48 protein-coding genes (2 of these 48 only partly in view) are annotated in these 57,671 nt (G+C 34.2%); 31 read left to right on the top strand and 17 right to left on the bottom strand.

Annotation, left to right across the window (positions count from 1 at the left end):
- From JJQ60_RS03885 to JJQ60_RS03955, 15 genes are all read left to right on the top strand, one after another.
- Positions 1–496, top strand: the 3' portion of a protein-coding gene (locus JJQ60_RS03885; RefSeq protein ID WP_201916810.1) for an aspartate kinase. The gene continues 839 nt to the left of window position 1, outside the view; 496 of the gene's 1,335 nt are visible here — the last part of the coding sequence; its start codon lies beyond the left edge, outside the window; it ends in the stop codon at positions 494–496.
- Positions 497–690: 194 nt separating this feature from the next.
- On the top strand, positions 691–2,229 hold the full coding sequence (locus JJQ60_RS03890) for a YifB family Mg chelatase-like AAA ATPase (protein ID WP_201916812.1): 1,539 nt from the start codon (positions 691–693) through the stop codon (positions 2,227–2,229).
- Between the two features lie 107 nt (positions 2,230–2,336).
- Entirely contained in the window at positions 2,337–3,557 is a 1,221-nt protein-coding gene (locus JJQ60_RS03895; protein WP_201916814.1) for an Nramp family divalent metal transporter, read from the top strand.
- A gap of 27 nt (positions 3,558–3,584) precedes the next feature.
- Positions 3,585–4,313: a 5-oxoprolinase subunit PxpA gene (pxpA, locus tag JJQ60_RS03900; RefSeq protein WP_201916816.1), complete on the top strand. Its 729-nt coding sequence runs from the start codon at positions 3,585–3,587 to the stop codon at positions 4,311–4,313.
- Between the two features lie 9 nt (positions 4,314–4,322).
- The gene (pxpB, locus tag JJQ60_RS03905) at positions 4,323–5,048 is read left to right on the top strand and encodes a 5-oxoprolinase subunit PxpB (protein ID WP_201916818.1); all 726 of its coding nucleotides are present in this window, start codon (positions 4,323–4,325) and stop codon (positions 5,046–5,048) included.
- The gene (locus tag JJQ60_RS03910) at positions 5,045–5,905 is read left to right on the top strand and encodes a 5-oxoprolinase subunit C family protein (protein WP_201916820.1); all 861 of its coding nucleotides are present in this window, start codon (positions 5,045–5,047) and stop codon (positions 5,903–5,905) included. Before pxpB ends, JJQ60_RS03910 begins: the two co-directional genes overlap by 4 nt.
- A gap of 243 nt (positions 5,906–6,148) precedes the next feature.
- Positions 6,149–6,544 carry a hypothetical protein gene (locus JJQ60_RS03915; RefSeq protein ID WP_201916822.1) on the top strand — a complete coding sequence of 132 codons (396 nt, stop codon included), beginning with the start codon at positions 6,149–6,151 and terminating at the stop codon, positions 6,542–6,544.
- A 668-nt stretch (positions 6,545–7,212) separates the two neighbouring features.
- On the top strand, positions 7,213–7,995 hold the full coding sequence (locus tag JJQ60_RS03920; protein WP_201916824.1) for a sensor histidine kinase: 783 nt from the start codon (positions 7,213–7,215) through the stop codon (positions 7,993–7,995).
- Between the two features lie 113 nt (positions 7,996–8,108).
- On the top strand, positions 8,109–8,759 hold the full coding sequence (locus tag JJQ60_RS03925; protein WP_317193988.1) for a response regulator transcription factor: 651 nt from the start codon (positions 8,109–8,111) through the stop codon (positions 8,757–8,759).
- A 658-nt stretch (positions 8,760–9,417) separates the two neighbouring features.
- Positions 9,418–11,094, top strand: a complete 1,677-nt coding sequence (gene ilvD / locus JJQ60_RS03930) for a dihydroxy-acid dehydratase (RefSeq protein ID WP_201916827.1) — start codon at positions 9,418–9,420, stop codon at positions 11,092–11,094.
- A gap of 115 nt (positions 11,095–11,209) precedes the next feature.
- On the top strand, positions 11,210–12,943 hold the full coding sequence (gene ilvB, locus JJQ60_RS03935) for a biosynthetic-type acetolactate synthase large subunit (protein WP_201916829.1): 1,734 nt from the start codon (positions 11,210–11,212) through the stop codon (positions 12,941–12,943).
- 2 nt (positions 12,944–12,945) lie between these two features.
- A complete protein-coding gene (ilvN, locus tag JJQ60_RS03940; protein WP_201916831.1) occupies positions 12,946–13,479 on the top strand; it encodes an acetolactate synthase small subunit in 534 nt (177 codons plus the stop codon).
- Between the two features lie 208 nt (positions 13,480–13,687).
- Entirely contained in the window at positions 13,688–15,163 is a 1,476-nt protein-coding gene (gene ilvC / locus JJQ60_RS03945; RefSeq protein WP_201916833.1) for a ketol-acid reductoisomerase, read from the top strand.
- A 101-nt stretch (positions 15,164–15,264) separates the two neighbouring features.
- Positions 15,265–16,530 carry a threonine ammonia-lyase IlvA gene (gene ilvA, locus JJQ60_RS03950; protein WP_201916835.1) on the top strand — a complete coding sequence of 422 codons (1,266 nt, stop codon included), beginning with the start codon at positions 15,265–15,267 and terminating at the stop codon, positions 16,528–16,530.
- Between the two features lie 383 nt (positions 16,531–16,913).
- Positions 16,914–17,474, top strand: a complete 561-nt coding sequence (locus JJQ60_RS03955; protein ID WP_201916837.1) for a DUF3575 domain-containing protein — start codon at positions 16,914–16,916, stop codon at positions 17,472–17,474.
- Positions 17,475–17,659: 185 nt separating this feature from the next.
- Here the strand turns inward: JJQ60_RS03955 and JJQ60_RS03960 are convergent, their stop codons facing one another.
- The 16 genes from JJQ60_RS03960 to JJQ60_RS04035 form a co-directional block, all read right to left on the bottom strand.
- Positions 17,660–18,337 carry a bifunctional 4-hydroxy-2-oxoglutarate aldolase/2-dehydro-3-deoxy-phosphogluconate aldolase gene (locus JJQ60_RS03960; RefSeq protein ID WP_201916839.1) on the bottom strand — a complete coding sequence of 226 codons (678 nt, stop codon included), beginning with the start codon at positions 18,335–18,337 and terminating at the stop codon, positions 17,660–17,662.
- Positions 18,337–19,341 (bottom strand): sugar kinase, encoded by a 1,005-nt coding sequence (locus JJQ60_RS03965; RefSeq protein WP_201916841.1) that lies wholly within the window; start codon positions 19,339–19,341, stop codon positions 18,337–18,339. Before JJQ60_RS03965 ends, JJQ60_RS03960 begins: the two co-directional genes overlap by 1 nt.
- A 141-nt stretch (positions 19,342–19,482) precedes the next feature.
- Complete coding sequence (locus JJQ60_RS03970; RefSeq protein ID WP_201916843.1) at positions 19,483–20,244, bottom strand: SDR family NAD(P)-dependent oxidoreductase; 762 nt, start codon at positions 20,242–20,244, stop codon at positions 19,483–19,485.
- Between the two features lie 18 nt (positions 20,245–20,262).
- Positions 20,263–21,531, bottom strand: coding sequence for an MFS transporter (locus JJQ60_RS03975; RefSeq protein ID WP_201916845.1), 1,269 nt, complete (start codon positions 21,529–21,531; stop codon positions 20,263–20,265).
- 230 nt (positions 21,532–21,761) lie between these two features.
- Complete coding sequence (locus JJQ60_RS03980) at positions 21,762–22,469, bottom strand: FadR/GntR family transcriptional regulator (protein ID WP_201916847.1); 708 nt, start codon at positions 22,467–22,469, stop codon at positions 21,762–21,764.
- 238 nt (positions 22,470–22,707) lie between these two features.
- A complete protein-coding gene (locus JJQ60_RS03985) occupies positions 22,708–23,670 on the bottom strand; it encodes a polysaccharide lyase family 7 protein (RefSeq protein WP_236669028.1) in 963 nt (320 codons plus the stop codon).
- Positions 23,671–23,691: 21 nt separating this feature from the next.
- Positions 23,692–24,588, bottom strand: coding sequence for a polysaccharide lyase family 7 protein (locus JJQ60_RS03990; RefSeq protein WP_201916849.1), 897 nt, complete (start codon positions 24,586–24,588; stop codon positions 23,692–23,694).
- An 8-nt stretch (positions 24,589–24,596) separates the two neighbouring features.
- Complete coding sequence (locus JJQ60_RS03995; RefSeq protein ID WP_201916851.1) at positions 24,597–25,634, bottom strand: PKD domain-containing protein; 1,038 nt, start codon at positions 25,632–25,634, stop codon at positions 24,597–24,599.
- A 51-nt stretch (positions 25,635–25,685) separates the two neighbouring features.
- Positions 25,686–27,128, bottom strand: a complete 1,443-nt coding sequence (locus JJQ60_RS04000) for a RagB/SusD family nutrient uptake outer membrane protein (protein ID WP_201916853.1) — start codon at positions 27,126–27,128, stop codon at positions 25,686–25,688.
- 12 nt (positions 27,129–27,140) lie between these two features.
- On the bottom strand, positions 27,141–30,344 hold the full coding sequence (locus JJQ60_RS04005) for a carboxypeptidase-like regulatory domain-containing protein (RefSeq protein ID WP_201916855.1): 3,204 nt from the start codon (positions 30,342–30,344) through the stop codon (positions 27,141–27,143).
- A gap of 479 nt (positions 30,345–30,823) precedes the next feature.
- Positions 30,824–31,171, bottom strand: coding sequence for a cupin domain-containing protein (locus tag JJQ60_RS04010; RefSeq protein WP_201916857.1), 348 nt, complete (start codon positions 31,169–31,171; stop codon positions 30,824–30,826).
- A gap of 19 nt (positions 31,172–31,190) precedes the next feature.
- Positions 31,191–33,431, bottom strand: coding sequence for a heparinase II/III domain-containing protein (locus JJQ60_RS04015; RefSeq protein ID WP_201916859.1), 2,241 nt, complete (start codon positions 33,429–33,431; stop codon positions 31,191–31,193).
- Positions 33,432–33,472: 41 nt separating this feature from the next.
- A complete protein-coding gene (locus JJQ60_RS04020) occupies positions 33,473–35,806 on the bottom strand; it encodes a polysaccharide lyase 6 family protein (RefSeq protein ID WP_201916861.1) in 2,334 nt (777 codons plus the stop codon).
- Between the two features lie 202 nt (positions 35,807–36,008).
- A complete protein-coding gene (locus JJQ60_RS04025) occupies positions 36,009–36,722 on the bottom strand; it encodes a FadR/GntR family transcriptional regulator (protein ID WP_201916863.1) in 714 nt (237 codons plus the stop codon).
- A 162-nt stretch (positions 36,723–36,884) separates the two neighbouring features.
- Positions 36,885–38,162, bottom strand: a complete 1,278-nt coding sequence (locus JJQ60_RS04030) for a polysaccharide lyase family 7 protein (RefSeq protein WP_201916865.1) — start codon at positions 38,160–38,162, stop codon at positions 36,885–36,887.
- A 441-nt stretch (positions 38,163–38,603) separates the two neighbouring features.
- Positions 38,604–39,602 (bottom strand): polysaccharide lyase family 7 protein, encoded by a 999-nt coding sequence (locus tag JJQ60_RS04035; protein ID WP_201916867.1) that lies wholly within the window; start codon positions 39,600–39,602, stop codon positions 38,604–38,606.
- Between the two features lie 685 nt (positions 39,603–40,287).
- Here JJQ60_RS04035 and JJQ60_RS04040 point away from each other — a divergent pair.
- The 10 genes from JJQ60_RS04040 to JJQ60_RS04085 all read left to right on the top strand — a co-directional run bounded on the left by JJQ60_RS04040 (position 40,288) and on the right by JJQ60_RS04085 (position 50,445).
- Positions 40,288–40,929: a GNAT family N-acetyltransferase gene (locus JJQ60_RS04040; protein WP_201917214.1), complete on the top strand. Its 642-nt coding sequence runs from the start codon at positions 40,288–40,290 to the stop codon at positions 40,927–40,929.
- On the top strand, positions 40,917–42,107 hold the full coding sequence (locus JJQ60_RS04045; protein ID WP_201916869.1) for an argininosuccinate synthase: 1,191 nt from the start codon (positions 40,917–40,919) through the stop codon (positions 42,105–42,107). The genes JJQ60_RS04040 and JJQ60_RS04045 overlap by 13 nt, the downstream gene beginning before the upstream one ends.
- Complete coding sequence (gene argC, locus JJQ60_RS04050) at positions 42,104–43,081, top strand: N-acetyl-gamma-glutamyl-phosphate reductase (RefSeq protein WP_201916871.1); 978 nt, start codon at positions 42,104–42,106, stop codon at positions 43,079–43,081. Before JJQ60_RS04045 ends, argC begins: the two co-directional genes overlap by 4 nt.
- A 93-nt stretch (positions 43,082–43,174) precedes the next feature.
- Positions 43,175–43,969 carry a pyrroline-5-carboxylate reductase gene (proC, locus tag JJQ60_RS04055; RefSeq protein WP_201916874.1) on the top strand — a complete coding sequence of 265 codons (795 nt, stop codon included), beginning with the start codon at positions 43,175–43,177 and terminating at the stop codon, positions 43,967–43,969.
- 72 nt (positions 43,970–44,041) lie between these two features.
- Entirely contained in the window at positions 44,042–45,190 is a 1,149-nt protein-coding gene (locus JJQ60_RS04060; RefSeq protein ID WP_201916876.1) for an aspartate aminotransferase family protein, read from the top strand.
- 27 nt (positions 45,191–45,217) lie between these two features.
- Positions 45,218–46,168, top strand: coding sequence for an N-acetylornithine carbamoyltransferase (locus JJQ60_RS04065; protein ID WP_201916877.1), 951 nt, complete (start codon positions 45,218–45,220; stop codon positions 46,166–46,168).
- A complete protein-coding gene (argB, locus tag JJQ60_RS04070) occupies positions 46,168–46,950 on the top strand; it encodes an acetylglutamate kinase (protein ID WP_201916879.1) in 783 nt (260 codons plus the stop codon). The genes JJQ60_RS04065 and argB overlap by 1 nt, the downstream gene beginning before the upstream one ends.
- A gap of 3 nt (positions 46,951–46,953) precedes the next feature.
- Positions 46,954–48,021 carry a M20 family metallo-hydrolase gene (locus JJQ60_RS04075; protein WP_201916881.1) on the top strand — a complete coding sequence of 356 codons (1,068 nt, stop codon included), beginning with the start codon at positions 46,954–46,956 and terminating at the stop codon, positions 48,019–48,021.
- A 59-nt stretch (positions 48,022–48,080) separates the two neighbouring features.
- Positions 48,081–49,358 carry an argininosuccinate lyase gene (gene argH, locus JJQ60_RS04080; RefSeq protein ID WP_201916883.1) on the top strand — a complete coding sequence of 426 codons (1,278 nt, stop codon included), beginning with the start codon at positions 48,081–48,083 and terminating at the stop codon, positions 49,356–49,358.
- A 184-nt stretch (positions 49,359–49,542) separates the two neighbouring features.
- Positions 49,543–50,445, top strand: coding sequence for a carbohydrate kinase family protein (locus JJQ60_RS04085; RefSeq protein ID WP_236669029.1), 903 nt, complete (start codon positions 49,543–49,545; stop codon positions 50,443–50,445).
- Here JJQ60_RS04085 and JJQ60_RS04090 read toward each other — a convergent pair.
- Positions 50,440–50,805 carry a hypothetical protein gene (locus tag JJQ60_RS04090; protein WP_201916885.1) on the bottom strand — a complete coding sequence of 122 codons (366 nt, stop codon included), beginning with the start codon at positions 50,803–50,805 and terminating at the stop codon, positions 50,440–50,442. The genes JJQ60_RS04085 and JJQ60_RS04090 overlap by 6 nt on opposite strands.
- Before the next feature lie 285 nt (positions 50,806–51,090).
- On the opposite strand from JJQ60_RS04090, the gene JJQ60_RS04095 reads away from it, so the two are divergent.
- The 6 genes from JJQ60_RS04095 to JJQ60_RS04120 form a co-directional block, all read left to right on the top strand.
- A complete protein-coding gene (locus JJQ60_RS04095) occupies positions 51,091–51,348 on the top strand; it encodes a DUF4212 domain-containing protein (RefSeq protein ID WP_201916887.1) in 258 nt (85 codons plus the stop codon).
- 30 nt (positions 51,349–51,378) lie between these two features.
- Positions 51,379–53,151 carry a sodium:solute symporter family protein gene (locus tag JJQ60_RS04100; RefSeq protein WP_201917218.1) on the top strand — a complete coding sequence of 591 codons (1,773 nt, stop codon included), beginning with the start codon at positions 51,379–51,381 and terminating at the stop codon, positions 53,149–53,151.
- Positions 53,152–53,345: 194 nt separating this feature from the next.
- Positions 53,346–55,268 (top strand): acetate--CoA ligase, encoded by a 1,923-nt coding sequence (acs, locus tag JJQ60_RS04105; protein WP_317193992.1) that lies wholly within the window; start codon positions 53,346–53,348, stop codon positions 55,266–55,268.
- A gap of 263 nt (positions 55,269–55,531) precedes the next feature.
- Positions 55,532–56,686: a phosphatidylserine decarboxylase gene (locus tag JJQ60_RS04110; RefSeq protein ID WP_201916891.1), complete on the top strand. Its 1,155-nt coding sequence runs from the start codon at positions 55,532–55,534 to the stop codon at positions 56,684–56,686.
- 33 nt (positions 56,687–56,719) lie between these two features.
- Positions 56,720–57,163, top strand: coding sequence for an SRPBCC family protein (locus tag JJQ60_RS04115; protein ID WP_201916893.1), 444 nt, complete (start codon positions 56,720–56,722; stop codon positions 57,161–57,163).
- A gap of 161 nt (positions 57,164–57,324) precedes the next feature.
- Positions 57,325–57,671, top strand: partial view of an alpha/beta fold hydrolase gene (locus JJQ60_RS04120; protein WP_201916895.1) — the 5' end (the start) only. It continues 580 nt past the right edge of the window; the window shows 347 of its 927 coding nt (coding positions 1–347); the start codon lies at positions 57,325–57,327; its stop codon lies beyond the right edge, outside the window.

A 57,671-nucleotide genomic window follows, 5' to 3' on the forward strand; every position in this document is an offset into this window, starting at 1 on the left:
AGAAGCACAAGGGACTATTATTTCTGATAAGATTCATAAGAAAGGACTCAAAGCAATTTCTGCAAAAGATGGTATAACCGCGATTAAAATTAAATCCAATAGAATGTTAATGGCGCATGGTTATTTGAGAAGAATTTTTGAGGTTTTCGATAATTTTCAAACTTCTATCGATATGATTACCACTTCCGAAATTGCAATATCCTTAACAATTGATAACACAAGTAATCTTGATAAGATAATAAAGGAGCTAGAAGGGTATGCAGAGATTACGGTTGAGCATGATCATAGTATTATTTGTATTGTAGGAGAATCTGTGATTAATGATAAGAATTCCTATAAATTGTTTGAAATTTTAAATTACATTCCTGTCAGAATGGTTTCTTATGGGGGAAGTAATAATAATATTTCAATTTTAGTAGATACTAAGGATAAAATACCAACGCTAAAATTTTTAAATGAAAAGTTGTTTCAAGTTGAAGCAATAGCAGCGGTATAATTTTTTTGTTATGTGATTAAGTTGAGTTGCATTTGATATCGTACGTAATATATCCTTTACTTGCAGCCTCGCTTTAATTAAGCCTGAAAAGAATAGTTCTTTTCAGGCTTTAATTTTTTCTGTTATATAAAAATTCAGTTTCATTTTTTAAAACTAATAGCACCTACTTTTGCATTTAAGCAAAAAATAAAGCGATGTTAATTAAGGTTTTCGGTAGTGCTGTTTTTGGGGTAGAAGCCACTACGATTACAGTTGAGGTAAATATAGATAAAGGTATAGGATATCACCTTGTTGGATTACCTGATAATGCCATTCGAGAAAGTAGCTATCGAATAGCTGCGGCACTACAAAATAACGGGTACAAACTTCCGGGTAAAAAGATAACGATCAATATGGCCCCTGCTGACTTAAGGAAAGAGGGTTCGGCATACGATCTTACATTGGCATTAGGTATTCTATCTGCCAGTTCGCAAATCAAGGGAGATAATATTTCAGAATATTTGATCATGGGAGAACTGTCTCTGGACGGAAATCTTCAGCCAATCAAAGGCGCTTTGCCAATAGCTATTAAAGCTAGGGAAGAAGGGTTTAAAGGATTTATTCTTCCAAAACAAAATGCAAAAGAAGCGGCAATTGTAGATAATCTGGAGGTGTATGGAGTAGAAAACATTAAAGATGTAATCGATTATTTTGATGGTAAAGGTCAATTAGAGAGGACCCTTGTAGATACAAGAGAAGAGTTTTATGCTGCTCTTGATAATCCCGAGTTTGATTTTGCAGACGTTAAAGGGCAAGAAAGTATAAAGCGTTGTATGGAAATAGCTGCATCGGGGGGTCATAATATTATATTAGTAGGCCCTCCGGGAAGCGGCAAAACCATGCTTAGCAAAAGGCTGCCAAGTATCTTGCCTCCAATGTCTTTACAAGAGGCTTTAGAAACCACCAAAATACATAGTGTGGTTGGTAGAATTAAAGATAACGTAGGGCTAATGGCACAAAGACCTTTTAGAAGCCCGCACCATACCATTTCCAATGTAGCTCTAGTTGGAGGAGGCAGTTACCCACAGCCAGGAGAGATTTCATTATCACATAATGGAGTTTTGTTTTTGGATGAATTACCAGAATTTAAAAGAGAAGTATTAGAAGTTATGCGTCAACCCCTGGAAGATAGAGAAGTTACGATATCTCGTGCCAAATTTACGGTTACGTACCCTTCCAGTTTTATGTTAGTAGCAAGTATGAATCCAAGCCCCGGAGGGTATTTTAATGACCCCGAAGCCCCGGTAACCTCTTCTCCCGCCGAAATGCAACGGTATCTCAGTAAAATTTCAGGCCCATTATTAGATAGAATAGATATTCATATTGAAGTAACTCCGGTGCCATTTGATAAATTAAGTGATGATAGAACTGGAGAATCCAGCGTCGATATAAGAAAGCGGGTCATTGCAGCCAGAGATATTCAAACCAAAAGATATATAGACTTGCCAAACATTCATTATAATGCTCAAATGGGAGTAAAACAAATAAGAGAATTTTGCGAGTTAGATCCATCTTCAAAAGAGTTGCTAAAAATGGCTATGGAAAGATTAAATCTTTCTGCAAGAGCTTATGATCGTATTTTAAAGGTTTCTCGTACTATCGCAGATCTTGATGGGGTAAATAATATTAATGGGGATCATATTTCTGAAGCAATTCAGTACAGAAGCCTGGATCGCGATGGCTGGTTGGGTTAAGAAGGGTAAGTAGTCGCCCTGGAATTTATAAACTATTTTAAATTCTTATTAACAATCATGGTTTAGTGCCTTGAAAAATCAATATTTTTAAGAATAGACTAAAAATCATGAAAAAATGGATTGCTAATATTGGCCCTGGAGCATTAGTTACTGCCGCGTTTATTGGCCCAGGTACGGTAACTGTATGTACTATAGCCGGAGTCAAATTTGGCTATACTTTATTGTGGGCTTTGTTATTGTCAATTGTGGCATGTATCATTCTACAAGAAATGGCCGCCAGACTAGGTGTAGTAACACAAAACGGATTGAGTGAAGTGCTAAAGTCCCAGTTTCAAAACAAAGTTTTGAAATGGTCACTTATTGGGATTGTTATTTCTGCAATTTTTATTGGTAATGCTGCCTATGAAGCCGGTAATATTAGCGGCGGAGTATTAGGAATGTCTACAATTTTAGGAACGCCTACAATAAATTTGGGTGGCTTTACGCTAAATTATCAGAGCCTGATTATTGGCGTCCTAGCTTTTGTGCTTTTGTATATTGGTAATTATAAAGTATTGGAGCGTAGTTTAGTCGTGTTAGTGTTAGGGATGAGTTTAGCCTTTATTATTGCTGCGGTAGTAACAAAACCTGATGTATCTTTAGTTTTAAAAGGCTTTGTTCCTGTATTTGAATCGGAAAAAATTTTCATGATTATTGGATTAATTGGCACCACCGTAGTTCCTTATAACTTATTTCTTCATGCTTCATTAGTAAAAGAAAAGTGGAAAACTCCAGAAGAGCTTCCTTTAGCAAGAAAAGACACAATTATTGCTATAATAGGAGGTGGAATAATGTCAATGGCAATCATTATCGCCGGAGCAGCAATACAAAATATAGAAGTACAAAATGCCGCTGATCTTGCCAAAGGTTTAGAACCGGTTTTTGGAGTAGCAGCAAAGTATGTACTCTCTTTAGGACTTTTTGCGGCGGGTGTTACTTCTGCAATTACGGCTCCTCTTGCTGCAGCATATGTTGTAAAAGGATGCATGGGGTGGAAAGGAGGGATGAAAAGTAAAGAATTTCGATCTGTTTGGATGTTTATTCTATTGCTTGGCGTTGTGTTTTCTTCTCTAGGTATAAAATCAATAGAAATTATTCAATTTGCTCAAGTGGCTAACGGACTTTTGTTACCCATTATAGCAGGTTTTTTAGTATGGGTTATGAATAGAAAGGTGCTTTTAGGTAAATACACCAACTCTTGGAAACAAAATCTTTTGGGATGTTTAATTCTTGGAGTTACAGTTTTTTTGGGATTAAGAAGTGTTTGGAAGGTAATTGTTGATTTGTAGGTAAAATCTGATTATTATTGTAGGAATATGGAAAAGATAATCTTCAACGCAGATGTAGGTGAGGGGACTGGTTTTGATCACAAAATTATGCCTTATATTTCTTGGTGTAATATTTCTTGTGGTGCACATGCTGGTAATGATGAGGTGATACAAGAAACCATAAAATTAGCTGCAAAATATAAAGTTAAAATAGGTGCTCACCCTTCATATCCAGATCATGAAAATTTTGGAAGAAGGAGTTTAGATATGCCTTATGACGATTTACTGAAATCTATTACAGATCAGATTTTAAAAGTAAAACGATTTACTGAACAAGCTGGCTTACAACTTCATCATATAAAGCCACATGGAGCACTTTATAATGATACGATAATAAATAAAACAGTAGCTAAAGCAGTGGTAGAATCAATAAAAAATATCGATAAAGGGTTGAGCGTGGTTACACTGAAAAATGGTTTACTTTCCGATCTGAGTATTGGGACTCTGGATGTTAAATATGAAGCTTTTGCAGACCGCAATTATAATAATGATCTTACCTTAGTTTCCAGATTAGAAAATGATGCCGTAATTACCAATCCTAAAAGAGTTTTTAATCACGTGTTTAGAATGGTTAAAGAAGGTAAGGTTAGAACTATTAAGAATGAAGATAAGCCTGTTGTTTTTGATACGATATGTGTACATGGTGACAATCCAAAATCAGTTGAGATTTTGAAGTATGTGCATCAAAAATTTTCTGATTTAAACTTTGATTTTTAAATTAAATTCATGAAGTTTACATTGCAATACAAACGTTATTCTGAAAAGGCAATTTTGATTGAATGGCCTTCAGAAATCAACAAAAATATTCTCAAAGATCTTCTTTCTTATAAAAAACAGATAGAATATAAAAGTATTGAATCAGTTGTTGAGGTAATTACCGGATATAATTCATTATTAATCTGTTACGATATCACTATAGATGATTTCTATGAGAAAGTTGAAGCCTTAAAATTATTATATGCTAGTAATTTTTTAAAGTTAGATACGAATACAAAACTTTGGGAAATACCTGTTTGTTATTCATTAGATTTGGCTCCTGATTTAAAAGAGTATGCTGCCACTAAATCGCTAACAATCGATGAAGTGATTACACTACATACCACTCTTGTATATACGGTTTATTGTATTGGTTTTTTACCCGGATTTTTATATCTGGGTGGCCTTGATGAAAATCTATTTTTACCTAGAAAGAAAACCCCTTCCTTAAAAGTTAAAAAAGGGTCTGTTGCTGTAGGCGGAAATCAAACCGGAATATATCCTGAAGATAGTCCAGGAGGTTGGCATGTTATAGGAAAATGCCCTTTGGGTTTTTTTAATGTATATACTGAACCTCCTTGTGTTTTTGAACCAGGAGATACGATTAGATTTACGTCTGTTGATGTTGCCGAATATAACGATATAAGATCTCAAGTATATGAGAATAAATATTTGTTGAAATCTACTTCGATATGATTGGAAAAGTAAAAGTTCTTCAAACCAATTTTTATGCAACAATACAAGATCAAGGACGTTTTGGGTATGCAAAATTTGGTGTGCCAAAAAGTGGAGCAATGGATCAGTTTTCATTTATAATGGCAAATTTATTATTAAACAATGATGAGAATGCAGCATGTATTGAATTTGCATTTCAGGATCTCGTCTTGGAGTTTTCTGATACTACTATGATTGCATTAACAGGTGCTAGCATTGATGCTTTTTTAAACAATGATGGTGTACAAATGTACCGTAGAATTAATGTTACTAAAGGAGATGTTCTTAAGATTAAAAATTATAAAAAAGGGGTATATGGTTATGTAGGAATTTTGAAGGGTTTTTTGAATCCGACTGTGTTAAAAAGCAGATCGTATTATAAATCGATAACCACCAATTTTTGTTTAAAAAAGAATGATGAACTTTCTTATGCTGTTGGTGAGTATACAGATTTTCAGTTTTCTAATATTACAAGACCATTGTTGTTTGATGATCGCGAAACGCTTAAAGCATACCCAGGGCCAGAATTTTCATTATTGTCTGAAAAACAGCAATCTGTAGTTTCAGATTCGAATTTCACGATTTCCAGAAATATCAATAGAATGGCTATCGTACTGGAAGAACAGTTGGTTAATGATTTTGCCTCTATGCTTACGGGACCAGTTTTGCCTGGTACGGTTCAGCTCACACCTTCTGGATCATTAATTGTTTTAATGCGAGATTGCCAAACTACAGGTGGTTACCCCAGAATTTTACAGTTAAGCGAAGCATCGATTAATTATATTGCTCAAAAACAAGTTGGGGGCACGTTTAGATTTAGGGTATCTAATACTTTTTAATTTCAAATGATATCAATTTTATTTTGTTAATAAAAAGGGGGGTAAAATCCCCTAGGACCTACAGGGGGAAAATCCCCTGCTTACATTTTTTATGAGTATAATACAGCTTAGTTAAGTCCTTAGTATATATCGTGTTAACAAGGGATTAAATATTTTTAAACTCTGAAAAAGGTAGGGTGTATTTGCGTAAAAGGCTGTTTTTTAAATATATTAGCGATTACTAACCCTAAAAAAAGTAATGTAATGGCAAAAAAAGTACCTAAAAAGTGTATTACAGTAGACGAAGCTAGAGAACTACAAAAAGTATGGTGTGATACACGTACACCCGAGATAGATAAATGTATTGGATTTCAAGACACCCGAGAGTTTTGGTGGAGCGTAGAAGAATTAGAGGAATATCTTAAATATGTAAAAAAACAATCCAAAAAACAAGGGATCGATGATCCTGGAATTAGAATATATTTTGGTGCGTATCCTGAATCAAAATGCAAAATGCATAGAGGATATTCTACTGTGTTTTTAGCACCAACGGGTGCACCTGCTGGTAGTTTTGGTAAAGGTGGAGATAGTGCTTCTAATAATTATGAAATACAGCCAATGAATGGTGCTGGAGCAGGCTTTCCTCCGAAAGATTATTAAAAAATGTACTTGCTAATTATTGTAAATATATTTGAACTCTTAGCTGCATTGGTAGGGAGTTATACTATGAAAAAATACCGAGTTAGAAAATTGACTCGGTATTTCGTGTATTTTTTGTGGCTTACAGTTTTTGTAGAATTAATATTTGGTTGGATTCCCTGGTTTGTTTATAAAATAGATTCAATTTCTCATTTAAAACAGACATTTTTAGGTAATAATCACTGGGCTTATAATGTTTATTTTATTATAAGTTTTTTGTTTTACATCTTTTTTTTCAAAGAAAATATACATTCAAAAAAAATAAAACTTTTCTTAAGTGTATTAATGTTTCTATATGTGATTGCTTCAACTTCAAATTTGATTTTTACAAATGTGTTTTTTGAAGGAACTTCTCCAGTTACTTACATTTTTGGAGCTATTTTAATATTCTTAAGTGTGATGCTTTATTTTTACGAAATATTGAAAAGTGATACTATTTTATCATTTCATAAAAGCCTTCCATTTTATATAGCAATAGGAGCAATGGTGTTTCATTTAATTGTTACACCGCTATTTATTTATATTCAGTATAATTCAGTGCAAAATCCGGATTTTGTTCAGGTTCGTAAAATAATACTTAATAGTGCAAATATTTTTCTGTATACTTGCTATACTATTGGTTTTATAGTATGCTCGAAAAAGAACAGATCTTATTAATAATATACTTTACCATTATTATTTCATTTTTTATAGTATTTGGTATAGTTTTCTTTATTGCCTTCCAACGCAGAAAAAATAAATTACTTCTCGATAAGTTTAAAGCCGAACAACGGTATGAAGATGAGATCTTTAAATCCCGAATAGAGATACAAGAACAGGCACTTAAAAATGTAAGTTGGGAGCTTCATGATAATATTGGTCAGTTATTGTCGACAGCTGTGATGCAAATCAATATCATGAGCACAACCATTGATAAAAATGCTACAGATTCTCTCAACGATGTACGCAAATTGGTTGGAGATAGCCTTCAGGAAATACGCAACCTGTCCAAAACCTTAAATAATGAGGTAATTCATAATATTGGTCTAGAAAAGTCGATACAAGTAGAATTGGATCGATTCGAAAAGCTTCGCTTTTTAAAAACAAAACTTTTGGTCACTGGAGAAGAGTTTCATATCGATCCTAAGGATGAGATTATTTTATACCGTATTATCCAGGAGTTTTTTTCAAATACGATAAAATATGCGGAGGCTTCAAATTTAGAAGTAGAATTGAAGTATTCTCCGGATAGTTTAGATATTAAGGTGCAAGAAGATGGTGTTGGCTTTGATATGAAATCTGTTCAGGCTAATTCTGGATTGTTAAACATGAAAAGCCGGGCTGCAATGGTTAAAGCAAATTATGAATATAAATCAGCCCCAGGTGAAGGAGTTATGCTTAGATTATCTTACCCCGCTAAGCATAAAGATTGATTTAAGTATATTTATACTCTAAAAAATACAGGAGGCTTTGGTAATTGTAACAATGCTAGATCAAATAATTGTTAATTGGATCTCCTAATTTTTTGAAAAACACACAAATAGAAATGATGAAGAAAAAGACTATAGTAATTGTTGATGATCATCTTTTGTTTGCACAATCTCTGGAGAGCTTGATAACAAAACTTGAAGAATACGAAGTTTTGGCAATTCTAAAGAACGGAAAAGAGCTTACCCAATATTATCTACATAAGAGAAAAAAACCTGATTTAATTCTTTTGGATGTAAAAATGCCGGTGATGGACGGGGTGCAAACAATGCAATGGCTCAAAAAAAATAGGCCAGAGCAAAAGGTTTTAGCACTTACTATGGAAGACGATGAAGAAACCATCATTAAAATGCTTAGAGCAGGAGCAAAGGGGTATTTATTGAAAGATATTCATCCAGAGAATTTTGAATTTGCTATGAAGATGGTTATCGAACAAGGTTTTTATTATTCTGGTAAAGTCGAAAGTGCATTAAAACATTCTGAAGGTTTTGACCCGGTTGAAGATTTTCAGGAAAGGTTAACCGATAAAGAAAGAGGGTTTTTGAAATACGCGTGTTCAGAACTTACATATAAGGATATTGCTGCAGAGATGGGATTGAGTCCTAAAACTATAGAAAACTATAGAGAGACGGTGTTTAAAAAACTACAAGTAAAAACCCGGGTAGGTTTAGTGATCTATTGTATTAAAAATAATTTATTTAAGATATAGTAAAACCCTATTTTGAAAAGCTTTGAAAGCGTATTCAAAATAGTAGGTTGAACTAATCCCGCTGTAGAGCGGGATCTATTAGGGTATTGTGTTGATTATTTTGAAAAGGATATAACTTTCATATAATTTTTCTATATTTGAATTGTATATGAAAAGCAACAACCCATATAATATAAACGTCATTAGTATTAAAGTGATTATTTCGCCTTGATGGGGATGTTTATACTATGTTAGAGATATAAAATCCCTTTTTTCTAAAAAAGGGATTTTTTTATACACATAAATTTAGAATGAATAAAGTAAAAAACAATATCGTTATCGTCATTATTATTATCGTGATTATGTATTTGCGATAAGGGATATTGATATGACTAAAGTAAAAAACTCCCTTCAAAAAGTGAAGGGAGTTTTTTTGGTTTTAACATCATGTTGAATAAAAAATTAACATATAGTGATTGTAAATATTTTGCACTTAAGTATCTGTTTATCAGTTGTTAATAAGGATATGGTGTTAAGTGGATATTGTAAGGGAATTGAATAATATACAATGGTTTAGCTACAACAAAATAATTTTATACTGTGGTTTATTTGTTAAGGTAAGAATACCGCAGTTTTTTAGTTAAAAAATTAAATAATCCTCAAAAAACTAAATATTAGAATGAGTATCAATAAATATAGTAAACAAGTCACACAAGATGACACACAACCTGCAGCACAAGCAATGTTGCATGCTATTGGTTTGACCGATGAAGACTTTACCAAACCATTAGTTGGTATTGCAAGTACAGGGTATGAAGGTAACCCATGTAACATGCATCTTAATGATTTGGCCAAATTAGTAAAGAAAGGAACTAAAGAAGAAGATGTCGTTGGATTGATTTTTAATACTATTGGAGTAAGTGATGGAATTTCTATGGGGACTCCAGGTATGCGCTTTTCATTGCCGTCAAGAGATGTAATTGCTGATTCTATGGAAACTGTCGTACAAGCTATGTCTTATGATGGTATGGTTACTGTCGTGGGATGTGATAAAAACATGCCAGGAGCATTAATGGCTATGTTACGATTAAATCGTCCGGCAATATTAGTGTACGGAGGAACAATTGCATCTGGATGTCATGAAGGTAAAAAGCTCGATGTGGTTTCAGCTTTTGAAGCTTGGGGAGAGAAAGTTGCAGGAACTATTAGTCAAACAGAATATAAAAATGTTATAGAAAAAGCTTGCCCTGGAGCAGGAGCTTGTGGCGGAATGTACACAGCAAATACTATGGCGTCTGCCATAGAAGCCTTAGGGATGTCCTTACCATATAACTCCTCTAATCCAGCAATAAGCAAAAACAAAGAAGAAGAAAGCATTGCTGCCGGTCGTGCTATGCGATTACTTTTAGAAAAAGATATTAAACCTAAGGATATAGTCACTAAAAAAGCTCTTGAGAATGCTATTCGATTAGTAACCGTTCTAGGGGGGTCTACCAATGCGGTATTACACTTTTTGGCAATTGCTCGTGCAGCAGATGTAGAATTTACGCTAGCAGATTTTCAAAGAATTAGTGATGAAACTCCTTTTCTGGCTGATTTAAAACCCAGTGGAAAATACCTTATGGAAGATGTACATGATGTTGGAGGAATCCCGGCGGTATTAAAATATCTTCTTAAGAAAGGATTGTTACATGGAGATTGCTTAACCGTAACCGGAAAGACTTTAGCCGAAAATCTACTAGAAGTTCCTGATCTTACCGAGGGGCAAGATGTAATAAAGCCTCTAGAGAACCCAATCAAACAAACCGGACATCTTAGAATTATGTTTGGAAATCTTGCAGAAGATGGATGTGTGGCAAAAATAACTGGAAAAGAAGGACTGCGTTTTGAAGGAAAAGCAAAGGTTTTTAATGGAGAGTATGCTGCAAATGACGGTATTCGCGACGGTAAAGTCGAAAAAGGAGATGTAGTCGTCATTCGATACGAAGGACCAAAAGGAGGACCTGGTATGCCAGAAATGCTAAAACCTACAGCGGCCATTATGGGAGCTGGTCTTGGTAAAGATGTAGCACTCATAACAGATGGAAGATTTTCTGGTGGAACTCATGGTTTTGTTGTAGGACATATTACTCCTGAAGCACAAGAAGGCGGCTTGATTGGTTTAGTGAAAGATGGAGATATTATTACAATTGACGCCGAAACAAATTCTATTGCAGTAGCTATTGATGATGCAGAGATTGAAAAAAGAAAAGCAATTTGGGAGCAGCCAGAACTAAAGTTTAAAAGAGGGGTATTGTATAAATATGCAAGAACGGTATCATCAGCTTCAGAAGGTTGTGTTACTGATGAATTCTAATATAATCTGGTACAGAAAGTATAGGTAGGTTTCAATTAGAAAACATTTCCGAAATGACGGGAATCAAAATGAATTTTTTTCTAGTGATTACTAGAGCTTAAATAAGAGCAAGCGTATGGAAACACAAACGCAAACAATTGAAAAGAAAACAAAAGTGGAAACAAAGCGTATGACTGGTGCAGAAGCAGTAATCAGGTGTCTTTTGGCAGAAGGAGTAGATTTGATTTATGGGTATCCAGGTGGAGCCATTATGCCAGTATATGATGAATTGTATAAGTTTCAGGATCAATTACATCATGTATTAACTCGGCACGAACAAGGTGCTACTCATGCGGCACAAGGATATGCAAGAACCAGTGGAAAAGTAGGTGTGGCTATTGCTACTTCGGGACCAGGAGCGACTAATTTTGTAACAGGGATTGCAGATGCGCAGATTGATTCTACGCCTATGGTATGTATTACCGGTCAGGTAGGGTCACATTTATTGGGATCTGATGCATTTCAGGAAACCGATATTATCGGGATCTCTACTCCAATTACGAAGTGGAACCACCAGGTGACAAAAGCAGAAGATATTCCAACTGTTTTGGCAAAAGCTTTTTATATAGCCAAATCTGGACGTCCAGGCCCTGTATTAGTTGATATCACTAAAGATGCCCAGTTTGGAGAGTTGGATTTTGCTTACGAAAAATGTAAAGGAGTGCGCAGCTATAAGCCCGTTCCTAAAACAGATCCAAAGAGTATAGAAAAAGCTGCTAAATTGATTAATGAGGCTAAAAAACCAATGATCGTTTTTGGCCAGGGTGTTATTTTAGGTGAGGCCGAAGAGGAATTAAAAAACTTTATAGAAAAATCTGGAATACCATCAGCATGGACAATTTTAGGGTTATCCGCATTGCCAACCGCACATCCTCTTAATGTAGGAATGGTTGGGATGCATGGTAATTATGGTCCAAATAAATTAACTAATGAATGTGATCTTCTATTGGCGATAGGAATGCGTTTTGATGATCGTGTAACCGGTAATTTAAATACCTATGCCAAGCAAGCTAAAATCATTCATTTTGAAATTGACCCGGCAGAGGTAAATAAAAATGTAAAAGCAGATGTTGCTGTAATGGGAGATGTAAAAAACACACTCTCGCAGATCTTGCCTTTGGTTCAATCTAATTCTCATGATGCTTGGTTACAAGAATTCAAAGATTATGATGTAATAGAATATGATAAAGTAATCAAAGAAGAATTGTTTCCTTCCAAAGATGGGCTTTCTATGGGCGAGGTACTTAGAGGAATTAATGAAGAGACCAAGGGAGATGCTGTTATAGTATCAGACGTAGGGCAGCATCAGATGATTGCCTGTCGTTATGCAGAGTTTACAACCTCTAAGAGTAATGTAACATCTGGAGGTTTAGGAACTATGGGGTTTGCCTTACCAGCAGCGATTGGTGCCAAAATGGGAGCTCCAGAGAGAGAAGTAGTAGCGATTATTGGCGATGGTGGTTATCAGATGACCATCCAAGAATTAGGTACTATTTTTCAGACTAGAGTACCGGTAAAGATTGTAGTATTAAATAATGATTTTCTTGGGATGGTGCGACAATGGCAACAGCTATTTTTTGATAAGCGATATGCATCTACAGAAATGGTGAACCCAGATTTTGTGACCATTGCAAAAGGATATCATATCGAGGCTAAAAGAGTTACCAAACGTGAGGATTTGCAAGATGCTATTGCTGAGATGATTGCTAGTAAAGAGCCTTACTTTTTAGAAGTATGTGTAGAAAAAGAAAATAATGTATTTCCTATGATCCCAACAGGAGCATCGGTTTCTGATATAAGATTAGAATAGTTATGGAAAAAGAAAATTTTACAATATCGGTATATACCGAAAATAATATAGGATTGCTTAATAGAATATCAGCGATCTTTTTAAAGCGTCATATTAATTTGGATAGTATGACTGCATCACAATCAGAAATCAAAGATGTGTTTCGATTTACTATTGCAGTAAAAGTGACCGAGGAACAGGTTAAAAAGATTGTTGGGCAAATAGAGAAGCAAATCGAGGTGATCAAAGCATTTTATCATAAAGAAGAAGATATTATTTATCAGGAAACGGCTTTGTTTAAAGTAGCTTCTAAATTGTTATTTGAAGAACGACAAATCCAAAATGTAATTAAAAATAGTAATGCGAATATAGTTACAGTAACCCCAGAATTTTTTGTAATTGAAAAGACGGGTAGGCGTAGAGAAGTACAGGCACTATATCATAAATTAGAACCGTATGGGTTAATGCAGTTTGTGCGTTCGGGTCGGATTGCTGTAACTAAGGAGAAAATGGATATTTCAAAAATATTAGAAAGTTTTACAGAAGAAGCCGTGTAAGGGATAGCAGCGACATCCTTTTATCTCTGATCCCAGAGGTTTTCGAAGGGATTTGAGATAAAAGATATAGCGGATAGCCCGACCCTAAGATGGCACTGAGTTTATCGAAGTGTCGGCTAAGGGATACACCCAAAAAGAAAAACAACTATAAATCAAAATTAAAAATCAATATCCTGTAACAGGAAAAAACAACTAATTAAGAAGGAAAATGGCAAATTATTTTAATACGCTATCATTAAGAGATCAATTAACACAATTAGGAAAATGTAGATTTATGGATGCCGATGAATTCTCGGCTGGAGTAGATGTACTTAAAGGAAAAAAAATTGTTATTGTAGGATGTGGTGCTCAAGGACTTAATCAAGGTCTAAACATGAGAGATTCTGGATTGGATATCTCTTATGCGCTTAGAGAAGCAGCAATTAATGAAAAAAGACAATCTTATGTAAATGCTACCGATAATGGTTTTAATGTTGGAACTTATGAAGAATTGATTCCAACTGCTGATGTGGTAATTAATCTTACACCAGATAAACAACATACTCAAGTAGTAACCGCAGTGATGCCGCTCATGAAAAAAGGAGCTACCCTATCGTATTCTCATGGTTTTAATATTGTTGAAGAAGGTATGCAGGTTAGAGAAGATCTAACTGTGATTATGGTGGCGCCAAAATGCCCTGGATCTGAAGTAAGAGAAGAGTATAAAAGAGGGTTTGGAGTTCCAACTCTTATTGCAGTGCATCCAGAGAATGATCCTCAAGGGCACGGTTTAGATCAGGCAAAAGCTTATGCAGTTGCAACTGGAGGAGACAGGGCTGGAGTATTAGAATCTTCATTTGTAGCCGAGGTTAAATCAGATTTGATGGGAGAGCAGACGATTCTTTGCGGTCTATTACAAACCGGATCTATTTTGTGTTTTGACAAAATGTTGGAAAAAGGAATTGATGCAGGATATGCTTCTAAATTGATTCAGTATGGTTGGGAAACTATTACAGAGGGATTAAAATACGGAGGTATCACTAATATGATGGACCGTTTATCAAATCCGTCAAAAATAAAAGCGTTTGAATTATCTGAAGAATTGAAAGATATTATGAGACCTTTGTTTCAGAAGCATATGGATGATATTATTTCTGGACATTTCTCAAAAACCATGATGGAAGATTGGGCTAATGATGATAAAAATCTATTGTCATGGAGAGCTGCAACTGGTGAAACTGCATTTGAAAAAACTGCAGCGGGAGCAGTTGAAATATCTGAACAAGAATTTTATGATCATGGAGTATTAATGGTGGCCTTGGTTAGAGCAGGGGTAGAACTGGCATTCGAAGCTATGACAGATTCTGGGATCATTGAAGAATCGGCTTATTATGAATCTCTGCATGAAACTCCACTTATTGCAAATACTATTGCTCGTAAAAAGTTATTTGAAATGAATCGTGTAATTTCTGATACAGCAGAATATGGATGCTACCTATTTGATCATGCATGTAAGCCTTTATTAGGAGGTTTTATGAAAAACATAGATACCAACGTCATTGGAAAAGCATATGATCAAGGTAAAAATAATGGAGTGGATAATGCAAAATTAATCGAAGTAAACGCAAGATTAAGAAATCACCCTATCGAAGTTGTTGGAGCCAGACTTAGAGCTTCTATGACAGCAATGAAACCTATAGTATAGATAACACTAAATTTTGTTTAGCCAAGGGTCTGTTGAAGTTTTTGAGATGTGTATTGTGTAACCTTTGATGGGCCCAGGCAAACAAATAGAATTAAATAATTATGAGCACGGTAACGACTACATATTTCCCTGAATTAGAGGATATACAAAAGGCGGCTTCTGTAATTAAAGAAGTAGCAATGGTAACTCCTTTGGTAAATAGTATTAGATATTCTAGAAGATACGGTGCCAATATTTTATTGAAAAGAGAAGATCTTCAGCGTGTTCGTTCTTATAAAATAAGAGGTGCATTTAATAAAATAAGCTCTCTTACTCAAAAAGAACTGGATAAAGGAGTGGTTTGCGCAAGTGCAGGAAATCATGCACAAGGAGTGGCATTTGCATGCAATCATTTACAAATTGATGGCACTATTTATATGCCATCGGTAACGCCAAAACAAAAAGTTGCACAGACACAAATGTTTGGAGGAGATCATGTGAAAATAGTTCTTGAAGGTGATACATTTGATGATTCTTCGAAAGCCGCAATACACTTGTGTGAATTAGAAGATAAAACTTTTGTACATCCGTTTGAAGACCCAAAAACTATAGAAGGGCAAGGTACTATTGGTCTTGAAATATTTAAACAGACCGATGATCCTATTGATTATGTTTTTGTAGCTATTGGTGGGGGAGGATTAGCCTCTGGATTATGTGGAGCATTAAAAGCGCTTTCGCCTAAAACAAAGATTATTGGAGTTGAACCCGAGGGAGCACCTTCTATGTTAACTTCTTTTCAGAATAATAAAAACACTGAAGTTTTTGATATTGATAAGTTTATTGATGGTGCTGCTGTACAAAAGGTAGGAGATCTTAACTTTGAGATTTGTAAGGAGCATTTATCCGATATGTTTACTGTACCTGAAGGGCTTGTTTGTCAAACTATACTTGATTTATATAATAGGGATGCCATAGTTGTAGAACCGGCAGGAGCACTTACACTAGCCGCGCTAGAGTTTTATAAAGATAAAATCAAAGGAAAAAATGTAGTTTGTATAGTAAGTGGTAGTAATAATGATATCACTCGAACAGCAGAAATTAAAGAAAGAGCATTATTGTATGCCGATTTGAAACACTATTTTATCGTTCGTTTTCCACAACGTGCAGGCGCTTTAAAACAATTTGTAGGCGAAGTACTTGGGCCTAATGATGATATTACTCATTTCGAATATTCTAAAAAATCAAGTAGAGAAAATGGTCCAGCTGTAGTTGGAATTGAATTGAAAGATAAAGAAGACCTCAAGCCACTTATTTCGAGAATGAAAAAATTGAATTTCTATGGAGATTATCTAAATGACAAACCTGATTTGTTTCAATTCTTGGTGTAACATTTATTAACAGCATCGATTGCAAGTAGATTGGATTTATTTTAATCTAATTGTAAGTTCTAGTTATTTAGTTATGGCGTAGTGATATACACAATCTAAACTGATATTGAAAGTAAGTAGTATGTTACTTTTTTTTTGATTTGGCCTAGGGTATTCCTGGTAATACTTGTCTAAAATATACTTTATATAAAACCTGAGATTTTTTCTCGGGCTTTTTTATGCTAATTTTTTAAAGATACTTGGGTAACATTTTTGCATTTTGTGACATTTATGGTAGTGTTTCTTTAATGGTGGAATGTAATTGTTGTTCTGTTAACAATCTTTATTACTTCAACAGATAAAAAACACAACCCTAAAATTTGAAATAACTGATTTAATTAATAATGAAAAAAACTTTTTTATTTATCGCTTTCAATATTTGCGTTGTTTTGGGTGTTCATGCCCAAGAAATATCAAACTCAATCAAAGTTAATCCGCTAGCCTTATGGGATGGCTCTGATTTATTATCTTATGAAAGAGGAATTACGAAACACTCTTCTGTGTTATTTGGTGCAGGAATAGGTAGATTCAGAGTTGGTGGTTTAAAATATAAGTCTCAAGGGGCATCTTTGCAATATCGATACTACTTTACAGAGTCAATTAACAAATTCTACTTAGGTGCACTAGCCCACTATCAAGGAGGGGAGGTTATACCCGGTGAAGAAGAGACTATTGAATTTGCTTTGGCTTTTTTCACTATTAATCGACCCATTTATTTTCATTCATTAGGAGGCGGTATTAAATCGGGATATCAATTGGCTAATAAAGGTGGTCTCACGTTAGATCTCAATCTAGGGATTAGCTATATGCCATTTAATTATAAAGATCATGGTACAATTACGGTAAAGTTAAAAGAAAATGGTATCATACCAACGTTTGGATTTGGTCTGGGGTACTCATGGTAATCACTATTCTGTTATCATTTTAGTACCCGTTTTTTTGATACATTATATTATTAATAATAAAAAGAACCCCTTGTTAATTCAACAAGGGGTTTTTCGACATTAGCTAATAGCTGAGTCGTTCAAGAGTAATCTAATTTCAGTTTTGATTTATTACATAACTAAAACACAAAACACAAAACATAAAATCAACTTTCTTTTTTTAATTTTTGTACTATCTGAATTGATTTATAAGTTAATTTCTCAATCATCTCATAGTCAAAATCACCATTACTGTTTTTAACGATAAGTTTTGATCCCATCCCTACACAATGAGCTCCTGAAAGGAACCAGTTTCTTAAATTTTCTTCTTCAGGAGTAACGCCACCACTAGGCATGATACTTGACCATGGACAAGGAGCTTTAATACTTTTAATAAAATCAGGACCTCCTATTTGAGCCGCAGGAAAAATCTTCACAACTTCTGCTCCAAGTTCTTCGGCATAATTGATCTCTGTTAACGTGGCGCAACCAGGTAGCCAAGCAATTTTTCTTCGATTACAGACTTTTGCGATATCGGGATTTAGTATCGGTGATACGATAAAATTAGCTCCTTTTTGAATATAAAGAGAAGCGGTTCCCGAATCGACTACAGATCCAATACCAAGAATCATATCTGGAAGATTTTTAGCACACCACTCGATAACCTTAGAAAATACGTCTTGAGCATTATCGCCTCTATTCGTAAATTCAAATACTCGTGCACCTCCATTATAACATGCTTTAATCACTTTTTGAACGATTTCAGGGTCATGATAATAAAACAATGGAACTATCCCTGTTTGACTCATGGTTTGCGTGACTTCTATTCTTGTATATTTTGCCATTATCGTATGATTCGACCACTCAGGTTACCCTGAATAATATTCAGTATTTCTTTTTCGGTAACTAAATTAGCATCACCTTCAATCGTATGTTTAATCGCACAAGAGGCATTAGCAAACTCAAGTGCCATGACATCATCATAGTGTAAAAGACCATGAATTAATCCCGCAGCATAAGCATCACCTGTACCAATTCTATCAATTACATGAGTAATTTCTAACTCATCTGTTTGAGCATAGTCATTTCCATTCCACATTCTGGCTCTTATTTTATGCCAATTGGCATTAATAGATATTCTGGTCTTATCAAATACCTTTTTTATACTTGGATGTTCACTCATCAATAACTTGCTTCCTGCAATAAAACCTTCTTTAGTATGTGCAAATGTAGTGGTTAGTAGTTCATTTATTTCATTAGGACCGCCAATAAAAATATTGGACATACTTACTAACTCATTAAGAGTTTCAAATGCATTCTTTTCGTAGTTCCATAAATTACTTCGATATGCTGGGTCTGCAGATATTGTAATTCCTTTATTATTAGCGACCCTAAGCCCTTCTTTAAGCGCTTTATAAGCATTATAGGATAGGGCAGGAGTAATACCAGTCCAATGGAACCAAGTACAATCTTCAAGAATTGTAGGCCAATCTATCTCTTTTGGGTCAATGTTACTAAACGCAGTTTGAGATCTGTTGTATGATATTGTACTAGATCTCATCACCGCGCCTACTTCCAGAAAATATAAACCTAAAGGATGTTCAGAATTGATAATTGAGCTTGTATTTACACCAAACTTTTGGAGGTAACTTTTTGCAGCATCACCTACAAAATCATTAGATACAGCGGTAATATGCTGTGTTGCATTACCTAATTGAGATAGAGAAATTGCAACATTAGCCTCTGTTCCGCCAAAGTAATACTCTAGTTGGTTAGATTGTTTTAATTTTTTATTTCCCAGTGGAGCAATACGCATTAAAACTTCTCCAAAGGTTACTACTTTCTCCATTTTCAACTTTGATTTATTTGTTGATCTAGACTTTTAATTAACATCCGGATCTACATTTATATTAGTATTATATCCCAAAATAAAGGTTATTAAGTGCTGGTTAACTAATTTACTATTTTAACGTTATAAAATTCTTTATTTTTAAATCCCTAAAGCCTGTCCTCCTCCAATTTGAATTGTTTCAGCCGTTAAAAAGGCTGCATCATTACTTGCTAAGAAAGAAACCACAGAGGCTACATCTTCGGGTTGGCCTAATCGTCCTAGTAAAATATTATTTTTCCATGAGGCAAAAACTTCTGGTTTTGTAGATTTAATTTGCGCGTGGAATGGCGTGTCAATTGTACCGGGAGATACTGCATTTACTCTAATTCCATACTCTGCTAGATCTTTTGCTAATGCCCTGGTTATTGCATTAACAGCTGCTTTAGAGGTTCCATAGATTCCAGCTCCAGGTCCACCGGCAGTCCATCCTGCATTAGATGTATAGTTAATTATAGAGGCGTTATCTCCTTTTTTAAGAAAAGGAATAGCGGCTCTTGAAGCAAAGAAGGTAGAGTCAAGGTTTAATGCCATTACGGCTCTGTAAAACTCTGTTGTCATTTCTTCGAATCTTGACCTTCCTCCTAATCCACCGGCATTATTCACGAGCACATCAATTTTACCATACTTTTCTCCAATAGCATTAATGTTTGATGTTACAGCTTCTTCGTTTGTAACGTCAAATCCATAGTACTCTGCAGTTATTCCTAGTGCGGTAAGCTCTTCTATTCTTTCAGCTCCTTTATCATCCTCTATACCATTTAATATTACAGTATATCCATCGTTGCCTAATCTTTTTGCAACTTCAAAACCGATACCACCGGTAGCACCAGTTACAACGGCAACTTTTCCATTTAAATTCATTTTTTAATAATTATTAAGTTAATTTTTTTCTTTTAGTGGTTTTATTTCTTTGATCAGTACAAAAATTGATAGTACTGATAGTGGCGCCAATACTGCCAGAATGATAAAAGCTGGAGTATAGGAAACAGTTGTTATTTTTGGAATAATGAAATTCATGATCGCTACTGAAATGGCTCCAATAGTACCTGCAAGACCCGCAAGTGCTCCTACAGATTTACTTTTTAATAGATCGCTAGAAAGTGTTTGGATATTACTAATGGAAAATTGAAATCCGAAAAGCACTATAAACACGAAGGAAACAAACTTGATAGGAGTGTCTGCAAATAGAATAGCTCCTATAATAGCTATAAAAATAATAGCTCCACCAAGTGCGATAACTCTTTTTCTTGCTTTATCAAGACTTAGAGACTTCATTAATCTTTGTACATACCAGCCACCAGCAATGCTTCCTATAGCAGCCCCAACGTATGGAAACCATGCATACAGCCCAATCTCTTTTACATTAAATCCATATTCTTTATTAAGGTAAATAGGCATCCAGAACACAAATAACCACCATATTGGTTCAATAAAAAACCTAGCTGCTAATATACCCCAAGCTTCTTTGAAACTAAGAATCTTTGATAGCGGCATAGCTTTGCTTTTATCTATTTTTTCTTTGTTTTGTTCTTGACCGGATAGGATATATTCTTTTTCATTGTCTGTTATCCAGGGATGTTCTTTAGGTTGTTTTTTATTAAAAATTAACCAAGGAATAATCCACAAAAAACCAATAACACCAATGATGATAAATGTCCATCTCCAACCATATCCTTCAAATAATTCAGCGATTGTTGGTGCAGCAACAATAGAACCAATAGCGGCTCCAGCATTAAATATCCCTTGGGCGACTGCTCTTTCTTTTATAGGGAACCATTCTGCATTGTTTTTTACAGCACCCGGCCAGTTCCCAGCTTCTGAAACTCCTAATATTCCTCTATATAGACCGAGAGAAGCTAATCCCTTGGCAAAAAAGTGCAGTAAAGATGCTAACGACCAGAAAAAGATTGATAATACAAACCCGATCTTAGTGCCCACTTTATCATATACCCAACCAGAGATAAATTTACCGGCAGCATATGTGATGGTAAAAATGTTGATAATCCAGGCATAATCTTCTTCTGTGAGCCCTAAATCTTTTTTCATTTCGGGCCACATAATTCCTAATGCTGATCTATCTATATAATTTATTATTGTGGCTAGGCATACTAGTCCAATAATCCACCATCGTAATCCTTTAACTTTCATATATTTTTATTTGTTAAAGAGGCTTCTATAATGTATTTGATGTGAACTGGGGTAAAAGTCAAACATGTAATACGTATCGTTTCTTACTTAATCTATTATGTATAGTTGTATACAAATCAGTAATTTTAGCACTAATAGTTTTAAGTATAGATTATCCCTCCTTTAATATTTTATTAGTAGATAAAAACGTGCAATTTTATGTTATCTACGATTATTCATTAGTTGATTTTTTAATCTTTTTGACTGTAACAGTATTGATACAGTATTTTGAAATGCGCTTTCATTTTTTCTTTCGCTAGTTTTGGATCTTGGTTTTTTATGGCATTGTAGATATCATTATGTTCCTGTATTCCTAAAAAAGTTTGATTAGCATCGCAAACGTGGTGTTTTTCGAAATTAGTTATGATACCGGGTGTAATCATTAACATTAAAGTGTTCATAGAACTGTTTTTGCTTGCTCTTGCAATGGCCAGATGAAATAGCAAATCTTCTTGTACGGCATCTTCACCCTTGACTACTTTGTTTTCATAAGCGTCAAGAGCATCTTTCATAAGGTTTAAATCATTTTCATCCCTTCGTATTGCTGCTAATCTTGCCGTTTTGAGTTCTAAAAGAATCCGAGTTTCTACTAAAGATTTAAAATCGGGTTCGTTAAGTCTTAATATATCTTCAATCATACCATTTAGCGCTATAACTCCAATGTTAGCTACAAAAGTTCCACTTTGCGGGATAGACTTCAGTAACCCATAAAATTCTAGCTTCTGGATTGCTTCTCTAATGGCACTTCTACTTACTTCGAATTTTTCTGATAATGTTCGTTCAGAAGGTAGTTTATCTCCAGGTTCTAAGTTTTTATAGTTAATTAAATCCCGTATTTGAGAAATAATTTTTCTTTGGATTTGTTCATTTTCATTTTTTGTTAGTATTTCTAATTTCATAGTATAAAATAGATATTAACTAAAATTGGTTAACCAGATTGGTTTTCCAAAATTAAAAAATTATTTGTTACAATAAAAGGATATTAGTGATTATAATTTTACTTGATTTTTCCCTTTCTGCCGATAGAGTTTGTTACACCTTTTTGTGGAATAACAAACTCATGGCAAGGCTAACTCAAGTTCATTTTATGTATATCATTTTATCATCAGTATTTCTATTAGTATTGATTTTATGTTGTCAATGTTCAACTTCTAGGTGATAATATTTGACTGTCGCATACGCTCCTTCATCACGAGTAACTAAATAGTTACCAGCCTTAAAATAATTTTCAAAGGCACTCCATTTTTTAATATTGATATCATCATACACCACAGAGGAGTTTTCATTAAGAATGATTTCCATTCTATCTTTACTTACTTTTACTTCCAGAGTAAATTTTTGAAAACCTACATACTCAGGAAATGTATATCCTTCATCATCTCCCCAGGCATCTGTCCTTAATAGTTCTGTATCGCTTGCGTTTATATCCTTTAAAACTTTTGTTTTTACTCTTACTTTACCCTGATTCCAGTATATTTTAAGAATAGGGGGAGCATTATTATCATTTTGTCCAATCAGATCTCTTTGTTGGTTAGTTAATCTACCGTGGATTTGCATAATAATAGTTCTATGATATTTACCATTATTATCTTTTGTAATCTCATTCATAGCCAGTGTACCTTTCATGGTTCCACCCTGAGCAAATGTCCAATTGGTTGTATTGCTTCCTGGTTCCATTTGCTCCCTTAGTTCTGTTCTTGAATATGAAGAATTTGCTGTGGATGAGCCTGGATAGGTGTGAAAAACTAAAGCACCATCTGTAGAGTCATTATACATAAAAGGTTTCAATATTTCATTTGTAGCATAATTTAGAATTTCTGGAGGTTTAACTTCAGTTGGATTTCCTATAGGTAAGGTGACCTTCCAATGACTTAAATCAATTTTTGATAGTATATAATTATCTGGGTTTGTATTGTCTTCATTAGTAACATTATCACCACTTTGCTCGATATCACCTGAATCTTCTTCAAGAATGTTATTGTCATTATTGTCACTATCGTTTTGACAGCTAACACTGATTAACATCGTAAAGTTTAATACCACCAATGCTACGTTTTTAAAACATCTTCTGTAAGCATTGTTTTGTAAATATGTGATCATGTTTTTTGAAAACATCATGGCTTAGTGGCTAACGGTTAAATCATAAAATTTTACTTTGGCGAATGCATTTTTATTTTTTGTAGCCAGATAATTTCCGGCTTTAAAATAATTTTCAAATACTCCCCATCTCTTCATATCAATTCCTTTGTATACTTTTGAATACTTATCATTTAGTATCACTTTCATTTTACCTTCTGAGGCGATTATTTCCACTGTGAATTTTTCAAAACCCACCTTTTTAGGAAAATTATATCCTTCATCATCTTTCCAGGTAGATTTTTTTAAGATTTCTTTATCCGAGACATATTGATCTTTAAGAAACTTTGACTTTAATCGTATTCGCCCATTATTCCAATATACTTTCATAATAGGAGGTGCATCATTATCGCTTTTTCCAATTAATTCTCGCTGTTCATTTGATAATCTCCCATGAATTTGTAGTACTATTACCTTATCATATTTACCTTTTTCGTTTTTAGAAATTTCATCAATGGCTATAGTAGCTTTCATACGTCCTCCTTCTTTGAAAGTCCAGTTGACATTATTTTTGCCAGGTACCATTTGTTCCCTTAATTCACATCGAGAATATTTGGTGTTTGTGGTGGTTGCTCCTGGTGTTGCATAAAAAACGAGTGCCCCATCTTTTGGGTCATTATACATGTACTTTTGTAGTGTAGGATTGTTTGCATAATCCAAAATTTCGGGAGGACTCACATTAATTGGCTTTGGGCTGCCTATAGGTAAGGTTACCTTCCAATGGCTTAAATCTATTTTTGGTGATAACTGTTTTTCTTTCTTTTCCGATTCTTTTTGAGTATTAGAATCTGCAATACTACTTGTCTGGGCTAGACAAGTAGTATTGGCAGATAGAAATATTAATACTAAAAAGGGGACTATATTTTTTTTAATATTTTTCATTTTACAAATTAATTAGTAGCCGTAACAGTTACCGAATCAGCTCGTATTTCTTCATCTCCACTATTATATCCGAAATCACCACCACCACCACCAGTAGCTGGGCCTCCAATACCTCTTATAAAAAGAGCAACACTGTTATTAGCTCCCGAATTAAATGAATATGTATACGTGATATAACCATCATCGTTAGGGTTAGCTTGTGTCTGAATTAGAAGGTTGTTTGCCGCCTCTTCTACCTGTGAAATTGAAGAATAACCAAAACCATCTTGAGGAAAATCTACAGTATCTGTATAATACGTTGGAGTGTAACCTCCTGTATATCCAGAACCAGCTAAAACTCTTAATTCAAGCATACTGGGGAACGAACCTCCTGTCGGACTTTTAAAAGATGTCACTATTTCTACTGTATAGTCTGAATCTGGGATCACTTCGAACTCTTGATACAGATGATCTGGCTCATTGTTATCAAATTTTACAACGTTATCAGAACCTCCATTACCAGAACTAGATTCTCCCTGGTCTCCAATACTTTTATTAATCCAACCAGAACAAGTACAATCAGAACCTGATGATTTAGGAAGTTTGTCAAAATCAGAGTTTACTAAAACGGGGTCGGGAACATCTGGTTTTGGTGGCTCAATTACTTCAATACTTTTGGTAATTGTGCTCGTCTTTCCCAATTTATCTGAAGAAGTTAACGTAACTTCAAATGTACCTTCTCCTGGAAATTCTAAATTGATGTTTTCTGAAGTAAGTGAAGGAGTAACATCATCATCTGTGTCCAGGTCTAACAATGTAACATTTTCAGGGATTTCCCATTGATAATCAGTTGAACTCACCGACTGATTTGTTAGAAAATAAATTTTAAAATCTTCTTCTGGAGTCGTTCCTTCTTTTTGAATGGCTACAAAGTTTGCAGAAGGAGGTGTTAAATCAGGTAAGTCTCCAACTTCCGGAAGGTCATCATCCTGACAAGAGATCAAGACTGTTATACTAGTTATAAATAACCAAGCATATGTTTTTAGATATTTCAGCTTTGTCTTCATTTTTTTAATATTTTAATTATTTACTTCCTGAATTCAGGAAAGAATATGGTATTAATAGCCTGGGTTTTGCGGATAAAAGTTATCTGTTACATCTCGTTCTCTTTGTGGAATAGGTAACAAGAGGTCATTTGCAGAAAAATTGTATCCATTGTCATTTGAAAACTGTGTAAGTATTGGCACGGCTTGATTGAATCTTATTAGATCGTATAATCTATGATTTTCAAAAGCTAGTTCGACTCTTCTTTCGTTTAATAAGGCTTCTTTTGTAAGCACGTCTCCACCAGCTATAGGTGCTACTCCAGCTCTTTCTCGAACTCGGTTATAAGAGGTTATTGCATCTGCGTCAGAAGTTTCTAAAAATTCTCCCATGATTGCCTCAGCATGCATAAGCAAAACATCAGAATATCGTAATACTATCCAATCTCTACCAGAGTTTTGATCAGCATCTGGTTGAAACTTATTGTTTTCAACCCTATTGCTACCCACCGTAGAACTCAAGAAACTTACAGGAAATCTTATAGGTTCGCTTGCCGCCGTAATTAGAGCCTGAAGTTCAGGTGTAGCCAGGTTAACACCTTGCGCACGACCAGCAGCTGTCATATCAATACTGAATCGTTGAGAATCTCCTTGTACTTGTGCACTACTATCGTCTCTTGCATCAGAAGTTATTGGAGGAGTACTTAATGATTCGTAGGAAACTGCAAATATGATCTCTTCATTTAATTCATTATCAAAGGCGAAGACATTTTCAAATGAATCTAAGAGTTGATACCCATACGAGTTGTTTTCGTCTACAAGCTCATCTAGTAGTATTTTTGCCTGTGCATAATTAGGAGTAGGAGCGCTTAAGTACACTTTGGCAAGTAATGATTTTGCTGCTCCGGCAGTTCCTCTATTTGCTTTTGCACTAAAGCTTTCTAAATTAGAAATTGCGGCATTGAAGTCACTAACTATTTTTTGATATACCTCGCTTAGTGGAAGTCTTGGATATTCTTCAAAATCTTCTGGCGTAATCTCTCTATCTATAAAAGGAACATCTCCAAACGCTCTTGCCAGATTAAAATGGGATAAGGCCCTCATAAAGTAAGCTTCCCCGATAATTTGGTTTTTATTACTGTTTTGTATTCTATCCTGATTATCAAGGATAATATTTGCTGATAATATTACTTTATAGTTATTGGTCCAGTAATTTGCCGCTTCACCAAGGTCTGCAGTCATATTAAAAGACTCAATATCTCCAAAATCTCCATCTCCGTTGGCAGATACGCCATTATCTGATCTAAGCTCAGTAATGAGAAACTCACCTGCCGGAATTTTTTGGTATCCATCATACATTCCATTTAGAATCGAGACAAAACCAGATGGATCATTAAGAGTAGGGGTTTTATCGGGTTCGTTTGGATTACTTATGGTTAGTTCGTCTACTGAGCAGCTGGTTAGCATCAAAGAAACAACTGCTGTTGTATATAATATTTTTAAAAAATTAGTTTTCATGCCGTTGTATGTTTAAAATTGAAGATTAAGACCCATTGAAACCACTCTAGGAATTGGTGGAGCTCCTCTTTGATATCCAAAGGTTGTTGCCAAATTTGCTCCTCTCGTATTGTAATTTGCACCTTCTGGGTTAAATCCAAAATAGTCATCAGCTGTTATGTAAATTAAGTTTTCACCGTTTATATATATTCTTAATTTATCAATACTCAATCTGTTAGTTATATCTGTTGGTAATGTATAACCAACCCCTATATTTCGTAACGCTATAAAAGAAGCATCTTGAATATGATCATCGGTAAAGATTCGTTTTCTTAAAAATTCTCTGTTAGGCACGTCGCTGGTTACATCTTGATTTGAGCTAAATTCGTTTCTTTGATACTCAAGATCCGAAACACGCACTTCAGCTCCATGAGAACCTTGTAAAGAGAAGCTAAGATCTACACCATAAAAATTGAAATTACTCGAGAATCCCCATTCAAAGTCTGGATAAGGATTACCTAATTCGGTTCTATCTTCATCATCGATAATACCATCACCATTCAGATCTTTTACGTACACATCTTGTGATTGCGCATTGATAGGATAAAAAGGATTGTTAAGATACTGAAAAGGAACTTCTCTATCCATCACAAACCCATAAAAAGAAGTGATAGGTTGCCCTTCGTTTGCAATAAATTGAGTAGCTCTTTTGTCATCTTCTATAGAGGAAATTAATCCGTCATTTTTACCAAAATCTACCAATTCATTAGTGTTTTTTGTGAATTGAGCCGAAACATTCCATTTAAAGTTTGGTCGTGTAATAATATTTGAACGTGCTTCAATTTCTATTCCTTCGTTTTTAACTTCTCCAGAATTTTGTAAAAACCCTCTAGCTCCTGTAACAGATGGTATTGGTAAAAATAAAATAAGATCGTCGCTGGATCTGGTATAATAGTCGGCAGATAAACCAAATGCACCATTTGCTATTTCCAGATCAATTCCTGGGTTAAATTCGATTAGTCGTTCCCATCCCAGATCAGGATTGGCGATAACAGTAGGTTTTAATCCCGGTTGTCCATCAAAAACAACAGGGGATAGGGTGCTCAATGATCTGTATAAAGAACTAAAGATATTACGATCAATCGCATTAGATCCTGAAATACCATAACTAGCTCTTATTTTAAGATCTGTAATAATATTACTATCCTGAAGGAAACGCTCGCCAGAGATTCTCCATCCTACAGAAGCAGCAGGGAAAAATCCAAATTTTGTATTTTCTCCAAATCTCGAGCTACCGTCTGTTCTTGCACTAATCGACAGTAAATATTTATCATCAAAATCATAGTTAAGACGCCCAAAATAAGAGATTAGTTTTTCGTTACCCAGACGAGTAAAACTTCCTTGTTCACCTACATTTGCTGCAGGAATATTATCCGTAATATCATCTGTAAATCCTAACCCTCGAGTAGATTGTTCTGTAAAGTCGAAATCGTCAAAAGAAAAACCACCAACAGCATCAATTGTATGAGCTCCCAAGTTGTTTTTATACGTTAATAAAGATTCTACACCATAGTGAGTTACCGTTCTTACTCTTTCATCTCTTTGAGTACGTCCAGATCTATTTTGGTGATGAAGAATTCCTCTCTTATCATAATCTCTTGTGAATCTGAAATCACCATAAATTGTTTGTTTGAACTTAAGTCCTTCAGCTAGTTTAAATTCTAAGAAAGAACTTCCGAGGATTTTGGTTTCTCCTTTGGTTCTTTTTCTTTCTAATACTTTTGCTAATGCATTGGCATCACCAGTTGTACTTAGACTTATTCCACCACTTGTTCTCGAAAAATCAAGAACGGGATTTCCTAAGGCATCTCTAAGTATACCTCCACCATCTTGTGTAAAAACATGATCAAACATTCTTTCGAGTGCATAGTCACCAGCGATTGCTTCAGAAAAAATAACTGCTCCACGGCTGTCTGCTGTATTTACTAAGCCCAAAGTTGCATCGTTCAATCGGGTTGGTACCCATGGAGATTGTCTAAGTGCTGTTTCAATACCGACCGGAAACCTTCTTTGTAATGTATTTTGTCCATTCAGGTTTAACCCAAATCTAATTTTATTATTTTTCGATTTTGAACTGATCTTAACTCTGGCATTATACCTTTTAAAATCATCTGTAAGTAATACACCTTCATCATGTACATAGCCTAATGAAGCATTGAATTTAGTTTTAGGGGTACCTCCAGTAGCTGAGAAAGAGTGGCTTTGAATAGTTCCACCATCTATCATGATATCTTGCCAGTCAGTTTCTCCGCCATTAGCAGCACTGATGATTCCGGCAACCGTTAATAATGCATTACCTTTATCTAAATTTTCTTGAAATCTCTGACCTTCAGTTGAGTTTGGATCTAAACCAGATTCAACTCCATTAATATATTTTCTCCAACGTTCTACAGATGAGTTATATTGATCATTTTTTGGTACAAACTTAAACCCCGTATAAGAGTTGTAAGCAAATTTTGTATCACCACTTTTACCTTCTTTCAAGGTTACTATAATAACTCCGTTTGCCCCTCGAGATCCAAAGATAGCAACCGATGAAGCATCTTTTAATACTTCGATTGACTGAATATTATTAGAATCAATACTACCAAGCAAGTCAGGGTCAGTACCTAGTGCAATTCCGTCAACAACGATTAAAGGACTTGAGTCGCCTGAAATAGATCCAGGGCCTCGAACAGTAATTTTTGGTGCTCCACCCGCTTCTGGGTTTGTGGCTTGAATACGTATACCCGCAACTTTACCTACAATGGCATCATCAAGACGAGGAACCGCTCTATTTTGGATTAATTCTCCAGATACTTTTGCGACCGAACCTGTTAGATTTTTTTTGGATTGTGTACCATATCCAATAACGACCACTTGTTCAAGTTCTGCTGCGTCTTCTTCTAATACAATGTTTATAGCCGTTTGATCGGTTACGATAACGGTTTGCGTTTTAAACCCCACATACATAAATTCAAGAATATCTCCTTGTTTCGTTTTTATGGAATAATTACCATCAAAATCGCTTGAAGTACCATTAGATGTACCTTTGACAAGTATGTTTACACCAGGAAGTGGTGTTTGGTCACTTGCATCAACAATTGTTCCTGTTACTATATAAGAGCTGTCCTGCGCCAGCAAAGGAATTTGAAATAAGATCAGGACAATAAAAATTAGTTTAACTTTAAAATTCATTTTAATAATGTTATGTTCCTACAATTAGTTTAATACCGATTTCAGGGTATCTTAATGAAGAATAACAAAGAAATATTCCTTATTCTCCCTTCTTTACGATGTACATAACCATGCAGTTTTAACAAATTTTCGTATTTTTGCAAGGCATGTAATTGATAAAGTTCATGCATGTTTAGTATTACTTCCCTCCGAAAGAAGTAATTCAAAAAGGGATAGGTGTGCACCTGTCCTTTTTTATTCCCTAGTAATTTGTTTTTTTCATAATGACTGTGATTTAACTTTTTTTGTTTGAAGTAATTGTTTTTTTGGTAAACCAAATTGGGTAACCAAATTGGTTTACCAAATATATGTTATTTTAATGTTAATAAAAAAAAAATTATAAATTTTAATGTTAAAATTTTATAAGTCCTTAGTTTTTGGGGTAAGAATGTTGATAAATCATCAGTTCTTAATGTTCATAGAATAAGTTATGTTTGACTTTATTCCATGAAATCTTCACGAATCGGACTAAAAACATCAATCAAAAAACCTGCTTTTAAACAAACGGCACCATGCATTATGTTAGGAGGGATGTAAAATGAATCCCCGCCTTTTAGTATTTTGGTTTCATCACCAATAGTAACTTTAAATTCACCACTTACAACATAGGTAACCTGGGAGTGATAATGTTTATGAATAATTCCGATACCACCTTTATCAAATTCCACATTGACTAACATGATATTATCATTATACCCCATAATTTGGCGTTTCACTCCTTCGCCCACAGTTTCCCATTCAATTTCTTTTCCGATTATAAATTCATTACTTGATCCAAAACTTTTCATGTGATTGTTATTTATGCTGTTATTTTACTTTATTATATACGTATGGTCCTATCCATTGAACAGATTTTCCATTCAATGTGATGGTATGACTAGTATCTTTTTTAGAATCTGATGTACAAAGAATAAATCTATGTGTGTTGCCTTTTTTAGTAATAATTTTCCAACCAATGTAGTTTTCCTTAGCTAAGGATACTGCTTTAATGTCCTTAATCGTACTGAATGCTTTGTGGGCGATTTCTGTTATTGGATTATAGGATCCGTGGGCTTCAATGATATTAATGAAAATGTCTTTTTTCGTTTTTGGCTTTCTAATTATAAATGCCGGATCTCTTCTTAGATTAAAATTAGGATCACTGGCACCTATTCTTGTTAATAATAATTCATCATTAGCATTTGTGAGTGTTGATAATGTATAGAACGTTTTATTTGATAGCCATGTAATTTGTGATGTTCTTTTATCTCTAATTATTGATTTTCCCTCTAACCATAAGTGTTGATAACCATTTTTAGTTCCAAGTTTTTTGAGTTGTTGTGGACTAGAATATTTAAAGTTGGTATTTATTATCTGGCCAAAATAATAAAAAGGCATATCGTATTGATGGGTAGAATCTGAAGCAAACTTCATCATATCAATCAATATAGGGGTATCAAAATCTTCTTTATCTTCTAGCATTACTAAAGTTCTATGAAGCTTTGTGTTTGGATATGCATTTTCTTCTTTTGCACTAATGATTTGCAATTTTGGGTTTGAGATATCAAAAAGATACTTTTCAGAATGATGAGCGCTCCCTTTTTCAAATTCGCCATTAAAATGTGAAGTTTCATCCTGAATAATAGTATTGTGCGATATACTTTGTTTGGCCCAAGAGGTATTTTCTTCGAGATACCCACCTCCATTTTTTTGCTCAATATTCACGAATCTCGCAAGGCCGTAATCTTGTAATACCTCATTACCTTTATTGTAATAGGATAAGGATAGTTTGTCATAATGCCCATGACTTAATCCTTGGGCAGTATATTTCATAACAGCATCAAAGTGTTGATTTATTGACCGTAAAACACCAACTCCACCTTCTGTACCATTGGATCCATCTCTGAATTCAATCGATTTTTTTAAGAAAGGAGTTGCTTTATTTTGTTGAAGACCTTTAGCTACGGCTAACCCGCTATCATCCAGCTGTACAATGTTTTGTTTGGATGCGATACTCAGTAGTGAGGAGTCATTTCCTCCAAAATGATAAGCGATATCTACTGCTGATACAAGCTCTTTAGAGTAATATGACATTCCTTTTTGGCCATCGTTAAGAGGAAAGAACTCTCCATCTGCATCGGTAAGATTTAGTAATGCATAAACCGCTTTTATCAGAACGCCATTTTTATATTCAAAAATCTTTAGTTCTGGTTTTGCATTTTGTAGAGCTTCGCCAAATATCATGAAAGGGTACATGGCATATCTTTGATAGTACGGACCTTCTGTATAGTAACCATCGGGTGAAAAAGGAGTATCTAAATTGGCCAGAAAACCTGCTTTTTGACCTTCAGATTTAATAAACCCTCCATCATTGTCTTTTAGATGAGGATCAATGTTATCGCTTTTTAATCCATACAACGCCCTTTTAATTAATTCGTCATTATCCATTACTAAGCCAATCATACCGACAGCTACATTTCCCCATGTGCTATGATTGTGAATACGATTAAAGAACTGTGGAGTGTCTACAGAAAGAAAATTCGCATATGGGATAAATAAGTTCTTCTCTAAATAATCACGTTCTTCTTGAGTTAGAAATTCATAAATACAATCATATGCCTGACTTACATAAACTAGCCAATTAGCATCATTTAGGCATTGCCAAAATAGTTTTCCTCGTGCATATGACCTTGTTTGTGGGTGTAGAGGTAGTGTGGGATACATCTTGGCATAGGCCTTAAGTACATTATGCACATAAGACGCATAACTATCATCTCGCAAAATCTGGTATAATACCCCTGCTTTTTGAAGTATACTCCAATTTTTTTTATGTCTATCATGCGTATAACCACCGGCCATGTCTTTAGGGATGGGGACATGAATTCCAGTCGCAATTTCTGCATCAACTTCTTTTTTGGTCTTTTGAAGAGTTTCATCAAAAAGAGGGATATTTCCAAGCTCTTTTCTGATATTTTCAACCCCTTTTTTAGTTAAAATCAGGTTTGGATGTTCTTGCGCGTAAATATGAATGCAAAAGAATAAAAGAAGTATTTGAAAGAAGGATTTCATTATTTTTGATAAAGATATCTGTGAGTTTAGTTTCTATATTATTATTTGTGGATTAATCCTAAATGCAAACCGTCATCACCTTTGAATTGTAGCTTAGAGTTTTTACTTAGCTGATAAGCTACAGAGTTTTCGAATTGAGGGTCAATGGTCCATATGGTATTTATGTCATATTTCTCGTCTCCGGTTACAACGGTCTTTTCAGAATTAAAAAAATTGTTGTGATGTATTTTTACGATCGGGCCACCAACAACAAGATGCATCTGTATTCCTTTACTGTTGTTGAAAATACTGTTTTTAATTTCTGCATTTTGTACCCCAATTAGCGTGATGGCTTTTTTATTCTTATTTCTCTTACCATGACCGACATTATCAATAACATTATGGTCAAACGTCAAAAAGGGACCAAATGTGCTTTCATCTTTGCCATCTCGAACTAAATTTAGGACCGCTCCTTCAATATTAGAGAAAATATTGTTTTTTAAAATGACAAACTCGGCATTAAAAATTCCGTTTTCACCAATTTCTTTATCTAGTGATATAACATTGCCTGATATGTTTTTGAAGGTAGAATTTTCAATGCGAATCATATCGGCCATCGTGTTTTTAAACACCTTTATCACATCATAAGAATGATTGATATTTAAATTTTTAAAATCGCAATCATCTATGAGTAATTTGTAATTTTTATTCATAGAGTATTTACTAGTCCTTATAACGGCATTACCACTATAATCTGGGGCATCCTTTCCATCAAAAATTAGCCCTTTTAGTTCTAGACTACCTCCATTTTGTATGTCAAAAAGGGATTTTTTTTCAAAGGTTATCGTTGATTTTTTTAAAAAAGGTTTAACAGTAATTGGATGATTTATATCGATAGTTTTAGTTACCAAATATCCACTATTTGATGTAAGTTCTATAATGTCACCCGCAGCTGAATTTTTTATGGCATCAAATAGTGTATTAATACCAGGCTTTACTTGTATGGTTTTTCCTGAATTAAATGGTATTGCTTTTTCGGTTTTTGGGTACCACGAAGCACCTGTGGTTTCTTTTGTAGGGATATCTCCTTTAATTAATGCACCGGCATTTATATTTGTATCGTCAGGGACTAGTAGTCCATTGGTACTTTTTTTGAAGCTAATTTTTTTAGAAATAAAACCTTCTTCTATAATGGGTTTTGTGTTGGGAGCTATAATATTGTTTTCAAAGCGAATTCCGCTAATATCATCATATACAGTAAAGGTGTCGGTGTTATTTTCGTTATAAAAAATATTGTTTTGCATAGTAGAGTTAACTGGAGTTGCACTTCTTTCTGAATCACTACCTGCACATAGTTGTATATAATCGCAATCAATAAGTGTATTATTTTTGATCACTGCATCTTCTACCTGAAAATAACGATTAAGCGGTGAGTTTGGAACACCATTCATCACAACTAATGCTCCTCCAAAACGATAACCGGTAAGTCCAATAGCGTAATTGTTTTCTACAGTTTGTTTACCATTAATTACTCGAATACCTCCTGTACTTGGAACTCGGTTGCCGATAAAGACATTATTATTTACGTTTGTTTCATTACCATGTCGCATCGTTAATGTTCCGCGGCATTCATAAAATACGTTGTTTCTAAATGTATTTTGACAAGATTTACTGGAAATAATCTCTAATTCACCACTACATCGGTCAAAATAATTGTATTCTACTACAGTATTTGAATTACTTAAAGAATGGTGGCTGGTTCCAATTCTTAATGTTTCTCCACCGTTTGAACCTAGAGTTTGTCTGGGGCCAAAATAGTTATGGTCAATTTTATGATGATTTTTAATGAACTTTTTAGAATTTAAGCGAACTGCCATAGTTACACCCAGATTACTTTTGCCTTCAATATGGTTATGATCTATTCGGTTATTTTTTCCGTAGATTCCTATCCAATAATCCTGCTCTCTTCGTTCTGGGTTGCTATAATTATCGATTACGCATTCTGTTAAGCGACAATGAGAAGCAAAATTTTGTTTGTCTTTTTTAAAGGAGATTACCTCTGAAGTGGGAGTGTAGCCATTTTTAAACACCAAACCGCTAATAATTAAGTATTCTCCAGAAATTCGAAGGTTAGAAGCTCCCTCTAATGTAGTTTTTCCTTTTTCTTCTACAGTTAATGTAATCGGTAACTCTTTTGTACCCTTTGCTTCAAAAAGTAATTCGGCGTCTTTCCAGACTCCTTTAGCTAGTATTATTGAATCTCCGGGTTGCGCAATTTTCACAGCTTCATTAAAAGCTTCAACTGAGTTAACTGTATTCACTTTTTCTTTTTGTGCAGTTGTACACGAATATAAAAATACGCTAATGAGTATGTAATAAAATATATTTCTTTTCATGGAATTAATCTGGTTTACCAATTTGGTTAACCAAAAATAGAAATATAAATCAATAATCAAATAAGTAATCCTATTTTTTTGATGAAATGTTTAAAAAAGACGTTGATATGATGTCTTTTTAATAGAATAAGTGTGTTTTAGATAAAATATTATCAGTGAAATTGTGGTTTGCAAATTTTTTGATGGGTATAGAAATGAATTTTTATTCACTACAATATCGATGCAATTCTTTAAAGTGATCATTAAGATTTGCAACTGCTTTGTCTACATCTTTTTCTCTAATAGCATCAACAATAGCTTGATGCTCCTTAATTAATAAATAGTTTTCTTCTTTATTACATACTTTATTTTTTACAAAGTGAGTAATTATTTCTGGAGTGATAACTAACATTAAAGAGTTAATGACACTATTGTTGCTTGCCTCAGCTAGTTTAAGATGAAACATCAAATCTTCTTCTACAGCCTCAAGCCCCTGTATTGCCTTATTGCTATATGCTTCATGAGCTTCTTCTATCTGACGAATTTGATCTTCGGTTCTTCGAGTGGCGGCCAAGCGTACAGCATTTGTTTCTAAAATAATCCTGGTTTCGACCAAGGATTTAAAATCTGGTTTTTGCAGCTCTAGTATGTCAGACATCATCCCCTTGAGTGCAGTAACTCCTATATTGGAAACCCGAGTTCCACTTTGTGGATATTTTTTCACCAAACCATAGAATTCTAATTTCTGAATAGCTTGACGCAGTTGATTACGACTTACACCAAATTTTTTTGCAAGGTCCCTCTCGGCAGGGAGTCTATCTCCAGGTTCAAGTTGTTTAGAGACTATGAGTTCTCTTATTTTGGAGATAATAATTTCTTCTGCATTAGTTTTGGAAGTATTCGACTTATCGATATCATCTATTATATTAAAATTCATATCTGTTATTAATTGGCTTATTGAGTAATTAACTATGTATAATTTAAAACTATTAATATAATTTTAAAAAGCCTTGGTTTTTATGAAAAAAATAAGGCTATTTAGAAAAATATCTAAATAGCCTTGACGTTTTGAGGGCAAATTTATTGTGTATTCCGAATTTTAATGAAACACATCTAATTGTTGAATAGCAACACGGCCATAATCAGAGCTTTTATATGACTTGCCTTTCATAGATTGAAGATAACTTCCTGCTTTGAAATAGTTTTGTTTGGCTGAAGCTTTTTTGGAAGTAAAGATGGTTTTAATTCGGTTGCCACTGCTGTTCAATTCGTAGAGTTTTACGATGCTATTTTGATATGTAAGTTCTAAATACATTTCTTCTCCTAAATTGAAATTACCTACAGTTTTCCCACCTCCTTCGAGTTCTTCGGTTACATAACCGTTAATTCTCATTTTTACAGAACCGCTAGTTTGGTTTGCATTTCCTTGGCATTGTACTCTGATTACATCATCAAACTTATCCGTTTTGTCATGTATTTGTCCAAAGCAAACCTTTCCTGAGCTAGGTAAGCGATCCACCCGAACTTTCCATTTCATGCTATGTTCTTTACTCGTTGTACCATCCCAGTAGATATTGCTGTTACCGTTGGTTGTTAATTCTCTTAATTCCATTCGTGGATTACCAGAACCAGAAGATGTGTCACTACCCGCCCAAACTTGAAAAATTGTCCAGTTGTTTTCTACAAAGAACCAGTTGCTATTGGTATATGACTGCAGATTAGGAATCGCATCCACATAATCATTATTAGAGGGGGAGCCTTGTAATCCATTGAGTTTCCAGTTTTGAAGTCCTAAAAGAGCATATGGAGTGTTTCCTGATGGAGGAGGATTATCACCATTGTTTTCACCATAAATCTCTGTTTCGGTAACACTATTCCAGTCATTACTCGAGTTACCAAACCCAGAAATACGTATATATCTTGCATTTACCTCGTTAAAATTATACGTTTCCAGTTGCTTTGTAGATCCGCTACTGCCACTTGACTTTGCATCATATACTGTAGATAAGCTAGAGGTTGAGTTACCAACTCTTATTTTAAAATATGCTTTTCTTTGATCTCCTTTGTACCATGCTATTTTTACACTGGATACTTTTTTTGAAGACCCTAAGTCATATGTAATATATTTTCCTGTTCTACCTTTGGACGACCATCTTGTATTCAGATTTCCGTCTAATGTATTCGCGGGTGTATTACCATCATCCCCATTTGCAGATACAGAGGAAACATTAAGTTTCGTTATTCCTGCTTTTTGGTTGTCGATGTTTTGGATGTCATTAAACTCTTCGAAAGTTTCAATATCCGTAGTGCAATTTGTAAGTGAGACGTAGGTGAATGCTAAGAGCAAATAGCCCACAATTTTTTGGAAAGTTTTCATAATGTTTGTGTTAAATTGCTGTATTACAATATAATTGGTCAACCAATTTATATTAATTTAATCATTTAAGCAAGGAAAAACTGAATATTCGTTAATAAAAGAGTTAAATAATTATCAATTTTAACATTTAACGTGAAAAACTTATGTTTTTAACATACTAGAATCTATTTTAAATAGGAAGGGTGTTTAGATACGTTAACAATGCTAATTTATCTTGAATTAATTTTTCATATTTGTTGAAACTGTTGTTTGTTTACCTGTTTTTTAATTACAATATTTCAATTGAATTACTTTGGTTTTAAGCAAGTGTATAACGAAGAATATTTTTACTATATGGAGGTAAGTGAAAAAAAACGTATAAAACTAAAAATTCCAGAGCGTTACCCTCTGGAATTAAAAGCTGTCTTTATATAAACCGATAATTTAGGAGTTGTTAATAGATTAAAAATTTTCAGAAACGGTTATTTCGCTAAACTCAGCAATGCCGTTTCCAGTACTTGTGGATTGGGTAGATTGATTATAAACTCCTGCTTTAAAGTAATTACTCTTACACGTAATATTGTCGTATGTTCTTATTGGAGTATTCATATCATCAAGATAGATCTTCATAACACTATTTTGAACCGTGACTTTAAATGTTAGCCAGTCGCCCAGAGTATAGTTATTTTTGATATATCTTTCGCTATAATTCAGACTTCTAAAGTCAACAGGAAATCCGTCTGATGCTCTTCCTTCGGTTACATCTCCTAAAATATATATTCTTCCTGTATCGCCTTCTTTTGCATTAGGATTGTCACTTTCAATTTGTATTCGTAATAGATCATCCCATACACTTTGTTTAAAATCGTGTATTTGAGCAAAAGCAAATTTACTTGTAGAAGAAGTTTGAATGACTCTTACTTTAAAAGTTAATGTTTTCGTAGTATTAGTTGTGGCATCCCATCCAGCTTCGCCATCGCCATTAGAAGGCATTTCTCTCAATTCACTTCTTGTATTAGACGAATTACCTGTTGTTGGTGTACCATTTTCCGTCGGACACGAAAATCTTACATTTCCATTTTCAACAAAAAAGAACTCATCTTTGTACGTGGTAAAACTTGGATCTTCACTGTGGTCATTCCTACTTTTATCCAGGTATACTTCATCAGCCAAATCATCATTATTAAAATCTCTTGGAAGTGTAATCTTCCAATTTTTAAGTTCTAATACCTCATATGGAATATCTGAATTTGTGGTTCCGTCTCCATTATCTCCACCATTTCCATCATCACCAGTTCCGCCTCCATCTCCATCATTACCGGTACCATCTCCATCTTCGGGTTGATCGGTTACCTGCTCCTGAGTATCTGGTAGATCAGAATCAGAATCTGAAGAACATCCGCAGATAAAACAAAAAGATAAAATAAATAGGTACGTGCTAAAAGAATTAATTGTATTCATGATTACTTTGGGGTTATTTAACAATTACTATATACTATAATTGGGTGACCAATTTAAGGAAAAATATAAAAAAGACCTAATCATACTATTATTTTAGGTGGACTATTGTTTACAAATACCTTAACGGTAATTACGAATTTTATTATGGGTAGGCTTATTTTTACTTCAAAATATATGGAGTTATGTTCTTTATTTGCTGTATAGATGCGCGGTTTTTATGATGTTTAATTGAATATATTATAAATTATAGGGGTTAATTTTATGAAAATCACATTTTTATGATATTTAATGGATTAAGTTATGATCTGTATTTAGTTTTTATGTAATATTGTACCATCTAGTTAACGAAAGGGGCTACGGCCGACGATTTAGAGTTACTATTATGAAAACGGCAAAAAACATTTATTCAGAAGTTAGTGTTCAATCTTTGAACAGATTAGGTAATACTCAAATACCTGCTCGCCGCTTTCGTCGCCCCTTGGGGGTCTAATTTTCTTTTGAAGTAGGTGCGTCCTACTTCCCCTAGAGACAATTCCTTTTTAATTTTAGAAACCGATGTGTGTTTTAAATGTTTGTATTCAAAAATCAAACAAGCATATCCTGACTTTTCTAAAGTTGACCATAGGTATCATTACATCAATTTTATATTAATAATCAAAACTTTTTGATAAACGTAATTTCGTTTATGGAACAGGTAGATATCATAATCGCTGACGAAAGTCATTTTAGTTATGCGCACGAAATATGCGAAGTAATATCTGACTCTGCCAAGGTAAGAGGAACAGGTATAGCTAAGCGTACTCCAGAATATGTACAAACTAAAATGCAAAATAGAAACGCAATCATCGCGCTAAGCGGTGATAAGTTTGCGGGTTTTTGCTATATCGAAGTATGGGGGCATGAGAAATATGTCGCACACTCTGGATTAGTTGTACATCCAGACTATAGAAACCAAGGTTTAGCCAAAAAAATTAAAGAATTTACATTTAATCATTCACTAAAAAAATATCCCAATTCAAAAGTATTTGGAATAACGACCGGACTTGCCGTGATGAAAATTAATTCTGATTTAGGATATAAACCAGTAACATTTTCTGAATTAACAGATGATCCAAAATTTTGGGCTGGCTGTAAAACATGTACCAATTTTGATATCCTAACCGCTAAAAATCATAAAATGTGCTTATGCACAGGGATGTTGTATGATCCTGCAATTACGGTTAAGAAAAAAGAAAAGTGGTTTAATAAAAGAGTATTAAAAAGATTAAAAAATATCAAGCAAACCATGCTTGCTAATAATAAACAATTATTATTATGGAAAAAGTAGTATTGGCATATAGTGGAGGTTTAGATACTTCGTATTGCGTAAAATACCTTATTCATGAACTGAACCTTGAAGTACATACCATTTTGGTAAATACCGGAGGATTTTCGGATAAAGAATTAGAAGAAACAGAAAAGAGAGCGTATGAACTTGGTAGTGCAGACCATGTAAACAAGACAATATTAAATGATTTTTATAACAAGGCAATAAAGTATTTAATATTTGGAAATGTTTTGAAAAACAATACCTATCCTCTTTCTGTTAGTGCCGAAAGAATTTTTCAGGCTATAGAAGTTATTAATTATGCTAAAAAAGTAGGAGCAAAGTACATTGCCCATGGTAGCACAGGTGCAGGAAATGATCAAATACGGTTTGATGTAATTTTTCAAACACTAGCCCCGGAAATTGAGATTATTACTCCGATTAGAGATCTAAAACTTTCTCGTCAGGAAGAAGTTGAGTACTTAAAAAGTCACGGTGTACATTATAGTTGGGAAAAGGCTCAGTATTCTATCAACAAAGGAATATGGGGAACCAGTGTTGGAGGAAAAGAAACACTAACCTCACATAGTGCATTGCCAGACGATGCATATCCAAGTCAGCTACAAAAAAAGAATGAAGAATCCGTGATTCTAAATTTTGAAAAAGGAGAATTAATAGGATTAGATGGGATTAAGGATACTCCTGTGAATAATATTCAGAAGTTAGAGGAATTGGCCAGTGCATTTGCAATAGGTAGAGATATACATGTGGGAGATACTATTATTGGTATCAAAGGTAGAGTAGGATTTGAGGCAGCAGCTCCTATGGTGATTATTAAAGCACATCATTTATTAGAAAAACATGTGTTGACCAAATGGCAGCAATATTGGAAAGAACAATTAGCTAATTGGTACGGCATGCTATTGCATGAAGGAAATTACCTTGATCCGGTTATGAGGAATATTGAAATGTTTATGGAAGATTCTCAAAAATCAGTTACTGGAGATGTCAAAGTTAAATTGAAACCCTATCATTTTAGTTTAGAAGGTATAGAATCAGATTTTGATATGATGAAGTCAGATTTTGGTCAGTATGGAGAAATGAATAACTCATGGACATCAGATGATGCAAAGGGTTTTATCAAAATCTACGGAAATGCAAATAAAATATATCATAACGTAAATCAGAGCGAATCATGATTAAAGTTGGAATTATAGGAGGATCAGGATATACTGCCGGAGAATTATTAAGATTGCTCGTGCATCATCCTAATGTAACATTAGATTTTGTATATAGTACTACCAATGCAGGAGTTTCAATCTATAAACAGCATACAGATTTAATAGGAGAAACTAATCTTAAGTTTACAAATACAATTAATCCAGAAGTGGATGTCCTTTTTTTATGTCTTGGTCATGGTCGTTCAAGATCATTTCTGGAAACCAATACATTTTCTAAAGATACTAAAGTAATAGATTTAGGTAATGATTTTAGATTAAATGCTGATCATAAGTTCTTAGATAGAGATTTTGTATACGGATTACCAGAATTACAAAAAGAAAAGATTAAAACGGCTAATAATATTGCTAATCCAGGATGTTTTGCGACAGCAATTCAATTGGGATTATTACCACTGACTGCGGAAAACAAATTGAAGAACCCTGTACATATTAATGCAACGACCGGAAGCACAGGAGCAGGGGTTATGCCAGGAGGAACTACACATTTTAGCTGGAGAGATAATAATTTTTCTAGTTATAAAGTATTTACACATCAACACTTAGGAGAGATAGAACAAAGCCTAAAACAAGTGCAAAATGATTTTGAAGCACCTCTTTTTTTTATTCCCAATAGAGGAAACTTTAGTAAAGGGATTTACGCAACGATGTATACTAAATATGATGGTGATGTAGAAGAAGCTAAAGCGCTATATAAAAAGTTTTATGCCGATGCAGAATTTACTGTAGTCTCAGATGAAGAAATTCACCTAAAACAAGTAGTTAATACCAATAAATGCATTCTTCATATTAGTAAAAAAAATGGAATGTTATTGATTACATCGGTCATAGATAATTTGATTAAAGGAGCTTCAGGACAGGCGATTCATAATATGAATCTCATGTTTGGTTACAAAGGGAAAACAGGTTTAGAATTAAAAGCAAGCGCCTTCTGATTCAGTTCTTAAGAGATGATCGAGGATCAGGTTACATTCCCAAGAGAATAAGAAGTAAATACAGATTGCTTAGAAGTAATACAATGAAACAAAATGAATAAAATAACAATCATAGGAGGAGGAAATCTTGGAAAATCTATCATATCAGGTTTAGCGAGTAGTGAATTATTTGAAGCCAAGAATATAACGGTAGTAGATAAATCCAAGTATAACCTTAAAGAAGTTGAAGAAAAACTTGGAGTGTCAACATCACAAGATATTATAACTTCAATACAAGGAATTAAATGGGTGATTCTTTGTGTGCAACCAAGACAATTAGATGCCGTTTTACGAGAGATTAAAGATGTCGTTACAAGTGATCAGATTTTAATTTCTACGGTTACAGGAACTTCATTAGCCGAAATCAATGAGGTTGTTCCAAATAATAAGGTAATTAGAGTAATGCCTAATACAGGTGCAGCAAAGAAACTATCGATGACATGTATTTCAGCAAATGATGATGTCAAAGAAGAATTAGTATTTGTAGAAAAAATGTTTAATACTATTGGAGAAACATTGGTGATTGAAGAACGTTTGATGCAGGCTGCTACGGTTTTGGGAGCTAGCGGAATTGCTTTCTTTTTAAGATTTTTAAGAGCAATGATACAAGGTGGGATACAAATGGGATTTCACCCTCACGAAGCTCAAATTATAGCAGTACAAACCGCTATTGGTGCTGCCACTTTGGTTGCAGAAAACGGAACCCATCCAGAGCGTGAAATAGATAAAGTAACGACTCCACAAGGATGCACAATTGAAGGCTTAAATGAAATGGAACATCAGGGATTAAGTTCTTCGGTAATTAAAGGAGTAATGGCTTCTTATGAAAAAATAAATACAATAAAGTAGTTGATAGTTTTTAGATGGAAATTGTAAAAACTAACAACAATAAACTATTAACCAATAACGAATTATAAAGAAATGAAACTATTCGACGTATATCCATTGTATGATGTAGAGCCCGTTAATGCTTATGGTAGCATTGTGATTGACAAGAACGATACCGAGTATTTAGATTTGTATGGAGGACATGCCGTTATTTCGATAGGTCATTCGCATCCTCATTATGTCAAAAAAATAAAAGAACAAGTTGAAAAGATTGGTTTTTATTCTAATGCAGTTCAAAATAGCTTACAATCAAAATTAGCGGATAAATTAGGAAAACTATCCGGTTACGACAATTATCAATTATTCTTATGTAATTCTGGTGCTGAAGCAAACGAAAATGCATTAAAACTTGCTTCTTTCTTTACAGGAAAAACACGAATCGTAGCATTTAATAATGGATTTCATGGCAGAACATCGGCAGCGGTTGCTGCAACAGATAATGCCAAAATTAATGCGCCATTAAATAAACAACAAGACGTTACCTTTTTACCATTAAATCAGATCGAATTGGTAGAAACAGAATTAAAAAAAGGAGATGTTTGCGCGGTAATTATAGAACCTATTCAAGGTGTAGGAGGCTTAAATGAAGGAAGTACAGAGTTTTTTACATCCTTAGAAAGATTGTGTAATGAACTTGGTGTGGTTTTGATTTTAGATGAAGTACAATCTGGATATGGAAGAAGCGGAAAATTCTTCGCTCATCAGTTTCACAGTATTACGCCTGATATCATTTCTATAGCTAAAGGGATGGGTAATGGCTTTCCTGTTGGAGGTATCTTGATTGCTCCTCATATTGAACCAAACTATGGAATGTTGGGTACTACATTTGGAGGTAATCATTTAGCGTGTGCTGCGGCATTAGCAGTTCTCGAAGTCATCGAAACCGAAAAACTAATAGATAATGCAAGAGTACTAGGAGATTATTTTTCGGCTTTAGTGAGTGATCTCCCGGGAGTTCGAAAAGTAAAAGGTAAAGGACTTATGTTGGGATTAGAATTTGATTTTGAAGTGAGTGAATTGAGAAAGAAACTGATCTATGACAAGCATATTTTTACAGGAGGGGCGATGAATAAAAATGTATTGAGAATTCTTCCTCCATTAACCATAGGAAAAAGAGAAATAGATCTATTTATAAAGGCTTTGCAAGAAGTGTTGGTCATAGAGAAAAGTGTAATTGTTTGATAATATTAAGCATTAAGAAAACGTACAATGAAGAATTATTTTTCTATACAAGATATTGATTCACTCGATCATTGGGTTGATGAGGCTATCAAGATAAAGAAAGCACCCCTTTCTGATAAGGTATTAGGTGTTAATAAGACTATTGGTTTACTATTTTTTAATCCAAGTCTTCGTACACGTTTAAGTACTCAAAAAGCTGCACTAAACCTTGGTATGAATGTAATTGTAATGAATTTTACAAAAGAAGGATGGTCTCTAGAATATGAAGATGGTACTGTAATGGATCAAGGTAATTCTGAACATGTTAAAGAAGCGGCTCAAGTTGTTTCTCAATATTGCGATGTAATAGCAATACGGGCTTTTGCTAAACTCGAAAATAAAGATGAAGATTATAGCGAAAAGGTACTAAAGGGATTTATAAAATATGCCACAATCCCGGTGGTTAATATGGAGAGTGCCACGGGACATCCATTACAGGCATTAGCAGATGCAATTACGATAACAGAATACAAAAAGAAAGATAAACCTAAAGTTGTACTATCATGGGCACCGCATCCAAAAGCTTTACCGCAGGCAGTTGCAAATTCATTTGTAGAAATGATGCAACAAATGGACGCGCATTTTGTAATTACCCACCCTGTGGGATTTGAGTTAGCCAGTCAGATTACTAAACAGGTGCCCATTGATTACAACCAGGAAAGTGCATTTAAGGATGCAGACTTCATTTATGTAAAAAATTGGAGTTCATATACCGATTATGGTAAAGTGTTGAGTGCAGATGATTCCTGGAAAATTACGGAAGACAAAATGAAGTTAACCAATCAAGCTAAGTTTATGCATTGTTTACCAGTAAGACGTAATGTTGTAGTTGATGATGTTGTGTTAGATGGTCAAAATTCAATTATTGTTGAACAAGCAAATAATAGAACATATGCTGCACAATTAGTGTTAAAAAAAATCCTGAAAAACGAAAAATGATGAAAAAGCAAAAATTATTTGTCGCTAAAATTGGTGGTAACATCATAGAGGATCAAGAGGCTTTAGATTCTTTTTTAAAAGATTTTTCTAAAGTTGAAGGAGCGAAAATATTAGTACATGGGGGAGGGAAATCGGCTACTAATTTGGCTTCAAAATTAAATATTAAAACAGAAATGATCGATGGAAGAAGAATTACATCGGCAGAAAATCTGGATATTGTGGTAATGACCTATGCCGGATTATTAAATAAAACAATTGTTTCTGGATTACAAAAAAATAACTGTAATGCTATAGGGCTAACTGGAGCAGATGCTAATGTGATTTTAGCTAAAAAAAGAGAACCTAAGTTTATTGATTATGGGTATGTGGGAGATGTAATTAAAGTAAACGATAATGTAATCAATAACTTTTTACAATTGGGTATTACTCCTGTGTTTTGTGCAGTTACTCATGATGGTGATGGGCAGTTATTTAATACCAATGCCGATACCATAGCATCCGAAATTGCCTCTGCAATGGGGAATCACTTTGAGGTTTCATTATTTTACTGTTTTGAACTTAAAGGTGTTTTAGAAAATATCGAAGATAAGGATTCGGTAATAGAACATATTAATTTGGAAACATATTCAAAACTTAGAGATACTGAAGTCATCGCTGATGGAATGTTACCTAAGCTGCAAAATTGCTTTGAAGCATTACATAAAAATGTAAACAAAGTGCATATTGCTAATGCAGAATTTATAAGAGATAATAATATTAAACATACGACCTTGAGTCTTTAAACAATGACACAAAAAGAATTAACAGATCAGGCCATATTGCTTTTGCATAAGCTTATAGAAACACCTTCCTTTTCTGCCGAAGAGGATAATACTGCATTACTAATAGAGCAATGGTTTACAAGTCATAATATACCTTTTGAGAGAGAGAATAATAATATCTGGGCATATAATAAATTTTTTGATCAACAGAAACCAACGATTCTATTAAACTCGCATCATGATACTGTGAAACCAAATGGGAATTATACAAATGATCCATTTAATGCTTTTGTAAATGACGGGAAACTTTACGGTTTAGGAAGCAATGATGCCGGAGGGTGTTTAGTTTCTTTAATTGCAACATTTACGTATTTCTATAATCAAAAAGATTTAGACTATAATATTGTAATAGTGGCATCTGCAGAAGAAGAAAGTAGTGGGCCTTTGGGGTTAAAAAGTGTGCTCAAATACCTGAAAAATGTAGAATTTGGGGTGGTGGGCGAACCAACGTTAATGCAATTAGCTATTGCCGAAAAGGGATTATTAGTATTGGACGTATCCATACAAGGTACAGCAAGTCATGCTGCACATCCAAATGATGATAATTCAATTTATAATGCAATTGATATCATACAATGGTTTCAAGGATATGAGTTTGAGAAAGAATCAGAAGCCCTTGGGAAAGTAAAAATGACCGTAACACAAGTAAATGCAGGGAATCAACATAATGTAGTACCATCTCATTGTGATTTAGTGGTTGACATAAGAGTAAATGATGAATATCAAAATGAAGAGATTTTAGATATTGTAAAACAAGCAATGCCGGGCAATGTCAAAATAAAACCCAGATCTCTGGATTTAGGATCCTCGTCAATACCAAAGGATCATCCAATTGTAAAATCCGGTATAGCATTGGGTAGAACAACGTATGGATCACCAACGCTATCAGATCAATCTGTTTTGAGTTGTCCATCTCTAAAATTAGGGCCAGGCGATTCTACCAGATCACATTCTGCTGATGAGTTTATTTATATTCATGAAATAGAAGAAGGAATAGCATTGTATATAAAGATTTTGGAAGGTATATTATAAGAAATATAAAATATGATCATTCCGGTCAATACCGGAATTAATTGATAAAGATTAAGATAATGAAACTCTGGGATAAAGGATTACCAACAGATCAAAAGATAGATATGTTTACTGTAGGTAATGACAGACAGTTAGATTTGGTGATTGCCAAATACGATATACAGGCAACTTTGGCTCATGCCAAGATGTTGCATAGTATCGATTTACTTTCTGATGATGAAATTTTAAATATAGAAAAAGAATTGAATAGCTTATCTATCGAGATTGAAGCGGGTACATTTGTTATTGAAAACCAGTTTGAAGACGTGCACTCTAAAATAGAATTCGAACTTACCAAAAGAATTGGTGAAGCAGGTAAAAAAATTCACACCGCTAGATCTCGAAACGATCAGGTCCTTGTTGCCATGCATTTATATCTTAAGGATGAATTATTACAAATTAAATCTCTAATTAAAGAATTATCTAGCAATCTGCTACTTTCTGCAGAACAATATAAAGAAACGCTTTTACCAGGGTACACCCATTTACAAATCGCAATGCCATCTTCATTTGGTTTGTGGTTTTCGGCTTATGCAGAGAGCTTTGTAGACGATTTATATTTTATAAATGCAGCATTAAAAGTTGTAGATCAAAACCCTTTAGGAAGTGCTGCGGGTTATGGTAGTTCGTTTCCGATTGATAGAGAGTTTACAACAAAAGAATTAGGATTCGAAACATTAAAATATAATGTTGTAGCTGCTCAGATGAGTAGAGGCAAATCTGAAAAATCTACAGCATTTGCAATGAGTAGTGTGGCAGGAACACTTTCTAAACTAGCAATGGATGTTTGTTTATACATGAGTCAAAATTTTAATTTTATAAGTATACCAGCGGAGTTTACTACAGGATCAAGTATTATGCCTCATAAAAAAAATCCAGATGTATTCGAATTGATTAGAGGAAAATGCAATAAAATACAAGTATTACCTTATGAGTTAACGTTGTTAACCAATAATTTACCAAGCGGATATCATAGAGATTTACAGTTACTTAAAGAAGGAATCATACCTGCAATTCAGGATTTGAAAGCGTCTTTAGAAATGACAATATATGCCTTAAAAAATGTGACTGTAAACCAAAATATTCTAGACGATAATAAATATGATTATCTATTCAGTGTTGATACACTTAATGAGTTGGTAATGAAGGGGATGTCGTTTAGAGATGCTTACATAAAAATAGGACTCGATATAGAAAATGGAAAGTATAAACCCGAAAAAAATACAAAACATAGTCATATAGGTAGTATCAATAATTTATGTCTTGAAAATATCAAAGAGAAACTAAAGCAAGTTTAATTGAGTGTAAGTTGAGTTAGTTTAATTTTTTTAGCTTTAGTCTAGACCCCCAGAGGAGTAGTTAACCTGTGGGGGTTGCTTATATACTATTGTTTTATCTCATAGATCTTTAAAATATTTAAGTTTTCAGTAAATCACCTCATAGTATTTAAATCTCAATTATCGAGTAAAAGAATTATATTTAATGATAAAGAACTTAGAAATGAAAATAACCAGCTTTGGAGAAGTACTTTGGGACATTTTTGAAACACATAAAAAAATTGGAGGTGCTCCGCTTAATGTAGCTTTGCGACTCCATAGTATGGATATAGAATCATCGGTTATCACTAAAATAGGAAATGATGACTTAGGCAAAGAAATTATAGCGTTTGTAAAAGAACAAGGGTTACCCGTACACACATTTCAGATCGATGAGCAGCATAAAACAGGAGAAGTATTGGTTGCTTTAGATGAAGAAAATACAGCATCTTATAAGATCAGTAAACCTGTTGCCTGGGATTTTATCGAGTATTCTGAAGATCTAAAGACAGAAGTTCAACAATCTGATGCTGTAATCTTTGGTAGTTTGGCAAGTAGAAACAAAATTTCCAGAAATACATTACTTCAATTGTTAAACCATGCTAATTTTAAAATTTTGGATGTCAATTTAAGACCACCTCATTATGATGCAGAATTGCTTTTAGAACTTATGAGCAAAGCAGATTTTATTAAACTTAATGATGAAGAGTTAGAAGAGATCTGTACGTTTTTTAAGATACAAAAAAGTACTTTCGAAGATCAGGTAAAGGCTATTGCTTCACATACAAATACTAACCAAATATGTATTACCAAGGGCGCAAAAGGAGCCACTCTGTTTTATGAGGATATATTTTACCATAACACAGGTTATAAGGTTACAGTGATTGATACAGTAGGAGCCGGAGATTCTTTTTTAGCTTCTTTGATTTCAGAATTATTTCAGAAAAAGAAACCTCAAGAAGCGATCGATTTTGCAAGTGCAATAGGAGCTATGGTAGCTGGTAGTAAAGGAGCTAATCCCATTTTCACGAAGAAAGAAGTTGAACATTTTATAGCTCACCAATCATAAGCTAGGAACCATTGCTTTTAAATCTTCAATTACATCAATATTATGCCTAAGATGTGCATAAAGAATAAACAGTATAAAAATAGCGATTACAAATCCCCAAAGAGTACCTTTTTTGTTACTGCTAGAGAACTTTTTAGAAGTTTTGAGATAAACTTGAGATAGCTTTTTTGTGTATTTGGTGACTAGTGCAAAAGCCGGAGCAAAAATAAGTACCACAATTGCCATGTCGATTAGCACCAAAAGATATCCTTGTTGATCGATATGTTTTTTTACATACTTAATGATATGTTCATTAATCAGTGCAGCACATAATACTGCAACTGCATATATAGCGTATTGGGTAATTTTTTTGTTATTCATTTGGGGTGTTTACTATGTTCTTATATACAATCAAAAAGGAATTGTTACTACGAAATTAAACCAAAATTTCATGAGAAAAAACGCTTACAGTCTTTAATTTATTATATGATGTTTCAAATATATGTACAATGTACTAGAAACTCATAATAATTTTATGTTGGATCCTCACCAGCAATTCTTGATGTCATTATTATGTGTATTTTAGTATAAATTATGATCATGGAACAAACCTATCAGCATAAAAGTAGATGTGATAATTGATCTTTTTTCAATAAAGTAGTAAGTATGACAAATAAACAAAAAGCAGTAGCCTACTGGAAAGAAAACATTAAGTACCTAGTCATTTTATTGACAATTTGGTTTTTAGTTTCTTATGGGGCCGGTATCTTATTTAAAGACACATTAAATACGTTTAAATTGGGAGGCTTCAAATTAGGGTTCTGGTTTGCACAGCAAGGTTCCATTTATGTTTTTGTAATACTCATTTTTGTGTATGTACGATTAATGAATAAGTTAGATAAAAAATATGGTTATGATGAATAACCTAAGTACTACTCAAAAAATTATACTATGATGAGCGTTCAGGTTTGGACATGGATTTTAGTAGGGATTACTTTTGCGCTTTATTTCGGAATCGCCATATGGGCCAGAGCCAGTTCTACTAAAGAATTTTATGTAGCAGGTTCAGGAGTGTCACCCTTAGCAAATGGAATGGCAACTGCTGCAGATTGGATGAGTGCTGCATCATTTATATCAATGGCGGGGATTATTTCTTTTAGCGGATATGATGGATCTGTTTATTTAATGGGGTGGACTGGTGGATATGTATTACTTGCTTTATTATTAGCTCCCTATCTTAGAAAATTTGGAAAGTTTACTGTTCCTGATTTTATTGGAGATCGATATTATTCTAATACCGCCAGAACAGTAGCAGTAATTTGCGCATTGATCGTATCGTTTACGTATGTTGCAGGCCAGATGCGGGGAGTGGGGATCGTATTCTCACAGTTTCTTCAGGTTGATATTAATTTAGGAGTTATGATTGGTATGGCGGTGGTACTGGTATTCGCATTTCTTGGGGGAATGAAAGGAATCACCTATACACAAGTAGCGCAATACTGCGTACTTATCTTTGCTTTTATGGTTCCTGCTTTTTTTATCTCCATGCAAATGACAGGAAATATAGTTCCACAAATAGGGATGGGATCTACCGTAGAAGATGGGACATATTTACTCGATAAACTTGATACACTCCATACTCAATTGGGTTTTAAAGAATATACCAGCGGATCAAAATCTACCTGGGATATTTTTGCAATTACCCTTGCATTAATGGTGGGTACCGCTGGATTACCACATGTAATTGTACGTTTTTTTACAGTGCCCAAAGTAAAAGATGCACGCAAATCAGCTGGATTGGCCTTGCTGTTTATTGCAATTTTATATACAACGGCACCGGCAATAGCTGTTTTTGCAAGAACAAATCTGATTGAGACTGTGAGCAATAAAGAATACAAAGCGGTGCCAGAATGGTTTAAAAACTGGGAAAACACTGGATTAATAGCTTGGTCTGATAAAAATGATGATGGTAAAATCCAATATGTGAATGGTAGCGCTCTGGATGGCAAACCAAAATATATAGAAGAACGAGGTAAATATGGACAACGTTTGATCTCTAACGCTAATACTTCTGTTAATGAACTCTATGTAGATAGAGATATTATGGTTTTGGCTAATCCAGAGATTGCTAAATTACCAAACTGGGTAATTGCTTTGGTGGCGGCAGGTGGGTTAGCAGCAGCATTGTCTACTGCAGCCGGATTATTATTGGTGATCTCTACCTCAATATCTCATGATTTAATCAAGAAACAAATTAAACCTAATATTTCTGAAAAAGGAGAGCTTTGGGCAGCACGTATAAGTATACTTGTCGCCATCATCATTGCAGGATTATTTGGTATTTACCCACCGGGATTTGTAGCAGCTGTAGTGGCATTGGCATTTGGTTTGGCCGCTGCATCATTTTTCCCAGCAATAATACTAGGCATCTTTGATAAGAGAATGAACAAACAAGGTGCAATAGCCGGAATGATTATAGGAACTACACTAATGTTGGTATATATGCTAATTTATAAAACTGGATTAATAGGAGTGTTAGAACCCAAACCAAAACAAGATTGGTGGTTTGGTACTTCTCCAGAAGGATTTGGTACTATTGCGATGATTGTAAATGTAGTAGTTTCTATGGTTATATCAAGGATGACGCCTCCACCTCCAGAACATGTACAAGAAATTGTCGAACGGATAAGAATACCCAATGAAGCAGGTGATGCTAAACCACATTAATGGTTTTTAATGAATTTAAAGATAATAATGGCAATATTGCTCTTATAATAATTGAGGTAGATTATAAGGACAAACTATCCTTTGGTATTAATTTTAGATCATTTTAGCGAAATTTTTAAACTTCTGAAGATATATTTCTTTATTTTCCAGATTCAAAATATAACGAATAAACTATAGTCGACTGAAGACATAAAATATCCAACCACACAATGAGTAATTATCACATAAAACATCTTGAAGAATACTACCAGGTATATCGAAAATCAGTAAGAGATCCAGAAACCTTTTGGGCAGAAATCGCGGAAGAACATTTCATGTGGAGAAGAAAATGGGACAATGTATTGAGCTGGGATTTTACTAAACCCGAGGTTAAATGGTTTGAAGGAGCACAACTTAACATTACAGAAAATTGTATTGATAGACACTTACGCAATAAAGGACATAAAACAGCAATTCTTTTTGAACCCAATAATCCCCAAGAAGATGCACAACATATAACGTATAAACAGTTACATGAACGTGTTTGCAAATTTGCCAATGTACTTAAAGAGCAAGGAATCAATAAAGGGGATCGAGTATGTATTTATTTGCCAATGATACCCGAGTTAGCGGTTTCGGTATTAGCATGTGCCAGAATTGGAGCTATACATTCTGTTGTTTTTGCTGGATTTTCAGCTACAGCATTATCAACTCGTATTAATGATTGCGATGCAAAAATGGTGATCACCTCTGATGGATCTTACCGGGGTGTAAAAACAATTGACCTAAAAGGTATTGTAGATGAGGCTTTAGAAGATTGCCAGGGGGTAAAAACAGTTTTGGTGGCCAAGAGAATTGGGTCTGATATTAATATGAAACAAGGTCGCGATCATTGGCTGCAACCGTTATTAGATGAAGCATATAAGGATTGTGTGCCAGAGATTATGAATGCCGAAGACCCCTTGTTTATTCTATATACTTCTGGATCTACAGGAATGCCTAAAGGAATGCTTCATACTACTGCTGGATATATGGTGTATACGGCGTATACTTTTAAAAATGTGTTTCAGTATAAAGAGGATGATATCTATTGGTGTACAGCAGATATTGGCTGGATTACCGGGCATTCATATATCGTATATGGACCACTGGCCAATGGTGCAACTACGGTAATGTTTGAAGGAGTGCCATCGTATCCTGATTATGGTCGTTTCTGGGATATCGTACAGAAACATAAAGTGACGCAGTTTTACACAGCACCAACGGCAATTAGAGCCTTAGCCAAAGAAAATCTGGATTATGTTGCTAATCATGACCTTACTAGTTTAAAGGTATTAGGAACAGTAGGAGAGCCCATTAATGAAGAAGCATGGCATTGGTATAATGATCATGTAGGAAAAAAGAAATCTCCAATAGTCGATACCTGGTGGCAGACCGAGACAGGAGGTATTATGATTTCACCAATTCCATATTCTACACCAACTAAACCCACTTATGCCACCTTACCTATGCCAGGGATACAACCAGCATTGATGGATGAAAGTGGTCAAGAAATAAAAGGAAATCAGGTCGATGGTCGTTTGTGTATCAAATTTCCATGGCCGTCTATGGCTAGAACCATTTGGGGAAATCATCAACGCTATAAAGAAACGTATTTTTCTGCTTTTGAAAATAAATATTTTACAGGTGATGGCGCATTACGTGATGAGGTAGGATACTATCGAATTACAGGTAGAGTGGATGATGTAATTATAGTTTCAGGGCATAATTTGGGTACTGCTCCCATTGAAGATGCAATCAACGAGCATCCTGCTGTCGCAGAATCCGCTATTGTTGGATTTCCGCATGATGTAAAAGGAAATGCATTATATGGATATGTTATTTTGAAAGAAACGGGAGAGTACAGAGATCGCAATAACTTGAGTAAAGAGGTTAATCAACAGATTACAGAGCGTATTGGGCCAATTGCAAAGCTTGATAAAATACAATTTGTACCCGGACTACCTAAGACGCGTAGTGGTAAAATTATGCGACGAATCTTACGTAAAATTGCGTCAAAAGATATAAGTAATCTTGGAGATACCAGTACTTTGTTAAATCCAGAAGTAGTGCAAGAGATTATAGACAAGGCATTGTAATATATATTCTTAATAAGAATTGAAAATATACTCACTTGCTATTCAATAAAAGAAGTATAACTTAAAAAGACTAAAGAATAGTTTAAAACCCGATAAAATTATAATGGGAGAAATAAATTGATTATATTGATATTTCTTAATAGTACCAAGCTTTTTATAAGCTTATATTTTTAAAAGAAGCACGATTTTTCACTTAAGAGAATGCTTCAGAGCCCAACTACTTTTTACTTAAATACGATGCTTAATCTTTAAAACACTATAAGATGAAAGCAATACGATTTTCTATATATGTACTTACCTTTTCTTTATTTCTAATAAACGAGATGAAGGCTCAGAATGATTCTCCTCCTGTTCAAAAACTTAAAGAATTGTATACCACTAATATCGAATTTCAATCTACAGTCGATAAGATGTTTAAAAATGTCCAGGATTTAGCTGATGGTTCAAAGAATCCTTGGCGTGGTAAGGGTATCCAGGATTTATATACATTTTTAAATGAATGGTTTTATTTTCTACCCAATAAAAATAATGGATTGGATCGTATTATTAAATTTTCGCTGCTATACTATCAAAACCCTGATGGTCAAAAATTTATTTTGGAAGAACCAGGTTTGAGCTGGTCTTTATTCTTTATCGAAGAGCGAGGCAAATTTATGGAAAGTCCAGCCTCAACAAAAAATATAAACGAATGGTTATCCGATGAAAGCCTTGGGAATGAGGATTTTGTTTTGCCCAAAGATGGATTTACATCGTTTAATGACTTTTTTACTAGAGATATTAAACATGGGGCACGACCAATAGACAATGTTCATGACAATTCTGTAATTGTGTCACCTGCAGATGGAGTCATCAATGTGATTAATAACGACTTGAAACTGGATACCAAAATTCCAACCAAAGCAAAAATGGAGTTAAGCCTAAATCAACTTCTTGATTCATCTGAATATGCACAAAAGTTTATTGGCGGTACAGCCATCGCCGTGTTTTTAATGCCCACAAATTACCATCATTATCATGCACCGGTATCAGGAATCATGGTCGAATCCAAAGAAAGTGTGGGGGATCGATTATTTGGAATGCCCAACATATTAGACATGATTAATAATGGTAATCCTGGTTACAACAAGGATTATAGCGTATTTCAGGATTTTAGACATGGTTATTTTATTATAAACACTCAAGATTTTGGGCATGTAGCTATGATTCCCATAGGCTTACAGACCATTGGATCGGTAAATTTTGTAGAAAAGTTTAGGGATGTTAAACCTAGTACTTCTAAAAAGGTGTACAAAGGAGAAAAACTTGGATATTTTGCATTTGGCGGATCAACAGTATTATTACTTTTTGAAAAAAACAGACTTACTTCACTAACTGTACAACAAGGTCAAAGAATTGGAAAGTTTACGGCTAAATATTAAAGTTAAATAAGGAAACCACAAAAATATACAAACATGAAATTTAGAGGCTATAAGGATATTAATCAAAATATAGATAAACTAACCGAACTTTTTGCAGATCCTAAATACCTCAAAGAATATCAGGATGGTTTTATACGAAAAGAACTTGTAAGTGGTAATGAGGGGCAAGATGGAGCAGTGTCTAAAATGTATTACCAATACGGTAAAGGTGAGATGGAATTAACAGAGACTATTACGGCAAATCGTTTACCAAATTCTTTTGAAGCAAGTTATCATCATAAGCATATGGATAATACCATGAAATGTACTTTTACTCCTTTAGGAGATAAAAAAACAAGATATGAATATGAATTTGAATACACTCGTATCAATTGGATTATGCCAAAGCTTATTGCAATTCTATTTCCAGGGATGTATAAGAAACCAGCAGAAAAATGGATGAATCAATTTAAAGAATTTGTAGAAAAGCAGTCATAAAATTGAACAATCGATTAGATCGACTTGTAATCCTAAATTATCCTTATTGAACGTGGCTTCTGATTTAACTGAAAAGGGGTGTTTTCCTGATATATTCAGTTGATTCACTCTAAGAACCTATTTATTAAACTTGTATTTTTATTCATAAACCAACAATAGATATGATCAAAAGAATAATAAAATGGATTGTAATACTTCTCATGGCCTTACTGGTTAGTTTTATTTTATATGGCTCAATACATCAATATAGTTATGACAAAAAGGTAACCAAAGAGTTTCAGCCTTCTGGACAGTTTATTGATATATCGGGAAATCGTATTCATTATAATTTTTTTGGAGAAGGAAAGTACACCTTCGTTCTTGAAACTGGACTTGGAGAAAATATAAATACCTGGTCTGCAATTCAAGATTCTCTTGCGCAAATGGGGAAAGTTTTTATGTATGATCGATCAGGTCTTGGTTTTAGCGAAGAAGGCCAGAACCCCAGAACAACCGACCAAATAGCCGT

The sequence above is a fragment of the Aquimarina mytili genome (assembly GCF_016735115.1).
Lineage (GTDB): Bacteria > Bacteroidota > Bacteroidia > Flavobacteriales > Flavobacteriaceae > Aquimarina > Aquimarina mytili.

Excerpts from the sequence above, each read along its gene's own strand:
- JJQ60_RS03890 (WP_201916812.1), top strand. The coding sequence starts at position 691 with ATGTTAATTAAGGTTTTCGGTAGTGCTGTTTTTGGGGTAGAAGCCACT.
- JJQ60_RS03895 (WP_201916814.1), top strand. The coding sequence starts at position 2,337 with ATGAAAAAATGGATTGCTAATATTGGCCCTGGAGCATTAGTTACTGCC.
- pxpA (WP_201916816.1), top strand. The coding sequence starts at position 3,585 with ATGGAAAAGATAATCTTCAACGCAGATGTAGGTGAGGGGACTGGTTTT.
- pxpB (WP_201916818.1), top strand. The coding sequence starts at position 4,323 with ATGAAGTTTACATTGCAATACAAACGTTATTCTGAAAAGGCAATTTTG.
- JJQ60_RS03910 (WP_201916820.1), top strand. The coding sequence starts at position 5,045 with ATGATTGGAAAAGTAAAAGTTCTTCAAACCAATTTTTATGCAACAATA.
- JJQ60_RS03915 (WP_201916822.1), top strand. The coding sequence starts at position 6,149 with ATGGCAAAAAAAGTACCTAAAAAGTGTATTACAGTAGACGAAGCTAGA.
- JJQ60_RS03920 (WP_201916824.1), top strand. The coding sequence starts at position 7,213 with ATGCTCGAAAAAGAACAGATCTTATTAATAATATACTTTACCATTATT.
- JJQ60_RS03925 (WP_317193988.1), top strand. The coding sequence starts at position 8,109 with ATGATGAAGAAAAAGACTATAGTAATTGTTGATGATCATCTTTTGTTT.
- ilvD (WP_201916827.1), top strand. The coding sequence starts at position 9,418 with ATGAGTATCAATAAATATAGTAAACAAGTCACACAAGATGACACACAA.
- ilvB (WP_201916829.1), top strand. The coding sequence starts at position 11,210 with ATGGAAACACAAACGCAAACAATTGAAAAGAAAACAAAAGTGGAAACA.
- ilvN (WP_201916831.1), top strand. The coding sequence starts at position 12,946 with ATGGAAAAAGAAAATTTTACAATATCGGTATATACCGAAAATAATATA.
- ilvC (WP_201916833.1), top strand. The coding sequence starts at position 13,688 with ATGGCAAATTATTTTAATACGCTATCATTAAGAGATCAATTAACACAA.
- ilvA (WP_201916835.1), top strand. The coding sequence starts at position 15,265 with ATGAGCACGGTAACGACTACATATTTCCCTGAATTAGAGGATATACAA.
- JJQ60_RS03955 (WP_201916837.1), top strand. The coding sequence starts at position 16,914 with ATGAAAAAAACTTTTTTATTTATCGCTTTCAATATTTGCGTTGTTTTG.
- JJQ60_RS03960 (WP_201916839.1), bottom strand. The coding sequence starts at position 18,337 with ATGGCAAAATATACAAGAATAGAAGTCACGCAAACCATGAGTCAAACA.
- JJQ60_RS03965 (WP_201916841.1), bottom strand. The coding sequence starts at position 19,341 with ATGGAGAAAGTAGTAACCTTTGGAGAAGTTTTAATGCGTATTGCTCCA.
- JJQ60_RS03970 (WP_201916843.1), bottom strand. The coding sequence starts at position 20,244 with ATGAATTTAAATGGAAAAGTTGCCGTTGTAACTGGTGCTACCGGTGGT.
- JJQ60_RS03975 (WP_201916845.1), bottom strand. The coding sequence starts at position 21,531 with ATGAAAGTTAAAGGATTACGATGGTGGATTATTGGACTAGTATGCCTA.
- JJQ60_RS03980 (WP_201916847.1), bottom strand. The coding sequence starts at position 22,469 with ATGAAATTAGAAATACTAACAAAAAATGAAAATGAACAAATCCAAAGA.
- JJQ60_RS03985 (WP_236669028.1), bottom strand. The coding sequence starts at position 23,670 with ATGATCACATATTTACAAAACAATGCTTACAGAAGATGTTTTAAAAAC.
- JJQ60_RS03990 (WP_201916849.1), bottom strand. The coding sequence starts at position 24,588 with ATGAAAAATATTAAAAAAAATATAGTCCCCTTTTTAGTATTAATATTT.
- JJQ60_RS03995 (WP_201916851.1), bottom strand. The coding sequence starts at position 25,634 with ATGAAGACAAAGCTGAAATATCTAAAAACATATGCTTGGTTATTTATA.
- JJQ60_RS04000 (WP_201916853.1), bottom strand. The coding sequence starts at position 27,128 with ATGAAAACTAATTTTTTAAAAATATTATATACAACAGCAGTTGTTTCT.
- JJQ60_RS04005 (WP_201916855.1), bottom strand. The coding sequence starts at position 30,344 with ATGAATTTTAAAGTTAAACTAATTTTTATTGTCCTGATCTTATTTCAA.
- JJQ60_RS04010 (WP_201916857.1), bottom strand. The coding sequence starts at position 31,171 with ATGAAAAGTTTTGGATCAAGTAATGAATTTATAATCGGAAAAGAAATT.
- JJQ60_RS04015 (WP_201916859.1), bottom strand. The coding sequence starts at position 33,431 with ATGAAATCCTTCTTTCAAATACTTCTTTTATTCTTTTGCATTCATATT.
- JJQ60_RS04020 (WP_201916861.1), bottom strand. The coding sequence starts at position 35,806 with ATGAAAAGAAATATATTTTATTACATACTCATTAGCGTATTTTTATAT.
- JJQ60_RS04025 (WP_201916863.1), bottom strand. The coding sequence starts at position 36,722 with ATGAATTTTAATATAATAGATGATATCGATAAGTCGAATACTTCCAAA.
- JJQ60_RS04030 (WP_201916865.1), bottom strand. The coding sequence starts at position 38,162 with ATGAAAACTTTCCAAAAAATTGTGGGCTATTTGCTCTTAGCATTCACC.
- JJQ60_RS04035 (WP_201916867.1), bottom strand. The coding sequence starts at position 39,602 with ATGAATACAATTAATTCTTTTAGCACGTACCTATTTATTTTATCTTTT.
- JJQ60_RS04040 (WP_201917214.1), top strand. The coding sequence starts at position 40,288 with ATGGAACAGGTAGATATCATAATCGCTGACGAAAGTCATTTTAGTTAT.
- JJQ60_RS04045 (WP_201916869.1), top strand. The coding sequence starts at position 40,917 with ATGGAAAAAGTAGTATTGGCATATAGTGGAGGTTTAGATACTTCGTAT.
- argC (WP_201916871.1), top strand. The coding sequence starts at position 42,104 with ATGATTAAAGTTGGAATTATAGGAGGATCAGGATATACTGCCGGAGAA.
- proC (WP_201916874.1), top strand. The coding sequence starts at position 43,175 with ATGAATAAAATAACAATCATAGGAGGAGGAAATCTTGGAAAATCTATC.
- JJQ60_RS04060 (WP_201916876.1), top strand. The coding sequence starts at position 44,042 with ATGAAACTATTCGACGTATATCCATTGTATGATGTAGAGCCCGTTAAT.
- JJQ60_RS04065 (WP_201916877.1), top strand. The coding sequence starts at position 45,218 with ATGAAGAATTATTTTTCTATACAAGATATTGATTCACTCGATCATTGG.
- argB (WP_201916879.1), top strand. The coding sequence starts at position 46,168 with ATGAAAAAGCAAAAATTATTTGTCGCTAAAATTGGTGGTAACATCATA.
- JJQ60_RS04075 (WP_201916881.1), top strand. The coding sequence starts at position 46,954 with ATGACACAAAAAGAATTAACAGATCAGGCCATATTGCTTTTGCATAAG.
- argH (WP_201916883.1), top strand. The coding sequence starts at position 48,081 with ATGAAACTCTGGGATAAAGGATTACCAACAGATCAAAAGATAGATATG.
- JJQ60_RS04085 (WP_236669029.1), top strand. The coding sequence starts at position 49,543 with ATGATAAAGAACTTAGAAATGAAAATAACCAGCTTTGGAGAAGTACTT.
- JJQ60_RS04090 (WP_201916885.1), bottom strand. The coding sequence starts at position 50,805 with ATGAATAACAAAAAAATTACCCAATACGCTATATATGCAGTTGCAGTA.
- JJQ60_RS04095 (WP_201916887.1), top strand. The coding sequence starts at position 51,091 with ATGACAAATAAACAAAAAGCAGTAGCCTACTGGAAAGAAAACATTAAG.
- JJQ60_RS04100 (WP_201917218.1), top strand. The coding sequence starts at position 51,379 with ATGAGCGTTCAGGTTTGGACATGGATTTTAGTAGGGATTACTTTTGCG.
- JJQ60_RS04110 (WP_201916891.1), top strand. The coding sequence starts at position 55,532 with ATGAAAGCAATACGATTTTCTATATATGTACTTACCTTTTCTTTATTT.
- JJQ60_RS04115 (WP_201916893.1), top strand. The coding sequence starts at position 56,720 with ATGAAATTTAGAGGCTATAAGGATATTAATCAAAATATAGATAAACTA.